Origin of the sequence: Clostridium weizhouense, assembly GCF_019431045.1 — a bacterium.
Taxonomy (GTDB): domain Bacteria; phylum Bacillota; class Clostridia; order Clostridiales; family Clostridiaceae; genus Clostridium; species Clostridium weizhouense.
On sequence record NZ_JAHXPT010000002.1, the window covers coordinates 346030 to 403700 of the forward strand.

Annotated in this window: 50 protein-coding genes, 1 riboswitch and 1 other annotated feature (1 of these 52 running past the window's edge); of the genes, 8 read left to right on the forward strand and 42 right to left on the reverse strand. The window is 25.7% G+C overall.

Annotation, left to right across the window (positions count from 1 at the left end; genetic code table 11):
• The first annotated feature begins 588 nt into the window (after nt 1-588).
• Nucleotides 589-1680, forward strand: a complete 1092-nt coding sequence (locus KYD98_RS04300; RefSeq protein WP_219778349.1) for a LacI family DNA-binding transcriptional regulator — start codon at nt 589-591, stop codon at nt 1678-1680.
• A 560-nt stretch (nt 1681-2240) separates the two neighbouring features.
• Complete coding sequence (gene zupT, locus KYD98_RS04305; protein WP_219778350.1) at nt 2241-3023, forward strand: zinc transporter ZupT; 783 nt, start codon at nt 2241-2243, stop codon at nt 3021-3023.
• Between the two features lie 137 nt (nt 3024-3160).
• Here the strand turns inward: zupT and KYD98_RS04310 are convergent, their stop codons facing one another.
• The gene (locus tag KYD98_RS04310) at nt 3161-3940 is read right to left on the reverse strand and encodes a DUF4931 domain-containing protein (protein WP_219778351.1); all 780 of its coding nucleotides are present in this window, start codon (nt 3938-3940) and stop codon (nt 3161-3163) included.
• Nucleotides 3941-4037: 97 nt separating this feature from the next.
• Nucleotides 4038-5375 (reverse strand): alpha-amylase family glycosyl hydrolase, encoded by a 1338-nt coding sequence (locus KYD98_RS04315; protein ID WP_219778352.1) that lies wholly within the window; start codon nt 5373-5375, stop codon nt 4038-4040.
• A 389-nt stretch (nt 5376-5764) separates the two neighbouring features.
• On the opposite strand from KYD98_RS04315, the gene KYD98_RS04320 reads away from it, so the two are divergent.
• The 3 genes from KYD98_RS04320 (at nt 5765) to KYD98_RS04330 (ending at nt 8146) form a co-directional block, all read left to right on the forward strand.
• Nucleotides 5765-6748 carry a DUF1002 domain-containing protein gene (locus KYD98_RS04320; protein ID WP_219778353.1) on the forward strand — a complete coding sequence of 328 codons (984 nt, stop codon included), beginning with the start codon at nt 5765-5767 and terminating at the stop codon, nt 6746-6748.
• Between the two features lie 239 nt (nt 6749-6987).
• The gene (locus tag KYD98_RS04325; protein WP_219778354.1) at nt 6988-7458 is read left to right on the forward strand and encodes a hypothetical protein; all 471 of its coding nucleotides are present in this window, start codon (nt 6988-6990) and stop codon (nt 7456-7458) included.
• A 283-nt stretch (nt 7459-7741) separates the two neighbouring features.
• Complete coding sequence (locus KYD98_RS04330) at nt 7742-8146, forward strand: bacteriohemerythrin (protein ID WP_219778355.1); 405 nt, start codon at nt 7742-7744, stop codon at nt 8144-8146.
• Nucleotides 8147-8267: 121 nt separating this feature from the next.
• Here KYD98_RS04330 and KYD98_RS04335 read toward each other — a convergent pair whose 3' ends face one another.
• From KYD98_RS04335 to KYD98_RS04360, 6 genes are all read right to left on the reverse strand, one after another.
• Nucleotides 8268-8942 (reverse strand): ferredoxin-like domain-containing protein, encoded by a 675-nt coding sequence (locus KYD98_RS04335; protein WP_219778356.1) that lies wholly within the window; start codon nt 8940-8942, stop codon nt 8268-8270.
• A 337-nt stretch (nt 8943-9279) separates the two neighbouring features.
• Nucleotides 9280-10323: an HD-GYP domain-containing protein gene (locus KYD98_RS04340; RefSeq protein WP_219778357.1), complete on the reverse strand. Its 1044-nt coding sequence runs from the start codon at nt 10321-10323 to the stop codon at nt 9280-9282.
• A gap of 162 nt (nt 10324-10485) precedes the next feature.
• Entirely contained in the window at nt 10486-11028 is a 543-nt protein-coding gene (locus KYD98_RS04345) for a folate family ECF transporter S component (protein ID WP_219778358.1), read from the reverse strand.
• 59 nt (nt 11029-11087) lie between these two features.
• A riboswitch (THF riboswitch) is annotated at nt 11088-11186 on the reverse strand.
• 73 nt (nt 11187-11259) lie between these two features.
• On the reverse strand, nt 11260-12327 hold the full coding sequence (locus KYD98_RS04350) for an HD-GYP domain-containing protein (RefSeq protein ID WP_219778359.1): 1068 nt from the start codon (nt 12325-12327) through the stop codon (nt 11260-11262).
• Between the two features lie 265 nt (nt 12328-12592).
• Nucleotides 12593-13477: a DUF368 domain-containing protein gene (locus KYD98_RS04355; RefSeq protein ID WP_219778360.1), complete on the reverse strand. Its 885-nt coding sequence runs from the start codon at nt 13475-13477 to the stop codon at nt 12593-12595.
• Between the two features lie 570 nt (nt 13478-14047).
• Nucleotides 14048-14209, reverse strand: coding sequence for a hypothetical protein (locus tag KYD98_RS04360; RefSeq protein WP_219778361.1), 162 nt, complete (start codon nt 14207-14209; stop codon nt 14048-14050).
• A 235-nt stretch (nt 14210-14444) separates the two neighbouring features.
• Between KYD98_RS04360 and KYD98_RS04365 the strand changes: the two genes are divergently transcribed.
• Nucleotides 14445-15290 (forward strand): DegV family protein, encoded by an 846-nt coding sequence (locus KYD98_RS04365; protein WP_219778362.1) that lies wholly within the window; start codon nt 14445-14447, stop codon nt 15288-15290.
• Between the two features lie 64 nt (nt 15291-15354).
• On the opposite strand, the gene deoD is transcribed toward KYD98_RS04365, so the two are convergent.
• The 12 genes from deoD to KYD98_RS04425 all read right to left on the reverse strand — a co-directional run bounded on the left by deoD (nt 15355) and on the right by KYD98_RS04425 (nt 29196).
• Nucleotides 15355-16062, reverse strand: a complete 708-nt coding sequence (gene deoD / locus KYD98_RS04370; RefSeq protein WP_219778363.1) for a purine-nucleoside phosphorylase — start codon at nt 16060-16062, stop codon at nt 15355-15357.
• Between the two features lie 33 nt (nt 16063-16095).
• Entirely contained in the window at nt 16096-16503 is a 408-nt protein-coding gene (locus tag KYD98_RS04375; protein WP_219778364.1) for a cytidine deaminase, read from the reverse strand.
• A gap of 158 nt (nt 16504-16661) precedes the next feature.
• Nucleotides 16662-17615 (reverse strand): ABC transporter permease, encoded by a 954-nt coding sequence (locus KYD98_RS04380; RefSeq protein ID WP_219778365.1) that lies wholly within the window; start codon nt 17613-17615, stop codon nt 16662-16664.
• A 1-nt stretch (nt 17616) separates the two neighbouring features.
• Nucleotides 17617-18783 (reverse strand): ABC transporter permease, encoded by a 1167-nt coding sequence (locus KYD98_RS04385; protein ID WP_219778366.1) that lies wholly within the window; start codon nt 18781-18783, stop codon nt 17617-17619.
• Nucleotides 18780-20303, reverse strand: a complete 1524-nt coding sequence (locus KYD98_RS04390; RefSeq protein WP_219778367.1) for an ABC transporter ATP-binding protein — start codon at nt 20301-20303, stop codon at nt 18780-18782. Before KYD98_RS04390 ends, KYD98_RS04385 begins: the two co-directional genes overlap by 4 nt.
• A gap of 259 nt (nt 20304-20562) precedes the next feature.
• Nucleotides 20563-21666 carry a BMP family lipoprotein gene (locus tag KYD98_RS04395; protein ID WP_219778368.1) on the reverse strand — a complete coding sequence of 368 codons (1104 nt, stop codon included), beginning with the start codon at nt 21664-21666 and terminating at the stop codon, nt 20563-20565.
• 130 nt (nt 21667-21796) lie between these two features.
• Entirely contained in the window at nt 21797-22825 is a 1029-nt protein-coding gene (locus tag KYD98_RS04400) for a LacI family DNA-binding transcriptional regulator (RefSeq protein ID WP_219778369.1), read from the reverse strand.
• A gap of 313 nt (nt 22826-23138) precedes the next feature.
• Complete coding sequence (locus KYD98_RS04405) at nt 23139-24308, reverse strand: aminotransferase class I/II-fold pyridoxal phosphate-dependent enzyme (protein ID WP_219778370.1); 1170 nt, start codon at nt 24306-24308, stop codon at nt 23139-23141.
• Nucleotides 24305-24784 (reverse strand): Lrp/AsnC family transcriptional regulator, encoded by a 480-nt coding sequence (locus KYD98_RS04410; RefSeq protein WP_219778371.1) that lies wholly within the window; start codon nt 24782-24784, stop codon nt 24305-24307. Before KYD98_RS04410 ends, KYD98_RS04405 begins: the two co-directional genes overlap by 4 nt.
• A 183-nt stretch (nt 24785-24967) precedes the next feature.
• Nucleotides 24968-25217 (reverse strand) — a binding site (T-box leader).
• Between the two features lie 126 nt (nt 25218-25343).
• A complete protein-coding gene (gene pulA / locus KYD98_RS04415) occupies nt 25344-27311 on the reverse strand; it encodes a type I pullulanase (protein ID WP_219778372.1) in 1968 nt (655 codons plus the stop codon).
• Between the two features lie 261 nt (nt 27312-27572).
• Nucleotides 27573-27677 carry a MetS family NSS transporter small subunit gene (locus KYD98_RS04420; protein WP_219778373.1) on the reverse strand — a complete coding sequence of 35 codons (105 nt, stop codon included), beginning with the start codon at nt 27675-27677 and terminating at the stop codon, nt 27573-27575.
• A 22-nt stretch (nt 27678-27699) separates the two neighbouring features.
• On the reverse strand, nt 27700-29196 hold the full coding sequence (locus KYD98_RS04425; RefSeq protein ID WP_219778374.1) for a sodium-dependent transporter: 1497 nt from the start codon (nt 29194-29196) through the stop codon (nt 27700-27702).
• Nucleotides 29197-29457: 261 nt separating this feature from the next.
• Between KYD98_RS04425 and KYD98_RS04430 the strand changes: the two genes are divergently transcribed.
• Nucleotides 29458-29766, forward strand: coding sequence for a hypothetical protein (locus KYD98_RS04430; RefSeq protein WP_219778375.1), 309 nt, complete (start codon nt 29458-29460; stop codon nt 29764-29766).
• A gap of 73 nt (nt 29767-29839) precedes the next feature.
• Here KYD98_RS04430 and KYD98_RS04435 read toward each other — a convergent pair whose 3' ends face one another.
• The 12 genes from KYD98_RS04435 to KYD98_RS04490 all read right to left on the reverse strand — a co-directional run bounded on the left by KYD98_RS04435 (nt 29840) and on the right by KYD98_RS04490 (nt 47471).
• Nucleotides 29840-31258, reverse strand: coding sequence for an aminotransferase class I/II-fold pyridoxal phosphate-dependent enzyme (locus KYD98_RS04435; RefSeq protein WP_219778376.1), 1419 nt, complete (start codon nt 31256-31258; stop codon nt 29840-29842).
• Between the two features lie 143 nt (nt 31259-31401).
• Nucleotides 31402-32619 carry a M16 family metallopeptidase gene (locus KYD98_RS04440; RefSeq protein ID WP_219778377.1) on the reverse strand — a complete coding sequence of 406 codons (1218 nt, stop codon included), beginning with the start codon at nt 32617-32619 and terminating at the stop codon, nt 31402-31404.
• A 123-nt stretch (nt 32620-32742) separates the two neighbouring features.
• A complete protein-coding gene (locus tag KYD98_RS04445; protein ID WP_219778378.1) occupies nt 32743-33393 on the reverse strand; it encodes a hypothetical protein in 651 nt (216 codons plus the stop codon).
• A 179-nt stretch (nt 33394-33572) separates the two neighbouring features.
• Nucleotides 33573-35252: a methyl-accepting chemotaxis protein gene (locus tag KYD98_RS04450; protein WP_219778379.1), complete on the reverse strand. Its 1680-nt coding sequence runs from the start codon at nt 35250-35252 to the stop codon at nt 33573-33575.
• A gap of 332 nt (nt 35253-35584) precedes the next feature.
• Nucleotides 35585-36940 (reverse strand): thioether cross-link-forming SCIFF peptide maturase, encoded by a 1356-nt coding sequence (gene scfB / locus KYD98_RS04455; protein ID WP_219778380.1) that lies wholly within the window; start codon nt 36938-36940, stop codon nt 35585-35587.
• Between the two features lie 710 nt (nt 36941-37650).
• Nucleotides 37651-37788 (reverse strand): six-cysteine ranthipeptide SCIFF, encoded by a 138-nt coding sequence (scfA, locus tag KYD98_RS04460; RefSeq protein ID WP_003371542.1) that lies wholly within the window; start codon nt 37786-37788, stop codon nt 37651-37653.
• A 603-nt stretch (nt 37789-38391) separates the two neighbouring features.
• Entirely contained in the window at nt 38392-40308 is a 1917-nt protein-coding gene (htpG, locus tag KYD98_RS04465; RefSeq protein WP_219778381.1) for a molecular chaperone HtpG, read from the reverse strand.
• Nucleotides 40309-40484: 176 nt separating this feature from the next.
• Nucleotides 40485-44030: an AAA family ATPase gene (locus KYD98_RS04470; protein WP_219778382.1), complete on the reverse strand. Its 3546-nt coding sequence runs from the start codon at nt 44028-44030 to the stop codon at nt 40485-40487.
• Entirely contained in the window at nt 44017-45237 is a 1221-nt protein-coding gene (locus KYD98_RS04475) for an exonuclease SbcCD subunit D (RefSeq protein ID WP_219778383.1), read from the reverse strand. The genes KYD98_RS04470 and KYD98_RS04475 overlap by 14 nt, the downstream gene beginning before the upstream one ends.
• Nucleotides 45238-45264: 27 nt before the next feature.
• On the reverse strand, nt 45265-45819 hold the full coding sequence (locus KYD98_RS04480; protein WP_219778384.1) for a GNAT family N-acetyltransferase: 555 nt from the start codon (nt 45817-45819) through the stop codon (nt 45265-45267).
• Between the two features lie 251 nt (nt 45820-46070).
• Complete coding sequence (locus KYD98_RS04485) at nt 46071-46556, reverse strand: flavodoxin family protein (RefSeq protein WP_219778385.1); 486 nt, start codon at nt 46554-46556, stop codon at nt 46071-46073.
• A gap of 339 nt (nt 46557-46895) precedes the next feature.
• Nucleotides 46896-47471 carry a TetR/AcrR family transcriptional regulator gene (locus tag KYD98_RS04490; RefSeq protein WP_219778386.1) on the reverse strand — a complete coding sequence of 192 codons (576 nt, stop codon included), beginning with the start codon at nt 47469-47471 and terminating at the stop codon, nt 46896-46898.
• A 135-nt stretch (nt 47472-47606) separates the two neighbouring features.
• On the opposite strand from KYD98_RS04490, the gene fakB reads away from it, so the two are divergent.
• Complete coding sequence (gene fakB / locus KYD98_RS04495; RefSeq protein WP_219778387.1) at nt 47607-48449, forward strand: DegV family protein; 843 nt, start codon at nt 47607-47609, stop codon at nt 48447-48449.
• Nucleotides 48450-48555: 106 nt separating this feature from the next.
• Here fakB and tlp read toward each other — a convergent pair whose 3' ends face one another.
• From tlp to gltA, 10 genes are all read right to left on the reverse strand, one after another.
• Nucleotides 48556-48783: a small acid-soluble spore protein Tlp gene (gene tlp / locus KYD98_RS04500; RefSeq protein WP_219778388.1), complete on the reverse strand. Its 228-nt coding sequence runs from the start codon at nt 48781-48783 to the stop codon at nt 48556-48558.
• A gap of 525 nt (nt 48784-49308) precedes the next feature.
• Nucleotides 49309-50118, reverse strand: a complete 810-nt coding sequence (locus KYD98_RS04505) for a hypothetical protein (protein ID WP_219778389.1) — start codon at nt 50116-50118, stop codon at nt 49309-49311.
• Between the two features lie 17 nt (nt 50119-50135).
• Nucleotides 50136-51128 (reverse strand): anti sigma factor C-terminal domain-containing protein, encoded by a 993-nt coding sequence (locus tag KYD98_RS04510; protein WP_258049628.1) that lies wholly within the window; start codon nt 51126-51128, stop codon nt 50136-50138.
• Entirely contained in the window at nt 51115-51627 is a 513-nt protein-coding gene (locus KYD98_RS04515; RefSeq protein WP_219778390.1) for an RNA polymerase sigma factor, read from the reverse strand. The genes KYD98_RS04510 and KYD98_RS04515 overlap by 14 nt, the downstream gene beginning before the upstream one ends.
• A gap of 396 nt (nt 51628-52023) precedes the next feature.
• A complete protein-coding gene (gene hisS, locus KYD98_RS04520; protein WP_219778391.1) occupies nt 52024-53319 on the reverse strand; it encodes a histidine--tRNA ligase in 1296 nt (431 codons plus the stop codon).
• A gap of 661 nt (nt 53320-53980) precedes the next feature.
• The gene (locus KYD98_RS04525) at nt 53981-54442 is read right to left on the reverse strand and encodes a hypothetical protein (protein ID WP_219778392.1); all 462 of its coding nucleotides are present in this window, start codon (nt 54440-54442) and stop codon (nt 53981-53983) included.
• Nucleotides 54443-54785: 343 nt separating this feature from the next.
• Nucleotides 54786-55244, reverse strand: a complete 459-nt coding sequence (locus KYD98_RS04530; RefSeq protein ID WP_219778393.1) for a hypothetical protein — start codon at nt 55242-55244, stop codon at nt 54786-54788.
• The gene (locus tag KYD98_RS04535) at nt 55225-55647 is read right to left on the reverse strand and encodes a nucleotidyltransferase domain-containing protein (RefSeq protein ID WP_219778394.1); all 423 of its coding nucleotides are present in this window, start codon (nt 55645-55647) and stop codon (nt 55225-55227) included. The genes KYD98_RS04530 and KYD98_RS04535 overlap by 20 nt, the downstream gene beginning before the upstream one ends.
• 304 nt (nt 55648-55951) lie before the next feature.
• Nucleotides 55952-56107 carry a DUF6132 family protein gene (locus KYD98_RS04540; protein ID WP_219778395.1) on the reverse strand — a complete coding sequence of 52 codons (156 nt, stop codon included), beginning with the start codon at nt 56105-56107 and terminating at the stop codon, nt 55952-55954.
• A gap of 286 nt (nt 56108-56393) precedes the next feature.
• On the reverse strand, nt 56394-57671 hold the 3' portion of the coding sequence (gltA, locus tag KYD98_RS04545; protein WP_219778396.1) for an NADPH-dependent glutamate synthase. The gene runs 114 nt beyond the window's last position; only the last 1278 of its 1392 coding nucleotides appear in the window; its start codon lies beyond the right edge, outside the window; it ends in the stop codon at nt 56394-56396.

A 57671-nucleotide genomic window follows, 5' to 3' on the forward strand; every position in this document is an offset into this window, starting at 1 on the left:
GTAAATACTCACTTATTAATAACTTTACTGTTTTAAAATTAATATTTTTTATATTATTAATAAACATAATTTTTTCAATCAAAGATTCAATTTTCTTTTCATTAATATTTTTAATTTTTAATTACATTTTAAATTAAGAAAATATTTTAATATAACTACAAATTAAAATTTTTGCTTTTTCTATTTTAAATTTTTTATATAAATTGAACTAATAGTAGTTTTAAACTTCCTGAAGTAAATTCTTTTCCCCATAAGCTTTATTCAATAGCTAATACCTATAATTTCTTAATAGATACATATTTCTAAATAACAAATTATTAGCCTCTTATTTCCTACAAGCTTAATTTAAGATTAAAAATTTTATTTATTCAGCACTCTCAATACTATTAAAAAAATATTATAAAATTAAATTTATTTAATTCACATCATTCTATAATTAATAAAATTAGTAATTTATTAATTAATATTAATAAAAATTATTAATTAATTTATCAAACTCTATTAATAAAAAAATTATTTATTAATTATCAATTTGTCTTTTTTCTTCCTTTTTTGTATACTAAAACTAAAAGAAAAGGAGTGGTTTACTTGACATCTTATCGTAAGATAACAACAAAAGATATTGCTGAATATGCTGGTGTTTCTCAATCAACTGTTTCTATGGTATTAAATAATAGACCAGATGTATCTTTTTCTTATGAAACAAAAGAAAAGGTACTTAACGCAGCAAAAATTCTAGGATATGAAAAAAATAAAAAAAGTGAGCTATGCAGTGAATTAGCTTTATCTAAGCTTATCATTATAATGTGCCCCTCTCTTTCTAATTTATATTATACTATGCTTATACATTCTATTACTCAGCAAGCAAATAAGTATGGTTATTCCATATTTATAGCTCCTACAATGAGGGATTCAAAAATTGAAAAACATTATTTAAATATGTATTCAAGCTTTAAAGTAGCAGGAATTATATACTTATATCAATCTACTTTGATTTCACAGATAAAAGACTTATCTTCTTCTACTCCAATTGTTTTAATTAGTGATAAAAATGAAGATTTAGACTTAGATTCTGTTGAATTAAATAGTCGTAAGACAGGCTATATTATAGGCGAGCATATATTATCTCTTGGACATAAAAAGGTAGCTTATATATCTACCCCTTTACTTGCACATGAAATTCCTAGAATACAAAGACTTAATGGCCTTAAAAAAAGCTTTTTTGAGCATAATATTGATATCGATAACATTATAATAAAGGAGCAAAAACCTGATAATATAAGACATTATTCATTAGATAAAACTGAATATCTAACAGGTTACAATTTAACAAAAGAATTATTAGAAGAAAAGACTGATGTAACAGCATTTATTGGTACCAATGATATGATTGCAATTGGAATTATAGATGCTTTAACAGAAATGAAATATAAGATACCAAATGATTTTTCTGTTTGCGGTTTTGATAATACATTATTATCATCTCTTAATAAAATTTCTTTAACGACAGTTGATCACTCTATAGAATATAAGGGGGCTGAAGCGGTTAATATTATATTAAAAAAAATAGATAATAAATCTTCATCTTCAAATTCAAAAAATAGGTCTTGTATTATGAGATTAGAATACGAACCATTTTTAATTCCAAGATCTAGTACTGGTACTGTACGAAATTATTAAAAGTATAAAAGATGCTATTTCATAAACCATATTTATGTATTTTAGATAGTAATATATTTATTATATTTTAAAACATATTACTTTTATTTAGATATGTACACTTTAAATTTTATAAATTTTCAAAATATTTTTCGTATTTTGAAAATAGCCTTGTTTTTTGAGTTAAATTTGATACAATATAATTATAGTTAGTAATTACTCAAGATATCGTTATATATTCTTAATAGAATATATGTAAATCTTAATGGCTTTAAAAGCTATTTTAAATTACGACTCCTTTTTAATATTATTTAAAAGCAATGCTCATTATGCACTAAAAAATTGCCAGTTTTTTTTGTGCATAGTGAGCATTGTTTTATTTAACTTAATATTTAAATTTTGTAATTTTACACTCTTTTAAAGAATATATAATTAAAGAATATATAAGTTCAAATAAAATTTATTGATTGATATAACTCTTATAGTACTTATAAGTATTATCTTCAAGTATTTTAGTTAGAAATTTATATAAAAATTTTTTAATATATTGCTAATATTAATATAAAAGAGGTGTAAATTCTATGACTAATAATGCTTATGTTGCATTACTACTATCTTTTCTTGCTGGAATATCTACTGTTCTAGGATCTGTTATAATATTTTTTTCTAAAAAAAAGAATGATAAAATAATTACTTTTGCTTTAGGTTTTTCTGCAGGAGTAATGATTTGTGTTTCATTTACTGATTTATTTCCACATGCTGAAGAAACATTAATAAAACATTATGGAAATTTATATGGTGTGTTAATAACAATATTTTATATGTTAAGTGGCGTAATCTTTGCTCTGTTGATTGATAAATTCGTTCCTCATGAACCTAAAATACTTGATGGAAATGATAAAAATAAACATTTAAATCTTTTTAGAGTTGGATTTGTATCTATGATTGCAATTACACTACATAATTTTCCTGAGGGAATTGCAACCTTTATGTCTGGTTATCAAGATATTACACTTGGAATATCAATTACACTTGCAATTGCTATGCATAATATTCCTGAAGGAATCGCTGTAGCTATGCCTATATATTACTCTACAGGTAGTAAGAAAAAAGCCTTTAAATATACATTATATTCAGGTCTCTCAGAACCATTAGGTGCAATTATTTCATTTTTGCTTTTAAAACCCTTTATTAATGATTTTATTCTTGGTTTAATTTTTGCTTTTGTTATGGGAATAATGTTATATATATCTTTTGAAGAATTAATTCCGTCTTCTCGTCAATATGGTTATAATAATCTTTCATTATACTCTATCTTTTTAGGTATCTCCATAATGCCATTAACTCATATATTTTTAAAATAGTAATTATATATAAAACATACTTTCTTTAGCTATGTTTAGGCACATTCAAAAAAATAATAGATCAAAGAGGCGTTGTATATATTATTTTTTTGAATGTGCCTTAAATAAATATCATATCTAAAACATAGCTTATGTTTTTAATCTATATTAAAATATAGTTCTCTTAACTTTCCTGCTATTTTCTCTAAAGAATTTGATACTTGCTTTAAAGAATACCCCAGTAATAATGGAGATGTTACAAATCTTGGTGTAACCTTACATATTATTTTTTTATTCCAATGATAAAAAAATAAATTAAAACTATCACATTTAGCAAAATAATCATTTAATATATACTTAACTACTTTTCTTATTGACCTAGAAAATTCATCTAATGATTCAAAATTTTCATCTATAATAACATTAAATTCACTAAATCCATTTATTGGATTATCTGATAAATTTACAATGCAGTGTTTACTCTCATATACTCCTACTCCCTGAAAATACCGTTCATTTAAATTTTCTTTATAATCTATATTATTTAAACCTACAATCTGCATATGAGCATGTTTTATACTACCACCCGAATGTGGTCCATGATTTTTATAAAATATTACTGATTTATATTCCTCATCATGTTCTAACTTAAGCCAATGTTTTACTCCAAATTTGATAAGCTCTTCCATATATTCTTCATTATAATCATTCATCTGTGAATTACAGTTATAAGTTTCTATAATAACTAATTGTAATGTATCTTGTAATGTTGCATACTTATTCTTTAATAATACAAATGGTCCTTTTTCTTCAATAATATCTACAAGATTTTCTCTATCACAAAATGGACATTCAGTTTTTTCATTTTTAAAGCTGTTGGGTTTTTCTTTACCTATATCATTTAAAAATACTATATATTCCTCATTATTCCTATTCATACATTCACCTACACTCTTTGAATTAGGGCTATCTCAAAAAAATATTTATATGTTTTTAAGATAGTCCTTTGTTGTTTTACTCTATTTTAAAATATAATTATCTTTGTTTTATTATAATTTTTGAAGAAAATGCTTCAACTTTTAAAGATATTTTTCCTCCATCTATTATTTTATTATTATTTAATAAATCTATTCCTTTCTCAAATGGTATTTCAAAATCTAACAAGCTATCTTTATCTGATAAGTTTAAAATTACAAATACCTTTTCTTGTTTATATTCTCTAACAAATATAAATTGTTCATTTTTCACTACTACTTGTTTATAGTCTCCATATTTTAATGCATCTAGCTTTATTCTTATGTTTGATAAATTTTTAATAAAATCTAATAATTTAAAATTAGAATTTTTAATATCATCTAAATCTAAATTCGGTCTTAACGGTTCATCTGTATTTTTACCTTTAATCCCTTCTAACCCCCATTCACTTCCATAATAAATTGACGGTACTCCTGGCATAGTAAACAATAAAGTATATACATTATAAATATATTCAGATTTCTTTAAATTACTTGCTATTCTATTTACATCATGATTATCTACAAAATTATACAAATATAAATCTTTATATATACCACCATTTCCAAATAGTCTATTAAGTGAATATGCTATTTCAAAATAATTTTTATCATTATGACTTGAAAAAATTCCTTTATAACATTCATAATTTGTTGTAGAATCTAAACTCTCTTTATTAGCCCATCTTGTATAGTCCCCATGTATTACTTCCCCCATAAGCCAAAAATCATCTTTTTTATTTTCTGTAAACTTCTTTAATATTTTAAAAAACTCTAAATCAATACTATCAGCTGCATCTAATCTTAATCCATCAATATCAAATTCATCTATCCACATTTCTATTGCATGTAATAAATGGTCTAACACTTCTCTATTCTTTAAATTTAGTTTAACAAGATCGTAACATCCATTCCAACCTTCATAACTAAAATTATCTCCCATAGGACTATTATTATTAAAATTTATATTAACAAACCAATCGCAAAACTTTGAATTTTTTCCGTTATTTTGAACATCTTTAAATGCCCAAAATTCCCTTCCAACATGATTGAAAACTCCATCCAATATAATTCTTATATTATTTTTGTGAAGTTCTTTACAAACTTCTTTAAATACTTCATTATTTCCTAATCTCTTATCAATATTGTAATAATCTTTAGTATCATATCCATGATTAGTTGATTCAAAAACTGGTCCTAAATATAGTGCATTTATTCCAATTGATTTTAAATGTGGTATCCACTCTTCTAATTTTTTTATACTATTTTTATCTTCATATATCTTATTCTTAGATAATGTCCCACAAAATCCTAATGGAAAAATCTCATAAAATATACTTTCTTTAACCCATTTATTCATAAACTCTCACCTCTCTAACCTATTATATTACATTTCTAAGCATATATCATATAGTACATATAATAAACTTGTTTCTATCAATTTGTGATATATTCTAAAAGATAAATTGCAGTATTTTTCTATTATAGTACCAATTTATACTTATAATATAATCTTAATATATATGAAATAATAAGCTAAAAAACATTGTATAAATTAACTCATACCTTGTAATGATAAGAACTTATTAAGATAAATTTAATATAATTGAAAGTCTTATAATAGTTTTATATGTTATAATGTACGGGAAATCACACTTTTGTTATTAATTTTATTTGATTTTAGTACATAAAAATATTATTTATTACATTCTTTTATGTGCTTTATAAAATGTTAAGGAGATGTACAGTATGAAGATTAAAAATATTGCAAGCAAAGTATTAGTTGTTATTATGACACTTGTTCTAGTATTAAGTTCCTCACCAAATGTAACAGCTTTTGCTGATTCATTTAAAGTAGTTACTTTAGGTGGTGATTTAACAAAAACTCAAAAAAATGATATGTTAAATTATTTTAAAGTTACTAAAAATGATGCTAATATAATAGAAATAACTACAGATGAAGAAAAAAAATATTTAGGAAATGTTGCTTCATCAGCTCAATTAGGTAATAAATCTATCTCATGTTCTTATGTTGAACCAACAAGTAAAGGCGGGTTAGTAATATCTACTAATAACCTTACATGGGTAACTGATGGAATGATTAGAAATGCATTAATCACAGCTGGAATCGAAAATGCTAATGTAGTTGCCAGTGCTCCATTTAAAGTATCTGGAACTGCTGCTCTTACAGGAATCTTAAAAGGATTTGAAAATAGTTCAGCTGGACAAAAAATTGATGAAAATAAAAAAGAAGTTGCAAATGAAGAAATAGTAGTTACTGGTGATATAGCTGATAAAATCGGACAAGATCAAGCAGCTCAATTAATAAACGATGTAAAAAAAGATGTTGTTAAAAAGAAACCTAAAACTGAAGAAGAAATCGAAAAAATAGTTCAAAAAGCTATGAAAGAATATAAAGTTCAACTTAGTGCTGAAGATAGAGAAAGTATTAATTCTTTAATGACAAAAATAAATAAATTAGATCTTAATTATAGTAAAATAAAAGATCAATTAAATGATGCTACTAATAAATTAAAAGAAAAATTAAATAGTGAAGAAGCTCAAGGTTTTTTTGCTAAAGTTAAAGAATTTTTCTCTGACTTATTTACTTCAATAGGTGAATGGTTATCTGATGATTCTAGTTCAGCAGAATCTGAAACTAAAACAACTTCGGATAATTCAAATATAAATAAAACTAATGGAACCAATTCAAATAATTCAACTACTAAATAAAGTAGTTAAAAAATATAATAAATCTCATAATTATATCACATAATAATTATGAAAATTTATTATTGTAATATATTCTAACTTACATATATTTATAATTTCTTATTCAAAAATACAATTTTATTTATGTTAATATTTTGTGCTTAGAATGATATTATAATAAATTTTCTATACTAGTTTCTTAATTATCAAACGTTAAGAAACTTATTTGATATAAAATATATTAAAAAGGAGATTTATATATGAAAAGTACCTTAATAAAAACTATTGCTTGTTCTCTAACTATAATGGGAACTTTGACATTAGTAACACAGAAAACTATGGCTACGGCTGACAAATCACCTTTAGATTATTTAACACGTGATAATTGTCATTCAAGTAAGCATAATAAAGATAAGTGGATATTTGATGATGATAATCAAAAATATCTTTCTAAGGATCAAAAAAAGAAATTAGAAGAAATTAAAAAAACTAAAGAAAAATGTGGAACTCTTTCTGATGATCAAAAAAAAGACCTAAATGAAATTAGAGAGATCATTATCAAAAATAAATTAGGTGATGAAAAATATAAAGAATTTAAATGCCTAATTGAAAAGAAAAAGTCTAACAATAAACTTACCAGTGAAGAAGAAAAGAAATTAAAAGAATATAAGAAGATTTTAAAATCTGATGATGATGATAATCACCCAACATTCAAAGAATTTTTAAGATAAATTTTATTAATTTTGATTAACTTAAATATTAATTTATAAATATAATAAATTTTATTATATTCAAAATGTAGAGTATGTACGTATACTCTACATTTTTTATTTATATAATAACTATTTATCATACAAGTTTTACATTATTTTAATAGCCCAAATATTTTAAAATGGTCTATTTCAAAATCAGATTTTCTTAAATATTTCTTGTTTTTTTTAATTTATATAATATAATTATCATATATAAATTTAATCTTATAAAATAATTTAACTATTTTAAGGGGGAAGAACTGTGAATTCTTGGTCTGAGAAATATTCTACTAATGTAGAACTTATAGATACACAACATAAAAAACTTTTTGAAATACTTGATCAATGTTATGAACTTTTATTAAATCCTATTTGTTTGGATAAGTATGATAAGATTCTTCATATACTTGACGAACTTAAAGAATATACATCTTATCACTTTAAATGCGAAGAAGAATATCAACTTTCAATAGGATATACAAAATTCCTTTCTCACAAGGTTATGCATGATGAATTTATAAAACGATTAAATGACGTAAATTTATCAGAAATAGATAATGATCAAGATAAATACTTAAACTCTTTACTAGACTTTGTTCAAAAATGGATAGTTGAACATATTTTATATGTTGATAAAGAAATACCTAATAATACAAAAAAATCTTAATTTAAATTAATTTTATTTTTTGTACTAAAAAACTATTTGTTAAATTTTTAAAAATAATCTGTCTAAAAACAAGTGTATTATATAAATACAAGCTATTTTTTAAGACAGATTATTTTATTTATTATAGATAACTATCTACATCTATTTGTCTTTTTACTTCTTCAAGACCTACTCTATCAATATAGTCTCCTAATCTTTCTCTTGCTGTAGCATTATTAGCATAAACTTCAATTATTTTTTCTACTAAGTCAAAAAGTCTATCTTCTTGAACATTCATTGCTATTTTATCTGCAAGTCTTGGTTTAATTCCACCTTTTCCTCCTATTTGAACTATCCAGCCTTTACCTGAACCAAATAGTCCTATATCTTTTATATGATTATCAGCACAGCTTTGTGGACATCCACTAACACCAATTTTTAATTTATTAGGAAGATCTTTTCCATGATATAAATTATCTAATTTACTTCCAATTGCTACAGAATCTTGTAAACCCTTTTTACAAAAAGTAGTTCCTGGGCATATTTTAACACTTCTAACACATAAACCTACAGCTGCTCCTGCTTTCATTCCAAGATCTTTCCAAACTACATCAATTTCATCTTCTTTTATTCCAACAAGCGCAATACGTTGAGCTCCTGTTACTTTTATAGCCGCAACATTATATTTGTCTGCAACATCAGCAATTGTTCTTAACTGACCTGGAGTTATAAGTCCAGCTGTTAAGTGTGGTGCTATTGCATAAGTTTCTTTATCTCTTTGTAAAACTGCTCCCTTTTCTAATAAATCCTTTTTCATTATAAATGTCCTCCCTAAATTTCATATCATCATTGTCTGAATTTATTTTAAGTACATAAAACAAAATACTAAATCACACAAATATAATATATATTTTATTTTAAATAACTAAAATTAGTTAACCAATATCTAATTTTATCATTAAAACATGATATAAAATATATAAGGCTAATTATTTATTTTTATGTTCCTTAATTAACTTTTTTCGTTAATGCATTTATAATTTTATCATATTTATTTTTGGAGGTAAATAATTGTTTTTTAATACTTTGTGTTAATCGATAATATTTATTTTTAAACACAATATATATATTACTATGTAATATATACTTAATATTTATACTATTAAACTCTTTATATACAATTCTTTATGTTGTCTTAAATCTATAAATTCATCTTGCTTTAATATTAATGGTCTTTCTAAATTATTTATATCCATTTGTATTATTTGACATATCTCATCTGTATTTAATAAAACATTTTCTCCTATATAATAATTCAATAAATTTTTTATAAAGATATCACAATATTTATAATCCAGTTTTGAAAAACTTTCATTTTTAATTATTTTTATTGTTTCAAAAGGACCATTACTTAATTTTAAATATCTATTAGAATTTAATAAATCAAACACATCAGCTATAGCTATTATTTTAGAAAAATCAAATATCTTATCTCCTGTTAATCCTAACGGATATCCACTACCATCTTCTCTTTCATGGTGCATTAATATTGCTTGACCAACAGATTTGTCTAGAAAATTAATATCCTTAATGATATTATATCCTAATACACAATGTGTTTGCATGACTTCTTGTTCACTTACAGTTAAAGGTTTAATTTTCTTTGTTATTTTACTATCTATCTTTACTTTACCAATGTCATGCATGATAGCAGCATAAGTTAATAAATTTAATTTATTTTCTTCTAGTCCTATCCATTTACCAATAAGGTTACTTAAAGTAGCAACATTAATACAATGTCTGTAGATAGGATCATTTTTACTCCCATAAAAAACCACATTTTTTATAATAGTACTCGATTCTTGTTTTTCATTTTGAATTTTTGTACATAATTCTTTAACTTCTCTTATATTATTTTTTTGTAAAGCATTAATATTCATATATACTTGTTGTAAACTAAAAGAAATTTCATTGAATTTATGCTCCAGATTTTTTATAGCTTTATATTGATTTGATTTATATTCTTCATAAACTTCAATTTTCTCTAAGATATATAAATTTTTTAATTGATCTAATATAGACTCTGTTAAAATAGTATCCTTCGCTATTAAAACTTTTCTATTTTGTTGAACTTCATTAACAACTACCATTCCTGGTCTCAATTCATCTATGTTTAATTGTACTATCTTTCTTTTCATAAATAATCATCCTATCTTAAATATTTTCTTAGGTAAAGAATAGTATATATACTATATTTATCGATATATTATATTTTTTCTTTAATATTACAATTATTTAACTTTTTTCTATCATAAAAAAAGTTAGAACAAACTGTAAATTCATTCTAACTTTTAAGTATTTTAAAAATTTTCTTTTTTAATTTTATTTACCAAATTTAAAACAAAGTATATCATAGTAACATTAAACGGAATCATTATAAGATTTTTAACTAATCTTATAGGTAATAAAGCATAATAACCTTTTCCAACTACTATTGTAAGCCAAAAAGTATTTAACACTATATCTACAAATAGCACTGAAAGAATATTTGCAATAGCACATCTAGTTAAAGTTATTTTCTTTTTATATAATATACTACCATATATAACTCCAGAAATCATTGCAGATAATGTAAAACCTATAAAAAATGCCCCCTTAGGATTAATAACATAATTTAAAATATCAGATAACCCTCCACATGTTGCTCCAACTACAGGACCAAATAGCATGCTAATAGTTACAGTTGCTAAAAACTCAAAACTAAGATGCAAAAAAGGAGTTATTTGTATTGTAAATAAATCCAAAATAAGCTTAATTGTTATTAACAATGCTGCTGTAACTAAATTTCTTACATTTTTTAATTCTTTAGATGAAGATAAAACTAAAGTATAAAAATTTCTCATGATAGATCCCCCCTTTTAATTTTATTTGCTGAATAAAAAAGAGAGATTCTCTTTTAAATAACAGCGGAATGCAATATTTGTACCGCAAACAAAAGTTTTTCGTTTAAAAGGCAACTTCCCGTCCTTCTAACACTTAACGCACAAATATCTACTCTGTCATAAAGAAATTATATAGTAATTCTATCAAAGCAAATTAATATTTGTCAATAAAAATTATACTTTATTAACTATTTACAAAATAAATCTTTCTATTTTTAACTTTTTCTTTTCTTTTAAATCCACAAATTCATTATTTAAAAATATTAATGGTTTGTCCAATTCATTAATATCCATTTGTACTATTTTACCTGTCTCATCATTATTTAGTAATACATTCCTTCCCATATAATAATTTATTATATGATTTAAAAATACGTTACAATAGTTATAATCTAATTTTCCGAAACTTTCCTTCCTAATTATTTGTATTGCTTCAAATGGAGTTTTCTTTTTTCTATATGATCTATCTGAATTTATTGCATCAAATACATCAGCTATAGCAATTATTTTAGCAAACTTAGGAATCTTATCGCCCTTAATTCCTAATGGGTATCCGCTTCCATCTTCTCTTTCATGATGCATTAATATACCTTGACACACAGATTTATCTAAAAAATTTAATTTTTTAATAATATTATATCCAAGTAAAGAATGCGTTTTAATCTCATTATAATCCTTAATTGTAAGTCCTGATGGTTTGTCAAAAATATTGTTATCAATTTGAGTCTTTCCTAAATCATGTAAAAGTGCTGAATATATAAGTAATTTAATCTTTCTATTATCAAACTTTAACCATTCTCCTAATAAACTACTTATAGCCGCAACGTTTACACTATGTCTGTATATTGTATCATTTCCACTTCCATAAAATACAATATCATTAATTACTGCATTAGGATTCTTTATTACCTCTTGTAACTCTTTTGTTAGCTTTCTAATTTCATCCATTATATCACTTTGGATATTATTTGACTTATTCATTACTTGATATAGATTATCACATATATCATTAAATTTGTATTCAACTTTTTTCAATTCACTTTCTGCAGTTTTTTTTGTTATATTTGCTTTATATAATGTATCGTCTTCATAAATTGAAATTTTATCTACAAAATATGATTTTTTTAATTTTACTAATATCGCCTCTGTTATAATAACATCTTTTGCGAGTAGCACTGTTCTGTCTTGTTCTATATCTTTTGCAATTATCATTCCTGGCTTCAAGTCATTAATAGTTAAATTTATTATATTTTTTTCCATTGTATGCATCCTACCCCTAAACGTATATATTCGACTTTCTTATTATATATTATTCTATTTATTCAATTTTTATCCTTTTTTAAATAATCAAAAAATAATTATTTTACACTTTAATTAAAAATAATACTGATATTTTTGACTTGTATTTTTTTCACATGCCTTAACTATAATTTATACTTCAGATTTTACTTTATTATAATTTTCTCTAAAAAATAAAAAATTCATCATATAATAAACTTATACAATGAATTTATATTTATATAATTTATTTTTTTTCAAGATATACCTTTAACTTTTGAAGAGCTACTATAATACCTCCCCCTATAATAAAGAACACTAAATTAAATGTTTTAATACTCATCGGTGATTTAGGAATTTCTAGTGATGTTGGTCCCATAAAGACTGCATATATTGAACCTAACATAAGCCCTAAAATCATATATATTGTTTGTGATCTATAATTTAATAATACATATTTTACTCCTTTTATTGTTGCAAATATTCCTGCAATAACTCCTAATCCAAATACTATTAGTACTGGTAAGTAGTCAAAATTAAATGTTAAAACTTCCTTTATTGAATTTATTATAGGAGCATATAGTCCAAAAATTAATAATAATGTAGAACCAGATATTCCTGGAAGTACCATAGCCGAAATCGCTATCATTGCTACTATAAAAATATATATACAAAGTCCTAATGATAATCTATCCAATGATATATTTCCGGCACCATTACCTACTACTGGATTAAAATATGTTATTAAAACTACTATTCCTATTCCTATAATCGCAAAAAATATATTTTGATATTTGTTTAATATATTCTCTTTTTCTTCTATTAAAATTATTGGAATTGCAAAAATAATAAAGCCTATAAATAATGAACTTATTTTATAAATTTCTTTATCAAATATAGACGCCAAAAATAATACGGACAGTAAGAATCCAACAATCCATCCTAATCCTAATTTTAACAAAAATTTTATTGAATCCAGTCTTTCTTTTTTATTTCCAGAAACTAAATTATTTAAAGAATTGATAAACTTATCGTAAAATCCTAAAATAAAAGCTATAGTTCCCCCTGAAACTCCAGGTACACTATCAGCAAGTGCCATACAAAATCCTCTTATAAAATTTATTATATACATATTACAAGTTTCTCCTTATTTCTTTTAAATTAAATATATATGTTTTAATTAAGCTATTACATTTATAAATTTTATAGTACATTATGTCTTTAAGCACATAAAATAATATATAAAATTATACTTGTAAGTCATATCATTTATAAATATTTTAATATTTATATTAATGAACAAACTTTATTTGAACTTATATATTTTTAAGCTATATATCTAATTATTATAATTAATTTTCATCTATTTAACAAATAAAAAACTCTATAATAATATATTTTAACATAATTTTAATATTTATAATAAATATACTAAAAACAAATACTATTTTTATTTAAATGTGTTCTAATTAAATTTATAATCTTTTATAAAATTTTTATATTGAATTATATCTTCAGAACTATCAAATAAAATAATATATATAAATCTTATATATATTAGGTGTACAACTTAGCACTTAAATAAATTTTTTTACATAAATATAATATATTTAAATGCCATTTATATAAACTTAAAGCATAACAAATAAGGGACTATCTTTAGTTAATAAAACTTTAAAAATAGTCCCTTTAATTTAAATTATTAATTATTGTACATTGGTTTTACTTTCTTATTCCCTGTTTTAGCTTTCCCTTGTATTTCTGGAACTGGTATTTCATCGTTTTTTCTAAAATGTTGTTTTTTGTTGCTTTCAGTTCCATGTGGTTCACTTGGATCTGGTCTTCTCATTCCTGCTTTTGCCATACTTTTACCTCCTAAATATATCATCATTCTTTTTTAGTATTCTTAAAAAAATATATACTATGCATGTTAATATATATGTTCTAATTAGTTAATACAGCTATAGTTTTTTGAGAAGAATATATTGACCAAAAACTTATATTTAAAAATTATTGTAGTGTAAATAAACCTATGATATAGTTTAATGGATATACAATGATAAGGTTTAAATATTTGCTATACTAAGGAGGAAAAATATTTGCAAAAAATTGCTTTAATAACAGATAGTAGTTGCGATTTAAGTGAAAGCACATTAGATAAATATAATATAAAAATGTTGCCATTTAGAGTCATTTTTAATAATAGAGAATACCTAGATAGAATTAATATTACTTCAAATGAATTATTTAGTGCATTAGAAAATGAAATTCCAACAACTTCATTACCTGATATAGAATACTCAAGTAAATTAATTGAAAATTTAATTTATGAAAACTACACTCACGCAATTATTCTTACTGTTTCAAGTAATTCATCTGGTTGTTTTAATAGTATACGTTTATTATGTGAACATTATCCAGAATTACAATATCATATTTTTGATACAAAAACTATTGGATATCCTGTTGGAGAAATCACTACACAAGTTGGGAATTTAATCCGAAATAATAATAACTTTGAATATATTGTTAACAAACTTGAAGATATTAGATTAAGAACTCACGGATTTGTTACTTTTCCTTCTTTAAAGTATTTAAAAGCTGGTGGAAGAATAGGACGAGTTGCAGGTGCTATAGCTGAAACTCTAAATTTAAAGCCAATAATTTCTTCTGATGAGGATGGATTTTTATATTCATACGCAAAAGCTCGTGGAAGAAAACAATCTATACTTAAACTTAAACAAATTTTATTCTCTTATGTTGATAAAAGCAAATGTAAGGTTACAGTATTGAATGGAGCTGCTAATCAAGAAGCAGAAGCTTTATTAAATGATGTAAAAGATCATCCAAATATAACAGAAATATCTTTGGAAACTATAGGCGCATGTACAGCTGTACATACTGGTCCTGGGACAATAGGTCTATGTATATTTGAAGAAAGATAGTACATACAAAAAAAGTATAAGATAAAGACATTGTCAGTCAATTATCTTATACTTTTATTTTTTCTTATAAATTGATTACTGTTTCAAGTGCAACTTCTATCATATTAGTAAATGTAGTTTGCCTTTCCTCTGCACTTGTTACTTCCCCAGTAACAAAATGATCACTCACAGTAAGTAACGCTAATGCATTTACTCCATGTTTAGCTGCAATTGTATATAGAGCTGCTGCCTCCATTTCTACTCCTAAGCAACCGAAATCAGCCCATTTTTTCCAATCTTCATTGTCATCACCATAAAATATATCTGAACTATATATAGGTCCAACCTTAGGATCAAATCCTTTTTTCACTGCTATATCGTAAGCTGGCTTTAATAAATCAAAACTTGCTGTTGGTGCAAATGTTCTTCCTTGAAATCTTACTAAATTAAGATTTGAATCTGTACAAGCTGACATCGCTATTACAAGATCTCTCACTTTAACTTTTTCATGATATCCACCACAAGTTCCAACTCTTATAAGATTTTTAACACCATAGCTTTCAATTAGTTCAGTAGCATATATTGAAATTGATGGTATACCCATTCCTGTTCCTTGAACTGAAATTCTTTTTCCTTTATATGTTCCTGTAAATCCATACATTCCTCTAACTTCATTATAACAAACCACATCTTCTAAAAAGTTTTCAGCTATAAATTTAGCCCTTAAAGGATCTCCAGGTAATAACACACATTCTGCAATAGCACCTTCTGGTGCATTAATATGAATACTCATTTTTCTCTCTCCTTTTAAGTTACTCTATTATCTCTATTTATTATTTCTTTCTAAATCTCCTTTTGTAAATGCTCCTGGTAAAATTTCCGACATATCTTTTACAATATAATCTTCTTCATTTTTAGCAAGTATTACTTTTATATTTTCATCACCAAATTCACTTATAACTTGACGACATATTCCACAAGGATAAGTATATTCTTCTAAACTACCAACTATTGCAATAGCAAGAATTTTATTTTCTCCTTCAGATACACCTTTAAAAATTGCACTTCTTTCAGCACAATTTGTTGCACCAAAAGAAGCATTTTCTATATTACATCCTCCATAAACTTTACCACTTTCAAAAAGAACAGCGGCTCCTACTTTGAAATTTGAATAAGGAGAATATGCATTTTCTCTATATTTTAATGCTGTTTTTACAAGATCTTTATAATTCATTTTAAACTCCCCTTTTACCATTAAGATTTATTTCTATATTATTCTAAATTTAATATGTCTTTTTATTTTATAATACAAATAATATTTCTTTATTAGATAAGATAAACTAAAATATACAAGTATATTTTAGTTTATCTATTACTAATATTTTTATTATTTTATCTCTTTCCTGAATCAAATGGTTCACCAGATGCTCTAGGTGCTTGTGAAGATTTAGAAAATAGTACCAAAGCAATTAATGTAACCACATAAGGGAATACCTTTAATATAACTGATGGTATAGAAGCTAATGCAGGTATTACTTGTGATACATTTGCAACTGTAGTTGCAAATCCAAAGAATAGAGTTGCTCCAAGTATACCTAATGGTTTCCATTGACCAAATATTAATGCTGCTAATGCTAAGAATCCAAGTCCTGCAACACTTCCATTAAATTCTCCTGAATATGTTACAAGTATTACTGCACCACCAAGAGATGAAAACGCACCTGAAACTAAAACTCCTATATATCTCATACGATAAACGTTTATTCCTGCTGCATCTGCTGCTTGTGGATGTTCACCACAGGCTCTTAATCTTAGTCCAAAACTAGTTTTATATATCAAAAATATAGTTATTATAAGTATTAAAAGTACTATCCATGTTGTAATATAGGTCTTCTTGAAAAATAAATCACCTATTACTGGTATTGATGAAAGACCTGGGATATCTATTGGATAAAATCCTGTTTGAATTCTTATACGTCCACTACCTGAAATAGTTCTAGATAAAAAAACAGTTAAAGCCCCTGCTATCATATTAATTGCAGTACCACTAATTACTTGATCTGCATTTAAATTTATACTAGCAAATGCATGTAAAAGTGAAAATAACATTCCTACTATTACTGCTACAGCTAAACCTATCCAAAGAGGAAGATTACTATTTGGCATTTTTTCTTGAAGTTTAAATATTGTTAAAGCACCCGAAAATGATCCTATAATCATAAGACCTTCAAGTCCAATGTTTACAACTCCACTTCTTTCACAATATAATGCTCCAAGTGCAGTTATTAATAGAGGAATTGTGTATGCAATAGCATAAGGAAACACCTGTTGTATTATTTGCCACATATTACTTATCCTCCTTATCATTTATTTGATTATTCTCATTTAATGACGAATCTAAATTCTCATCTTTTTTATCATCTGGTAATATACCTGTTCCTGCCATAGCTACTTTTTGTGCATTTTTTAATTCTTTTTTATGTTTAAATTTATTAACTACCATAGGTACAACAGCACTTGTTGCTGCAAAGTATATAATAGTTGCTATTATTGTATCTGCAATTTCAGGAGGAATACTTGTATTAGCATTCATAAATCCTTTTCCTGAATATAACAATCCAAAGAATATAGCTGATATTAATACACCTAGAGGATTATTAGCACCTAATAATGATACTGCTATACCATCAAAACCTTGGGTTGGCATTACTCCTATTTGGATGTTAGCTGCATTACCAATATATTGAGTAACTCCAGCAAGACCTGCAAGTGCCCCTGCAATCATCATTGAAACAACTACATTTTTATTTACAGACATACCAGCATATTCTGCTGCATCTCTATTAAATCCTACTGCTTTTAATTCATACCCTAAAATAGTTTTATTTAATATAAAGCCAATAATTATAACAGATATAATTGCAATTAATATACCTAAATTAATATAAGAACCATCAAATAATTTAGTAAGTATTGGTGTCTTTAAAGATGCTACTTCTGGAAGTAATTTTGATTCAGTTTCTAAACTTTCACCTTTAAAATAAGCTGGAATTGTATAATATACTATCCAATAACAAGCCCAGTTCATCATAATAGTAGATACAACTTCATTTACATTAAATTTTGCTTTTAATAATCCGGGTATAAATGCCCATAAAGCTCCTGCAACCGCTCCCATAACTACCATAACTAATAGTAATATAGGTCTTGGCATACTTGTTGCATAAGTTAGTCCTATTGCTGTAGCACAAAAGCCTCCAAAAAGCATTTGTCCAGCTGCTCCAATATTAAAAAGTCCTGTTTTAAATGCAAATGCAACTGAAAGTCCAGTAAGTACTAAAGGTGTTGCTGTTGCTAATGTATTTCCAATTCTTTCTATGTTCATTAGGCCGCCTCTAAATAAGAACGTATATCCATCAACTGGATTATCTCCTATAAGAGCCATTAAAATTGCTCCTGCTAATAACCCTAAAACAACTGCTAATATAGAATTTAAAGCTTCTTTTTTACTCACGCTTCTTTCCCCCTTTGAACACCAGCCATCATTAAGCCGACTTCATTTTCATTTGTTTCTGAAGCATTTACTGTTCCAATTAATTCTCCGCTATTAATGATTGCGATTCTATCAGATAAATTTAAAACTTCACTAAGTTCTAATGAGATAAGTAATACAGCTTTTCCTTCATCTCTTTGTTCTACAAGTCTCTTGTGAATATACTCTATTGATCCAACGTCGAGACCTCTAGTTGGTTGTACTGCAATTAATAGATCTGGATCTAATTCAATTTCACGACCAATAATCGCTTTTTGTTGATTACCACCTGACATTGTTCTTGCTAAAGATGCTCCACCTTCACCTGATCTAACATCAAATTCTTCAATTATTTTTTCTGCATAATTGTGTATAGCATCTTTATTTAATAAACCATGTTTGGAAAATGGTTCTCTATTATATATTTCTAATACTATGTTATCTTCAATGGTGTAATCTAAAACTAAGCCTCTTTTTTGTCTATCTTCTGGAATATGAGCTATACCAGCGTCTATACGTTTACGTATAGACATATTAGTAATATCATTACCTTTAAAATATATTTTTCCAGATTGTATATGTCTCATTCCTGTAATAGCTTCTACTAATTCTGATTGTCCGTTACCTTCTACACCAGCAATCCCTAAAATTTCTCCTGCTTTAACTTCAATTGAAAAATTCTTAAGTCCAAGAACTTTTTTATTGTTCATTACAGAAAGATCTTCTACTTTTAAAATTATATCACCAGCTTCTTTTTCTTTTTTATCAACTTTAAAACTTACAGGTCTTCCAACCATCATTTCTGCCATTTCTGATTGAGATGTTTCTTTTACATTTACTGTTCCTATATATTTTCCACGTCTTATAACTGTACAACGATCTGCTACTGCTTTAATTTCTTTAAGTTTATGAGTTATTAATATTATTGACTTGCCTTCTTTTATAAGATTTTGCATAATACTTATAAGCTCCTCAATCTCTTGTGGAGTAAGTACCGCAGTTGGTTCATCTAGTATTAAGACCTCAGCATCTCTATATAACATTTTTAAAATTTCAACTCTTTGTTGCATACCAACTGTTATATCTTCTATTTTTGCATATGGATCAACATTTAGTGAATACTTTTTAGATAATTCATCTATTCTTTTGGCAGCACTTTTAATATCAACTACTAAACCTTTTTTAGGTTCACATCCTAAAATAATATTTTGAGTTACTGTAAAATTGTGTACTAATTTAAAATGTTGATGTACCATTCCTATTCCTAAATCATTTGCTACATTCGGATTAGAAATTTCAACTTCTTTACCTCTTACTTTTATGCATCCTCTTTCTGGTTGATACATACCAAAAAGAACCGACATTAAAGTAGATTTACCCGCTCCATTTTCACCAAGTAATGCATGAATTTCACCTTTTTTTAATCTAAGAGTGATATTATCATTAGCTACTATACCTGGAAATTCTTTACGGATATTTAGCATCTCAACTACATATTCCATAACAGAGTCCTCCTTTTATAATTATCAATTGTCAATTGCCAATTGATAATACACAATAGTTAATTTTAAAAATATTGTACATTGTCAATTGTCAATCTTTTAAAGTATGTTTACTATTATGAGTACTTTTTATTTAATAATTATTATATCTACTTAAAATTAAATAAAAATTTTTATTAGAATATGTGAATATCTAATCCACACATTCTAATATTGTCCTTTTATTTTATAATTGATTATTAAAATTTAATCAAAATAATTATTTAAGTAAATTGCCTCTTTCAGCTGAAATTTTTACAGATCCATCTTTAATTTTTGCACTTATATCTGTAACAGTTTTAACTGTATCTTCACTTAAATTAGGATTTTCTTTTGGAATACCAACTGCATCCTTTGTAACATCAAAAGTTAACTTTTGTCCACCTGGGAAATTGCCTTCTTTAAGCGCTTTAACCATATCAAAGCTTGCTACATCTACTTTTTTAACAGCTGAAGTAAGAATTACTGATTTACCCTCTGCATATTGACCATCTGTAAATTGATCTCTATCAACACCGATTACCCAAACGTTTTGACCTGTACTTACTCTAGTCTTAGCTTCAGTTATAGCTCCGTTACCAACTCCACCAGCTGCACAGAATATAGCTTTAACACCTCTGTCATACATTTGAGCTGCTATTTGTTGTCCTGCTGCTGTATCATTAAATGTACCTTGGTATAATACATTTTCAGGTTTTAATGTCATTTTAGTTCCTAAGCTTTCGTTAGAATAAGCTACACCTTGTTGGAATCCCCAGTTAAATTTTTGTACTGCTGGTATTTCCATACCACCTATAAATCCTAAATCTCCTTCTTTAATCTCTTTTGAAGCTGCAACTCCTGCTAAGAAACCTGCTTGTTCTTCTGCAAATAGAATAGAAACTGCATTATCTCCAACCTTATAATTTGGAGGTTGTGTTCCATCATTTGGAGTACCATCAATTATAACAAATTTAGCATCTTTATATTTATCTTGTGCTTTATATATTGCCGTTTCAAATTTAAATCCAGGAGTAGCTATGAATCTGAATCCTGCATCATAAAGATTTCCTATTTCTTTTAAATAATCTGCTTCTGTTTCACCATTTGGTTTTAAATATTTAGGTTCTTCAATTCCTAGTTCTTTTTGAGCTCTTTGTATTCCTTCCCAAGTACCTTGGTTAAATGATTTATCATCTATTGTTCCTGAATCTGTAACCATACCTGCTTTAATCTTTTGCGCTGCATTTCCATCTTCTTTTCCAGTGCTGCTTCCACCACAGCCAGCAAACATTGAAATTGTTAATGCTGAAATAGCTAATAATGATAATAACTTCTTTTTCATTCTTCTTCCTCCTACATCTAATTAATAAATAATATATTACAAGTCATAAATGACTTGAGAACAATTTAATTTTATAATTACAATAAGTTAAACTTTTTACTCTAAATAATTTTTACAATAAATATATATACTATACATTTTGTCTATTTTTTTTCTCTGATCCTTTACATATTATCTTAGGTGCAATTGTTATCCTTCTTATAGAATGTTTACTTTTATCGTTTATTATATTACAAAGCATTTCCATTGAAGATTGTCCAAGTTTTATAGGCGAATCTTCAATATAAGTTATATTTAGTCCTACCATATCTAAATATTGAAGTTTATCAAAACCTATTATAGATAAGTCCTGTGGAATTTTTTTATTAGACTCTGTTAAGGCTCTAACTACTCCCATTGTCATCATATTACTACAGACAACTAATGCTGTAGGAGGATTTTTCATTTTCAAAATTTCTTTAGTTATTTCAAATGATTTACTAAATTTAAACTCTCCATTGAAAATGTATTCCTCAAGTACTTCAATATTATTTTCTTGAAGTGCTTTTTTATAACCTGCTAATCTATCTATTACCGGATCTGAACTCAAAAGTCCTGTTAAAATTCCTATTTTAGTATGTCCCTCTTTAATCAATAGATTTGTTGCATCAAATCCACCTTTTATATTATCCACAAATACTCCATTTAAATTAATAAATTTTATATCTGCCGATACCAAAACAATAGGAATATTTAGATTATTTATTATTTTTACATAATCAGAATTAAATCTTCCTTCTCCAAAACCTGGTGTCATTATTATTCCTTCAATTCTCTGTTCTTTAGCTGATTTCATAGCCTTTAATTCTTTTTCTAAAGAATTGTCTGTATTAAATAATACTATATTTAAATTATTATGTTCTGCAATTTCACTTATGCCTTTTATTATCTCTCCAAAATAAGAATTTGTTATATCAGGAACAATAACTCCAATTGTATTAGTTTCACTTTTAGATAAACTTCTGGCAATTGCACTAGGGGTATAATTCATTTCCTTTATTGCTTTCATCACTTTTAAGCGTGTTTCTTCTTTTACATATCCAGAATCATTTAAAACTCTTGATACTGTAGTTGATGAAACTTTGGCCCTTTTAGCAATATCACTTATCGTTACGCCCATACAATTCCTCCTATAATTTTTCTATATAAAATATTTTTAACATCTAAAAGTATGTTACCGATTACATATATATCATAATATATTCTAATCTTGATGTCAATATTAGGATGTATATTCCATTATGAACGAGAATGTCTTAATATACATTATAATGAAATATTTTTAAATAAATATATTTTTTTATATTAATTACATAATTTTCCTAAATGTTTTTTATTTATTTTTTAAATTTTAATTATTATTTTTATAATAGTTATTAATTAAATTTAATCATTTTAAATATGTAAACTATAAGACATTCTCTTTTTTATTATTATTTTCTTATCTTATTGAGAAATTTCTCTATTCTTTTTAAAGCTTCTATTATGTTGTCCATAGATGATGCATAACATGCTCTTATAAAACCTTCTCCACAATCTCCAAATGCATTTCCTGGTACTGTCAATACTTTTTCATTTATAAGAAGTTGTTCACAAAATTCATCTGATGTCATTCTTGTTGATTTAATACATGGAAATACATAAAAAGCACCAAGTGGTTCAAAACATTCTAAACCCATTTTTCTAAAGCCATCAACTAATACTCTTCTTCTTCTGTTATATTCTTTAACCATTTCTTCTACACTTTTATCTCCATTTTTCATGGCTTCTATTGCTGCATATTGAGCTGTTGTTGGAGAACACATTATTGCATATTGATGTATTTTTTTCATAGCTTCTATTAATGTAGGATGACCACATAAATATCCTAGTCTCCATCCTGTCATAGCATATGCTTTTGAAAAGCCATTTATAACCAAAGTTTTATCTCGCATTTCAGGAAATGATGCTATCGAAACATGTTTTTCTCCGTAACAAAGTTCTGCATATATTTCATCTGATATAACAATTATATCCTTATCTTTTAATATATCTACTATTTTTTGTAATTCATCCTTATTCATAATTGCTCCTGTTGGATTATTAGGAAAAGGTACTATTACAACTTTTGTTTTAGATGTTATTGCCTCTTCTAAAAGTTTTGGTGTTAACTTAAATTCATCCTCCGCTCTAAGATTTATAACCTTTGCAGTTGCTCCTGTAAAAGCTGTACATCCTTTATATGCAACAAAACTTGGTTCTGGTATTATAACTTCATCTCCCGGACCCACAAGTGCTCTAAGCGCTATATCAATACCTTCACTTCCTCCAACTGTTACTATTATTTCATCTATTGGATTATAGCTTAAATTAAACCTTCTATATAAATATTTAGAAATTTCATGACGTAGTTCTATAAATCCTGCATTAGATGAATAGTGCGTATGTCCTTCTTCTAAAGAATAAATTCCTGCTTCTCTTACATTCCAAGGAGTTACAAAATCAGGCTCTCCTACTCCAAGAGATATAACATCCTCCATTTCGTTTATCATATCAAAATATTTCCTTATGCCTGATGGTGGCATCTCTCTTACATTTTTTTTAATCATATTTTCTAAAATCATATAAATATTGCCTCCCTATCATCCACTTTTTTTTCTTTAAACATCGTTCCATGATCTTTATATTTTTTTAATACAAAATGTGTACTAGTACTTAAAACATATTGTTGTACTGCAAGTTTTTGTGATACAAAAAGTGCTACTTCTTTCATAGTTTTACCCTCAACTATAACAGTTAAATCAAATCCACCTGACATTAAATAGCATGCTGTAACTTCTGGAAATTTATAAATTCTTTCTGCTACTTTATCAAATCCTTCTCCTCTTTGTGGAGTTACATTAACTTCAATTAAAGCAGTTACTGTTTCTTTTCCTGTATTTTCCCAATTAACTAACGTAGTATATCCTGCTATTATACTTTTTTCTTCGTATTCTCTAATGGCATCCCTAACTTCTTCTACACTTTTTCCAACCATAACAGCTATTTGTTCATCTGTATATCGACTGTTTTTTTCTAATATTTCTAATATTTCTTCCATTTAAAATACCTCCTTAATGATAAAATAGTTGATTTTATAATCTTATTAAAACTTGAATACAAAATAATTAAACCACTTGATATTTGGATTATGTATATACTTTTATAAACTATATTCTGATATACGTTATCCATAAATTAAAATTTTTATAATATCTAAAAAAACAAAAAAATCCTTCCCCCAACAAGGGACGAAGGATTTACTACGCGGTACCACCCTAATAAGCAATTTATTGCTCACTCAGCCGAAACATATAACTGTTTCATCCTCTATAACATGAGGAACACGTCAACATCTAATTAAGAAAAAATTTCTTATTTTTTAATGTGAAATTCAAAGGCTGCTTCTATAAAGGTCTCTTACCAGACTCACACCACTTATCTAGCTCTCTAAAAAGGTTCCTAAATATACTATTCCTTATCACTATCTTTAAAATATTATTATCTTTAAAATATTATTATCTTTTATTATAACATAAATGTGTTTATATTCAATATTATTTTTAAATTAAATTATATTTTAATTATAGTATAAATATATACTTAAAATATAAGTATAATCACTTTGTATTATCATGAATTAATACATAACAACTTATTCCAGCCACACTAACCTTATCACTATCTATATATTGTAATTGAATATTTCCTGCTGCGTGTTCATTTACAACAACTGACCATCCTTTTTCATTAAGATTAACTTCTACCGAATTTTTATTTGCATTATATACAACAACAATATCATTGCAATATAGATCAGTTAAATATTCTTTTATACTAAAGGCTACTACCCTATCCTCATAGAAATTTATTCCTCTTTCTAAAAATCTTAAATTCTCCCTTATATCTTCACCAGTGGTCATTCTAAAGCATTTATGTGCTTTTCTTAACCTTATTAATCCTTTATAATAATCAACAACATCTTTATATTTTAAAATTCTGTTCCAATCTAAAGCGTTAACACTATCTGGTGAATTGTAACTATTATGATTTATGCTTCCATCTTCATTAACCTTACTTCTTAAAAATTCTTCTCCCGCTTGGAAAAATACCAACCCTTGAGAAGTAAATAAAATACCTGCTGATAATTTATTTATAGATTTCAACTCTTCTTTAGAATAATTTTTGCTACCAATACAGAGTTTATCCCATAATGTATAGTTGTCATGAGCAGACATATAATTTATACTTTGATAAGGTTCATTTGCCCATGGAAATTTAGAATATATGCTTCTATCATAATTAATTTGATCATGTTTTACTGATGCAACAACTCCAAATTTTATTGTTTCTTCTAGGCCATTAGCACCATTAACAAATCCAACAGAATTAGCATCAAAAACATTTCCTTTTACCCCATCTCTTATATCATCACTAAAAGCTGCCATCTGCATATCTCCATATTTACTTATATTATATTTAAGAGATCTATCCCATTCTGGAAGTGGAGAACTACCACCTGTCCATCCTTCTCCATATAATATTATTGATTCATCTATTAAGTCCAATTTTCTTCTTATTTCTTTAATCATTTCTATATCATAAAGTCCCATTAAATCAAACCTAAATCCATCTATATGATATTCATTTGCCCAGTATAGTATAGAATCGATTATAAATTTTCTTACCATTTTTCTTTCAGATGCAAATTCATTCCCACAACCCGATCCATTTGAAAAACTTCCATCTGGATTTTGTCTATAATAATAATTAGGAACTATTAAATTAAAATTAGAATTATGTGTTCTATAAGTGTGATTGTATACAACATCCATAACTATTCTTATTCCTGATTTGTGTAATTCTTGAATCATTTTTTTAAATTCTTTTATTCTCTCTGCTCCCGAAAATGGATTAATTGCATATGAACCTTCAGGAACATTATAATTTTTAGGATCATATCCCCAATTATAATCTTTAGGATCAAATTTCGATTCATCTACTGTAGCATAATCAAATACTGGCATTAAATGTACATGTGTTATTCCAAGATCAATAAGATAATCCAATCCTGTTTTCTCTTTAGTTTCAGGTATAGTGGTTCTATGTTCACAAATACCACTATACTTTCCTCTTAATTTACTAGCAATACCTGAAGTCTTGCTTATTGAAAAATCTCTTACGTGTATTTCATATATAATTGAGTCTGTTGAATCTATAAGTTTAGGTTTAGTATCATGATCCCAACCTACTGGATTAGTAGCTTCTAAATCTACTACCATCCCTCTATTCCCATTTACTCCAACTGCTTTAGCATAAGGATCAACTACTTCTTTTTCTATTCCGTTATTTGTTACTATATAGTTATAGTAAACACCATTTAAATCTCCTTCAACTTCTATACACCAAATTCCCATTTCTTCTTTTTCCATGTTAATTATTTCAGTTATATTATTATAATATAATATAACTTTTACTTGTGTTGAAGTTGGAGCCCATAAAATAAATTGAGTTTTATGTGTTGAATAAATTGCACCTAATTTGTCTTTATAATTTTCTTGACTATATAATATCTTATGAACTGACATTACTACCACCCTATAAACCCTTCTTTAATTTCTCAAGCATTAACTATTATACCAAATTTTACCTAAACATATCAATTATAAATATTATTATAATTCAATATATCTTTTTATACTAAAACATTAGATTTTTTAAACATTAAATAACTTATTTAATTTACTTTTCATCTTAATAAATATTTATATTAATACAAAAAGTAAAAAAGAGTAAGCATTAATTTCATAGTGCTACTCTTTTCTTATAATTATCAAAATTACTCAACTTTAACTTTTTTTTTCGTTATAAAGTGTAATTCCTAATGTTAAACATAATCCTCCCCATAAAACTACTGAACCTAATCCAAAAAATATTATTGCTATTCCATTCATAATAAATCCTCCTATTTATTTATTAATTATCTAAATAATTAGTGTTTTGGTTTTTCCATTCCTGTTTACTAAGTATTATAGCACCCATAATACCTATAGCTATTGAACTCCACCCATATAAGAATAATGCTGATAACTCATATCCTCCATATGGAGTTTTAATTTCTGTAATTAAACTTTGAATTAACATAAATACTAATATTGCTGGTGTTACATATTTAACTGTTACATTCCACCACTTGCCTACTGAAAAATAAGACATTTCATTTGTATGGTTTCTAATTGTATCTGGTTTAATTATCCATCCAATTAATACTACTTCTAATAATCCTACAACAACAATTCCATAATTATTTACAAAGTTATCTATTATATCTAATAAATATAGACCTGCTCCCGTTGCAAATACTATACTCATTGAAAATCCAATCATGCAAATAACAGTTATAACTTTATTACGTTTCCATGCAAATTTATCTATAAATGGTGCTGATACTGCTTCTGTTAAAGAAACAGAAGATGTTATTCCTGCAAATATTAAGCAAACAAAAAATAATATTCCTAATATTGTTCCCCATGTTCCCATAGCATTAAATACTGTTGGAAAAACTATAAAAGCAAGACCCACTCCACTTGATACAACTTCTGATACAGGTATTCCTTGAGCAGTTGCCATATATCCAAGTATACCAAATACTCCTATTGCACATAAAAACTCAAATCCACAATTAGCAAAAGCTGTCATAAATGCACTATTATTAATATCAGTCTTTTTAGGTAAATAGCTTGAATATGTTATCATAATCCCCATAGCTAAACTTAAAGAAAAAAATACTTGTCCATAAGCCGCAATCCAAACCTTAGGATCTAATACCTTTGACCAATCAGGGGTAAACAATGTATTTAATCCAAGCTGTGCTCCTTCTAAAGAAGTCCCTCTAATTACTATAATAATCATAATTACAATTAAAGTAGGTAATAATATTTTATTAGCTTTTTCTATTCCACCTTTTATTCCCTTATAACATATAATCCAATTTATTGACCAAACTAAAGCTATACCTATTAAGATTGGCCATATCATACCGCCAATTTCAAATGGCGACGATGTTAATTTTAAAAAATCCTTATAGAAAAAAGAATTAGAATCATTTCCCCAGCTTTTATTAAAACTAAACTTCAGATAATTAGCTGACCAGCTTAAAATCATTGAATAATAAGCTAAAATTATAAATGCAGTAATCGTAGGCCACCATCCAAGCCACTCCCACTTTTTGTTTGCTCTTGATAAAGCAAGTGGTGTTGAACCCTTATATTTATGGCCCATTCCATACTCTAAGATTAATAATGGAATTCCTGCTGTAAAAATTGCAAAAAAGTATGGAATTAAGAATGCTCCTCCTCCATTAGTATATGCTATATAGGGAAATCTCCATATATTTCCTAATCCTACAGCTGAACCTACAGCTGAAAGAATAAATCCTAATTTCGTTCCCCATTGATCTCGGTTTTCATTCATAAATCGCGCCTCCTTTATCTAAAAATTTTCTCTCATTTAATCTTATATATATAATATAATAATATATCAATAAAATCAATATTTTATTCAAAAAATAATATTTTTTGTTTGTATTTATTGATAATTATATTTATTTTTGTTTATATTTTTAATTTTTTATCATTTTTATCCATTGTATAGGTAATTAAAGTTATTTTTTATCTTACATTTTACATTATATATATATTATGGTTAAATTAAATTTAAGGAGGACATTGTCTTATGAAAAAATTTCTAATAAGTTTAAGTCTAGTATTTGTATTATCATCGTCAATTTCAGTTATATCATTTGCAAATACAAATAAAGATATTCATTCTTGGAAAGTGTTAAATGCAAATGTAGACAGTGGTAAAATTTTATCTCATGAATTTAATAATACAAAAGATAATTTGACATATACTTCTGACAATTGTGAAATAATAATTTATAACTCAACTTATAGTAAAGAATGTACAATATGTGGAGCAAAAGAAAGTGGATCTGACAAAGATATTATTCATTTAAATTCCAATTGTCATAAATATGATTAAATAAAAAGAATCAATCTCTGATAAATTGTATATTTTCAGAGATCGATTCTTTTTTTGGGAAACTTTATATTAATTATAAATCAACAACTTCTATTGCGTTATTTTCTACCCCTATAATACTTTTTTTATTTAAAATATAGTCTTTTATTATATTAATAGCATCATTGCTTATTACTTCTCCTGGACAAACTAATGGTATTCCTGGTGGATAAGGTATTATCATATTTTTAGATATTCTACCTTCACTCTCTTCAATCCTACAGTGTATTCCTTTTCTTTTAAAAACTTCGTATGGTTCTAATTTTTTATCTGGAACAAAACTATAATATTTAGCATTAAGTCTACTATAATTTTCTAATATAGCTAAGTCTAATTTTTCTATAACTTTATAAATATATTCAAAATCACTTTCAGTGTTAAATGGGGATAATATTAAAACTATGCCTCTTGAAAAACTCATTTCTGATTGTATTTTATTTTTTCTTAAATAATCTAAAAACTTATGACCACTATAACCATCTGGTAATAAAATAACATATCTAGTTATGTCTATATCATATTTTTCTTGTAATTTTTCTTTAGAAAGTATCGTAACTTTATTTAAAGAATTAATACTATCTCTCCACTTTTCACATCTATCTATTAAAATTTCATAGTCTTCTCTCCCATACTTATCTAAATAATATCTGGCATAATCCAAAGATGCCATAATTAAATAAGAAGGTGATGTTGTCATAAATGACTTTAAATAAAATTCTATATTACTCTCATCCTTATTAACTAGTAAATATGACCCTTGAGTTAATGAAGGCAATGTTTTATGCGCACTCAAAACAACATAATCCCCTAAAGAAAATATGTCTTTAGGTAATCTTTCACTCATACCATAGTGAGCACCATGTGCAGCATCAATGATAATACTTAATCCTCTTTGTTTTAAATCTTTAATTATATCTTCTAAATCATAACTGATTCCAAAATAATTTGGATAAGTTAAAATTATTCCTTTAGCATTATTACAATGTTCTAAAGCATTATATATATTTTCTCCATTAGGTGGACAAAATATATCTTTTTCAAAATCTATAACTGGTTCAATATATGTAACCTTTAATTTTCTTAATATTAATCCATTATAAATAGACTTATGACAGTTTCTTTCTACTATCACTTCATCGCCTTCATCAAATGCATCAAATATAGAAGCTAAATTTCCACCCGAACTTCCATTAACCATAAAGTAAGCCTTTTTTGAATTATAAGTTTTACTAAGAAGTTCTTGTGCTTCTTTAATTACTCCTTCTGGACAATGAAGATTATCTAAAGGGTCTACCTCCGTAATATCTATGTATCCTAATCTATCTGCAAACTTTCTTCCAATATCATCTCTTAAAAATCCTAATCCACATTTATTGCCTGGCATTGAAAGTAATAAATTATTTTCTTCATGATATTTTAAAAGTTCATTTAATAATGGTAATTTTTCACTCATTTTTTCCTCCACAAACGATAATTCTGGCTATGTTTTAAGATAGTGTTAATAATTTAGTATAAATCTCATAAACAGAGGAATTTACTTTAAGAATTTTAAAACAACCCCTTGTTCAATTAAAACATATCCTACTTTAAAAATTATCAATTATTCGTAATTATTTGTATTGATGGCTTTTTTAAAACCTTTATTCCTGTGTCAAATATAAAATCTTTATTTAATTTATCTAAGCCTTTTATTTGATTTAAATAAAGATTATAATCTCCAAACATAGTATCATACGTTGATAACTCTTTAGCTAAAATTATACTTTGTTCTTCTCTAAATAGTCTTTTTAATTTGTAACTCTTAATTAACATGTTAATTGTTTCTTGATTAATATCTTTTTTTACATCTTTTAAACTATTTATACATTCATCGATTAAAGATAAGGCCTTCTCTAAATTATCATTTGAAGTACTAAATGTAATTTTATATAACTTTATATATTTTTCATGAGCAATTTTTGTAATAACATCATAAATAAGTCCATTTTTAGTCCTTAAAGTATCATATAATAATGAGTGTACTCCTTCTCCAAAATACTGATTAAATATTCTTAATGCTTTATTTTCATTATCATTTAAAGTATCAATTGGATATATAATTTCTACCTTACAAGTTTTTAAGCCTTCTCTTACATTTATAAATGTATTTTCATATTTTTTTTCATATTTAGTATCTATCTTCTTATATCCTATATTATTCCATATACCAAAATATTTTGATACAATATCTCTGACTTCATCAAATTCAAGTGAAGATATTACAGCAATAGATGTATTTTTCGGGAAATAATGTTCTGCATAAAACTCTTTTATATCCTGTAAAGTTATGTTTTTAAGATCTTCTTTTAATCCTATTATAGGATATTTAATTCTCCTTTCATTAAAAGTATTAAAAAAAAGTTTGTCTTCGCAATATTGTTCAACTTCTTCATCCCATTCATTAAGTTCTTCAATAATTACCTTCATTTCTTCTTTAAATCCATCTTCTATAAATTCAGTATTAGTGATTATATCTGAAAATATCTCTACGCCTTTCTCTAGTTCATCACTTAGTAATGTTCCATAATAAATAACATAAGGATAGTTAGTCATTGCATTATGAAATCCAAATATATTACTTAATTCTTTATTTATTTCATTCTCATTTCTTTTTTTAGTATTCTTAAACACCATATGTTCTGTAGCATGAGCTATCCCTAAAATTTCCTCTTCTACTCCTGCCCCTGCCTCTAATGATATACATATAGATGATAATTCTGATGTACTTTTTTTATATATTAACTTTAAATTATTTTCAAAAATATATTCTTTCAAATCTATTTCCCCTTACTTATTATAATAATTTATTATATCATGATAAAATTAACATAGACCATTTAACATCTTAAATAGCAAAAAACAGAGTCAACTAGACTCTGTTTTTAGGTAATTACATTATTATTTTATTGAAAGTTCATCTATACTAATGAAAAATTCAACTATATTATCTGGTATATAAATTTTTGTTTCCTTATCCTTTTTTAATTTAAATGTCTTTTCAGCAGTATCAGTTGAAGGTGTTGATGAATTTAATCCTTCTATTAAATTCTTAACATATTGATCCGCCATCTTATTAAGTAATTCTTTTTCATCAGTTATACCTGAATTTTCATAAGCTGCAACTGCATCATCTGCTGCCTTTTCATCTATTTTTTCAAATTCTAAATATGTAGTTTTTATCTTAATTTCTGCTTCTCCGTCTTTTTCTGAAACTAATTCTATAGTTGGAGTTACTTTAGCTATTGCTGCTAATTGAGCTTTACAAATATTTTCTAATTTTTCATCTGATATTGATAAACCATATGATTTAAATTCACTTTCAATTTTTGACTTAAGTGCTTTCTCTTGTTGGTTAACAAAGCTTTGTAATTCTTCTTTCTTTAATTGAAGTTTCTCAGCTTTAGTAGTATCTTGCTTAACATACAAATTAAATAACATTTCTGCACTTTCAACGGCTGTTAATCCCTTATCTCCACACCCTGTAAGCATAATTCCCCCTACAAGTAATATGCTTAGTAGTAAAGTTAGTATTTTTTTGTTCTTTTTCATATGCATTTAAAATCCCCTTTTTTATTTATTTTTATCTTTTTCACTATAATACTATATTTTTCTACAAATATCAAATATTGTTTTAATTTATATATTCTTTATTATATTGAATTTTTATAATTTATTGGTAAATTTTAAATATAATTAAAATTATTGTTTAACTGTAATATCTTTTATTATCAAACCCTAAATTTTTCCATTTCTTCTCTAAGAACATTAGAATATGATTGTAAATTTTCAACTTCATGATATAAATTTTCCATAGCTAACAATTGTTCTTTTGATATACTACTTATTTCTTCTGTTGATGCTGTTGTTTCTTCTGATGCTGCTGATATAGTTTGAATAATATCTAAAATTTTATCCTTATTTGATATCATGATCTTATTGTGATTTACTATTTTGTTTATTATTTCAGTTAAATTTATAAGTTCCTCTGAAAGCTTATTAAAAATAACTTCTGTATCCATTACAGCTTTATTGTTTTCATTAACAATTAAAATATTTTCTTCCATTGAAATAACTGCACTATTAGATTTCTCTTGTATTGAACCAATCTTATTACTTATCTCATTAGTAAATTGACTTGTTTGTTCTGCTAATTTTTTAACTTCTTCAGCAACAACCGTAAAACCTCTGCCGCTTTCCCCTGCTCTTGCTGCTTCAATAGATGCATTCAAAGCTAATAAATTAGTTTGATTTGCAATTTCCTTAATTGTATCAACAATACTACTAATCTCATTAGAATTACCATCAACTTCAATGACTATTTGTTTAATAGTATCTGATATTTTTTTATTTCTCTCAGAACAATTAGATAGATTATTTACAACATCAATTCCATTATCACTCAATTTTTTTGTGTAGTTAATTTTTTCAAACATACTAATAGTATCACTAGATATATTATCTATTTGTTTACTTAAATCATTAGTTTGATCAACTTGATCTTGTATATCTTCTGATTGAATTTGTGAACTTGAAGCAATTTCAGATATTGCTTGAGATATTCCAACTAATGAATTCACACTTTCATCAGTCGTCTTAACTAAATTAGAAGAAAATTCATTAATTTCATTTGTACTACCTTTTATAGATGTAGCCATCTCTCTTAATACTGTTCTCATATTAAGTAATGATTTTGAAATCGCACCTATCTCATCCTTTTTATTTGAAAATTCATTTAAAGTTTTATTTTCACTTAAATCAAGTTTACTTGTTTGATCTATAATCTCCATTAATAACTTTATAGGATTTAATTCCTTATTTAATACTAAAATTAAAACGCTTCCTATTACTATTAACGTAATTACCATCAACATAACTTGGTACTTTAAAAAATTATTAATAACAATATCTACACCACTTATGGGTATCCCAATATCTAATGATCCATATAAAACACCATTATGATTAATTGGGATCATAATATCATAAGTCCATGTCTTTTGAACATCCGCATAAAACTTTGATGTCATAGTTTTAGCATTTTTTACTGCATCAATTGTATAACTATCATCATAAACTTTACCTAATTTTTCTTTATCACTATGAGCTATAGCTTTACAATTTTTATCTATAATTACTGCATAAGCAATATTTTCTTTTTCAGATTGTTTATCAACTAAGTTTTGTAATTGTTCAATAGCATTATCATCTGAATTGATTATATATTCTACTAAATTCTTAGCTTGATTTGCAGTATCTATAGATTTGTTCAAAATAAGGTCAGTCATATTTTTCTTTATATTAATACTAATTAATATTGTAGTTAATGAAAGAATAACTACTAGCGATAAAGTAATAATTGCAACAAGTCTATTTTTAATTGACAAATTAGTAACCTTTTTTGATTTCATATAACTTTCTCCTTAATAAATAATACTATTATAATTATCGAGTAAAATTTACATACTTTACATATTTTTATGTATTTTTTAATGTATTTTCATATAAAGTCTTCTTTCAACTAATAAATTATAATTTTACTTTTAATATATCTGTTCTAATTAACTTAATACATGTATATTTCGTTATATGATTTTTATAGAAAATTATATTTTTGATTAATAATATTTAATTAGAGGCATATATATTATAAATTTTTCAAACATTGAGTACTTTTATAAACAAAAAACAGAGTCCAACAACTCTGTTTTTTCATTTCTATTAGATATAATATCTTTTTTGTTTATTCTGCTTTAAGTGCAATTGCACATTCAATTCTCTTCTTTTGCATTTTACAACCTATTTCATAAGGTATTTTCATATCACCATTAAAGTTAAAGTTATTTGCTTGGCATCCACCACTACAATAGAACTTAGCCCAACACTCTTTACATTTTGGTTTATTATATATATGTGCTTTTTTAAATTCTTTTCCTAATTCAGCATCATAAGTATCATCATAAATAGTTCCTAATTTAAATTCTTCTCTTCCTACAAATTGGTGACATGGATAAACCTCTCCTTGTGGAGTTATTGCTACATATTCAAATCCAGCACCACATCCTGATATTCTCTTGTAAACGCAAGGTCCACCTTGAAGATCTATATTAAAGTGATAGAAATTAAATTCATCTTTTCCTTCTCTTTTTCTCTTTGCCATATCTTCATATAGCTTGTCATAGTTTTCAAAAATAGTATCTAAATCTTCTTCTCTTAAAGAAAGTGAATGCTCATCCGGAAGTACAACAGGTTCTATTGAAATTTCATCAAAACCTTCATTTACCATTGCCATAACATCTTGATAAAAATCTGTGTTATCTCTAGTAAATGTTCCTCTAACGTAAAAAGTCTTCCCCTTAGTTCTTCTTTTGATCATTTCTTTTATATTAGGAATAATGTCATCATATGATCCACTTCCATCAGGTTTAATTCTAACATTATCATTAACAGATTTTCTTCCATCTAATGATAGAATTATATTACCCATCTCTTTATCCATAAAATCCATCATTTCTGGATTTAAAAGAGTAGCATTAGTTGTCATTGTAAATCTTATGTTCTTATTCCACTTCTTTTCATTTTCTCTTGCATATTTAATTATTTCTTTTATAGTATCCATAATAAGAGTTGGCTCTCCACCAAATAAATCTATCTCTATATTTTTTCTTGGACCACTTCTTTTAACTACATAATCAATTGCTTTTTTAGCAACATCAATTGTCATTACACCCTTATGTCCATGATATTCACCTTCATCTGCAAAACAATACTTGCATCTTAAGTTACATCCATGAATTATATTTAAACATACAGCTTTTATATAATCTCTATCATCCATAGAACTATGTGCTATTTCTTCATATTGATCCTTAGAATAAAGTATCTCATCATCTATAAGTTCAAGTATTTCATCGTATGCTTCTGAAATAACCTTTTTTTCATATTTATTACTTAACGTTTCAATAAGTTCTTCTTTAGATTTTAATCTATCATCATCAACTAAGTCATATACCAATTCATCAACCACATGTACTGCACCTGTATTTACGTCTAAAACAAAAAAGTTCTCACCTTGTTTAAATTTGTGTATTAAAGACACTCTCTTTTCCTCCTAAAATACATAAGTTCCAATAAAATTTGTTCATTATATTATGTTTTAAATGAATGTTGATATTGTAGTATAAAGCTCATGGACAGAATTGAAATAGGAAACTCTACTCATATACATTCGTGGAGTAAGTTTGAAGAACCAAATACAAAATTTAGATTCTCACTTTTGACTTTTACTTAATAGTTCTAAAAAACAAATTCCAATGCCAGTTCAGGCTTATACTAGAATATCAACACGGTTTTAAAACATAGTAATTTATTAATATAATTCTTATATTATTTATAAATCTATAATAGTTAGGAACTTATATAGAATTTTTTTGATATATATTATTCTAAATACATACTGTTAATTAAAAATATAATTCTCTATATAAATTAGAGACATGAAATAAAATAATAGCCCAAAGAGGCATTATATATTTTGTATCAAGCAATGTTCCTTAAATAAAAAATTATAACTATATTAACTTAATTAGAATATATACTATAGTAAAAAAGTTAGCAGCAACTATTTAGTTACTGCTATTAAGGTAAGGCATATTCAAAAAAATAATAAGTCACTCTTTTGGTCTATTTTGTGTCATACTTCGTCAGCGAAACCTCGCAATAGCTGGACTATTTCAAGGCTTCACTTCCTTGTCTGACGCAAAATATCCTCAAAATCTTTGACTTATTATTTTCTTTCATATGCCTAAATTAGTTTTCGCACTCTAAGTTTGCAACTGTGCAAGATGTTTTACATGCTGATTGGCATGAGTTTGCACATTCTTTGCATCCTGGTTTACATAAACTATTTTTTATGTTTGTTTTGTTAATTGTTTTTATGTGTTTCATTATAAAAACTCCTCCATATTAAAAATATACGGTGTAATTATACCATAATACGCTCAGGTATTAAAGAACAAGCTTACCACATTTTTAATTTATACTCAAATTAGGCACATGAAAATAAATAACAAGTCCAAAGTTGCAATGGATATTTTTCATCAGGCAAGGAAATGAATTGACCTAATAGTGTGCCTATTATGTCAATTTGACGACGCAGCATGATGGAAAATAGGCTGGCAAATGGGATTGTTATTTTTTTGATTGTGCCTTATAGCAATATTATTCTTTGTAAACAGTATCACGATATTAATTAATAAAGTATTTTAACTAAAATTTGTAACTTTATCATAATACTATGTTTTAACCGAATATTAATCTTGTAGTATAATTCTATACATTAGTCCAGTAGATTCATATTGCCAAATAGAAAATTTTTACATTTATTTTTAATTTTCACTTAATAGTTCTAAAAAGCAAATTCCAATGTTAGTTCAACCTTATACTACAATATTAATGCTATTTTAAAACATAGTAAATCAATAAATGACTCTCTCAAATACTTAATATGTTTTTGAGAGAGCCACTTGATTATTAGATGTATCTATTATTCTATAATACTATTTTTCCTAAAAGAGAGTTATTCCTTTTTATAAAGTTATCCATATCTTCAGGAGTTAATTCATTATTTGCTATTTTAGCTAAATCTAATATGTGCTCACAAATAAATTTAACTTCTTCTTTTTTAGATTCATCTTCATAAAGATATATAAGCTTCTTCACAATAGCATTTTTATTATTAATTACTAAAGTTTTCTCTTCATTAAACATACCTGCTGGCATATTCATTGCTGCATACATTTTGCTCATTTCAGCCATTCTTCTTGAATGTTCTGAGATTAAAATCATAGCAGGTGTTTCTTCATTTTTTAATCCTTCTATTGAAATCTTGCTTATCTTATCTCCAAGTGATGATTTAAAGATTTCTTCTAGTTTGCTATTTAATTCTTTTGAATCTTCATCATCAGATTTTAATACATCTGAAATATCTGAATCTATTCTTGTAAATTGAACTCCTCTTTCTTGCATTTCTAAGAAAGATATAAAGTGATTATCTAAGCTAGCATCTAAAACTATAGCATCTAAATTATATTCTTTAAATAATTTTATATATTGTGATTGTTGTTGTTCATTACTTACATAAAATACTTTATTTTCATGTTTTTCTTTTGATTTTTCAAGATAATCTTTTAAAGTAATATACTCATCATTAATAGTTTTAAATACTATTACATCTTTTATTTTTTCATAGAATTTCTCATCTCTTAAACAACCATATTTAATAAATATTTGTATGTCATTCCAGAAGTTATTATATTCTTCTCTACTATTTTTAAATAATGATGTTAACTTATCTGCAACTTTTTTAACTATATGATTAGAGATTTTAGCTACATCTCTATCATTTTGTAAAAAGCTTCTTGATACGTTAAGTGGTAAATCTGGGCAATCTATAGTTCCCTTTAAAAGTAATAAGAATTCTGGTATTACTTCTTTTATATTATCAGCTACAAACACTTGATTATTATAAAGTTTAACTTGACCTTCTGTTGCTTCAAACTCATGTTTTAATTTAGGGAAATATAATATACCTTTTAAATTAAATGGATAATCAACATTTAAATGAATCCAGAATAATGGTTCATTAAAATCAGTAAATACTTTTTTATAAAAATCCTTATATTCTTCATCAGTACATTCACTAGGTTTTTTCATCCATAAAGGCTTAGTATCATTTAAAGGCTTTGGTTCTTCTGGCTGTACTAACTCTTGATATTCAGTTCCATCCTCATTTTTCTTTGTTTCATATTTAGCCTCTTCTTTAGGTTTATTTTCATTCTCTAAATATATTTCTGTTGGTAAGAATGAACAATATTTAGTTATTATTGTTCTAAGCTTGAATTCATCTAGAAAATCTGCACTATCTTCATTTATATATAATGTTATAGTTGTTCCTCTTTCTTTTTTTTCTTCAGAAGAAGAAATTTCATATTCAGTTCCACCTTCACATATCCATTTAGCTGATTCTGCATCCTCTTTGAAAGATAATGTATCAATTTCAACCTTATCAGCAACCATAAATGCTGAATAAAATCCTAATCCAAAATGACCTATAATATCATTACCTTCATCCATTTTATCTTTATACTTTTCAACAAAATCTTCTGCACCAGAAAAAGCAACTTGATTTATATATTTTCTAATTTCTTCTTCTGTCATACCGATTCCATTATCAGTAAACTTAAGAGTTTTCTCTTCTTTATTTACTGAAACAGTTATTTTAAATTTTTCGTCATCACATATATTAGCTTCTCCTAAAGAGCTTAATCTTTTTAATTTACTTATAGCATCACAACCATTACTTATAAGTTCTCTTATAAATATATCTTTATCAGAATATAACCATTTTTTTATTATTGGAAAAATATTCTCTGTATGAATTGAAATATTCCCATTTTCCTTTACCATAATTTATCACTCCTCTTTTTTTCTAGTGCTATTTTAATAAAAGTCAAAATAATTGTCAATGTTTAGAAAACTACAAGTTGGACCTATAAAATTCAACTAATGTTAATTATATTAAACTAATCAGTATAAATCTAAGAATTTCTCTTTTTTAGACCTTCTTTGACCTTTATTCGTTTTTAGCTTCTATCAAGTCTTACCTTACTTCCTCCATTACCAGCTTCTGCTGGTGTAAGTATTAATTTAACTGGAACTCTATTCTTTATTGATTCCACGTGGCTTATTATTCCAACCTTTAATTTATCATTATGCAATCTTTCTAATGAGCTCATAACTACCTCTAACAAATTATCATCTAGTGTTCCAAATCCTTCATCCAAGAAAAATAATTCTAGTGGCGCTGTTCCTTTGAGTTGTATTTGAGATGACAGCGCTAGTGCTAATGCCAGTGAAGTTAGGAAAGTTTCTCCCCCTGAAAGAGTAGATGCATCCCTTTCAGCTCCTCCATTTTTATAATCTCTTATTATGAATTTACCATTTTCATCTACTTCTAAACCATAATTACCATTTGTTATTTCTTTCAATTTTTTAGATGCTTCAATTGAAATATACTTTAATTGAGTAAGTGCAACAAATTCAACAAATTTTTTACCTTTAAATAATTTATCTAAATCATCTAATAAAGCTAATTTATGATCAATTTTCTCTTTTTTAATTAACAAATCTTTAAGTTCCTTTAATTTATTATCTATAAATTTAAATTCTTCTTCTAGCTTAATTTTGACTTCACTTAATAGTTCAACTTCATTTTTCTTTTCCCTTATATTATTTTGAATGTTAAACCACTCGTTTTCAGAGATTTCCCTATTATTTAATTTTTTTACTGAACTTTCTATAGCACCCTTAATTTTAGATAAATCTTCTTTATATTTTTCTATTTCTTGTTTTAATCTTTCAATCTCATTTTGAGTGATAATATTTTCTTTTACACTCTCTATAGATTCAAAATTTTCTTCTTTTAAACTTCTACTTACATTTTCTTTTTCTAATCCACATCTCTTTATAAGTTCATTTTCTTTAGATACTATAGAAATATACTCTTCATTACATTTTTCATATTTAATGCAAACTGTGTCTTTTAATCTATGAATTAATTTAAATTCTTCTCCTATATATTCAATCTCTTTTTTTATTGAATCTAATAAAATAATAAGTTTATCTTTGCTAATACTATTTAAATCTTTAATTAAATCTACTTCTTTTTCTAGCTTAGATTTTATAATTTTTATTTTTTCTTCTCTATTTTTATTTTTTTCATTTAATGATGTACGTGCATATGTTCCTTCTTCTGTGATTAAATTTATTTCATCTTGTATTTTATCTTTTTCTTTAATCAAAATTTCAAAATCACTTCTAAATCCCTTTATTTGCTTTGATATACTTTCTCTCTCTTTTTCTATATTTACTATCTCATCACTTTTCTCTTTAAAATCCCTAACACCTATTTCCTTTTTAATAGAATTTAATTTTTCATTTATATTATTAAGTTCAGCTTCATCACAACCTAATTCTTTATTTATTAAATCTAACTGAATTTCTTTTTCTTTTATTATAGTTGATATTTTATTAATTTCATTTTCTAAAGAATGATTTTCATCCTTTAATTTATTAAGTATATTTTCTAGTGTTTCTTTTTTAATCTCATATTCTTCTAATTCTTTTTTAAAATTAATAAATTGTTCTTTAAGATTTTTAGGTGATACTTTTTTGAAATCTTCTCCTAAAGTTTCTATTTGAGAGGTTTTTTCTTTAATTTTTTCTCTTTCAGAATTAATTTTTGTATTATATATTGTTATTTGTTGTTCTAATAATTTTAAATTAGTTTCATTAGAATTTATTTTATTGTTTAATTCCACTAAATTTTTATCTTCTAAATCTTCTATTAATAAATTATTTACACTTTCTATATTATGTTCTAAAGATCCGCAAACTGGACATGCTTGACCATTTTCTAAATTCTTTCTTATTTCAAAAGATAAATTTTCTATTTCAAATTCTTTATATTTTTCTTTTAATGTTGATAATTCATTTTCAATATTCATTTTATTATTATTATCTTTTAATAATAAACTCTCTAGTTCTTTAATTAAATTTTTAGACTTTTCTATTTCATCACTATATTGATTAAACTTTTCCCATTTATCAGTACATTCTGTTAAGTTTTTTTGAAGAATTAATAAATCTTCTTGCTTACCTGGAGAATTTTTAATTACTCCATCTAACTTTTCTTTATTTTCATTTAATAAATTAAATTTTTCTTTATATACTTTTTCTAATTCATTAAATTTTCCTTTTAAATTCTCTATTTCCTTAGTTATATTAATTAATTTTTCTTTATTACTCTTTATATTTTTTTCACATGAGTTATATTTTTCACTAACTAAAAGACCTTCTTGAATTTTAGCTTTTAAATTATCATCTATTTTCAAGCTTTCAAATTTTTCTTCTAATTCTTTTATATTTATATCTATATTCTTAATATTATTTTCTATAGTTCCGAACTTATTTTTATCTTTCTTATATCTTTCTCTTAATACTTCAACCTTTAATGAAACTTTTTTTATTTCATTATCTAAAATATCTAATGCATCTTTTTCTTTTATTGCATCATTTATTCTCTGTTCTCTTAATTTTAATTCCGGTATTTCTTTGTCCTTTTTATCTCTAATTTCTAATAATTTTTTTTCTGAATCTTCTTTTTCAAGTTTAAGATTTTTAAAAACTTCTTCTAATATTTGTTTTTTTCTTTGAGTTTCACTGGTTTCTTTTAAAGTATTTTCATATGCTAAAATATATGGATTAACCCTTAATGCCGCTTCTCCAAGCATAAGCTTAATTTTATTTTTTTCTATTTCAGTAGCTTTATTATTTAAAATTTGTTCTTGTTCTTTATATGAATTTAAATCAATTTGTAAATTCCAAACTTCTTCACTATCTTTATAAATTTTCTCTATATTCTTTAACTCAGTATTTTCACTACTTAATCTCTTTCTAGTTTCGTTTAACTCTTCATTTTTTAGGTTAAGCTTTTCTTCATTAATTTCTTCATAACCTTTTAATTCACCCATTAAAAAGTTATTTTGTGTTTTCTCTTTGTTTATTTCTTTTGATAATTTAACTGAAAGAATATTACCATACTTTTGAAGATTAAATAATCTTTCAAGCATCTCTCGTCTACTTTTTCCTTCAAGTTTCAAAAAATCACTAAATTTACCTTGAGGCAATACTACAGTTCTAGTAAAATCATCTAATCCAAGCCCTATTATTTCTTCACATCTTTCAGTTACTGACCTTACTTTATCTGCTAAAACTTCTTCCGTTTCATTAGTTATATCAATAATTTTAGCCCTTGAAGATCTTGGATTTCCAGTTTTGTTATCACGTTTAAATTCTCTACTTACAACATATCTTTTTACTTCTGATCCTGATATCTGAAATTCAAAACTTACATTTAGTGAATCACAATTAGTATTTATATAATTAGAACTTTTTCTAGAAACTTCTCCATATAAAGCTAGGGTTATTCCGTCTAAAATAGTTGATTTTCCGCTACCAGTAGGCCCAAAAATCCCAAATAAGCCTCTCTCTGTTAACTTATTAAAATCCACTTTTTGTTCCTCTATAAAACTATTTAATCCCTTAACTCTAAGCTCAATTGGTCTCATCTTCTTCACCTACTTCTGACATTATATTTAAAAACAAATCAACCACTTCTTGATCTGCATCTACTCCTCTTTCTTTCTTATAAAACTCCTTAAATATTTCATCAAAAGACTTTTCAGATATATTTTTGATATCATACTCTTCATTATTTATTTTAATCTTTGGAATTATCTCTAATATATCTTTTTTAAAATCTTTCATCTGCTTTATTTCATCTTCTCTTATATATCTATCAGTTTCTATTTCAAGATAAACCCAACATTCTCTTTCTGAATTTTCCTTGCATTTTAATATTGCTTCATCAATATTAGAACATTTCCACACCTCAATAGGTTTATATACATTTAGTTTAATCTCTTCTATATCTGGAACTTCACCAGATTTTATATCAACAATAAAGCATTTTTTATCAAAATTTATTTCTTTTCTGTTGTAGTGAATAGGAGAACCGCAATATCTTGCCCTTTTATTAGTTCCTGGTACCACTTGTGGTTTATGGACATGACCTAAAGCTATATATTGAGCTTCATCTGGAAAACATCCTCCATCTACTATATAACTTCCACCAAGTTGTATACTTCTTTCAGATCCACCTTCCTCACTTCCCATTGAAAATAAATGTGATGCAACTAAATTTATCGTATCTTCTTTATAATGGACCTTTAAAGAATCAAATAATGAATGTATTCTATCACTATAAGACTTTACTCTCTCCTCTTCGGCGTCCATCTCTCCATATAAAACTTCATTTAATCTCTTTTCACTTGGATATGGTACAGTTAATATAACAGTTTTTTCTCCATTAACTTCTAATTCTATATATCCTTCACCTGATTCTATAACCTTATGTCTACCATATTCTCCTGTTTGAACAATAGTTTTTGGTGTTCCTACCATTATAATTCCATGATCTCTAGCAAGTGGTCCAGCTGATATAAGTCTTTCTGGATTATCATGATTTCCTGATATAACTAAAGTAATTCTTTCTCCATTAGAAGAAATTTTTTTTAATGTGTCATAAAACATTTTTTCTGCTCTAGCTGGAGGATTACTTGAATCATATACATCTCCTGCAATAATTACTAAATCTATATTATTTTTTTTAACTATTTCTACAAAATCATTTAAAAATAGTTCCTGTTCATCCATTCTACTCTTACCCTCTAAATTCTTACCTAGATGCCAATCCCCTGTATGCAGTATCCTCAAATCATATTCCTCCTACTTTTATAACCTTTAATATAAATCTTTTACTAAAACATATCTTCTTAATCCACCATATTTTAATTTATCCTTTTCAACCCTATAGCCTAAAGCTTTGAAGGTATTCACACTATGTTTATTATATGGTGATGCAGTTGCACACATAATAGGTGTTTTATTTTCCTTTGCTATTTTCTCTAAATGCTGACAAAGAATCTTCTGAAGTCTATTTCCTCTAAACTCTTCTTTTACTATTGTTAACTCAACTTGTCCTACATTTAAAAGTTCCTCATCCTTAAGTCCTAAATCATGTCCATAATTATCCTCTTTTAACCCTACATTTCTATATACACCAACAGCAACTAATTCCTTAGTATCTTTAGTAACATACCCAATTGCTTTTCCTGTATTAAAATAATTAATAAATTCATCTTCACTTGAAGCAACATATAATTGTTTATCTTCTATTCCCTTCATAATATCTTCTTGAAGTTCAAGTATTTTACCAATATAACTTTTATCTAAAAACTTAAGCTCTGCTGATACCTTTGCTCCATCTTTTCTATTTAAATCTATTATTGAATTCATTAGTTTTCTCCTCACTTTAGGCATATTCAAAAAAAATAACAAGTCACTCTTTTGGTTTATTTTGTGTCATACTTCGTCAGCGAAACCTTGCAATAGATGGGCTATTCCGAGCCTTCACTTCATTGTCTGACGCAAAATATCCTCAAAATCTTCCACTTATTATTTTCTTTCATATGCCTTATGTTGTCAAAATTAAACCTATAAATATGTTTATGTTTTAAGTAAATATTGATATTTTAAAACATAACTATTTATTTAAATAACTCTTTTGCTTTTAGTGCTATTCTTTCTCCAAATATTCTTGCTATCTTATCTTCTTCTTCATTTCCATCTCCTATAGATACATGCCCTAAATGAATATATGGTTGTCCTAATGCAGAACCTCCAGAATACATTAACATCCCTTTAACCATAAAATGATTTATCATAGTCGTCATAGCCACATTAGCTCCTCCTCCAATATAGTGAGCAGTTGCAAATACAGCACCTAATTTACCTTCTAAATTACAATTTTTAGATTCATCTATCCATTTTTTCATTTGCCATGTCATATTTGCATAATATGTTGGTGTTCCAAATAGAACAGCCTTAGACTCATCTAAAAATTTATAGTCTATTTCATCTAGATTCATAGTTTTTACTTCAATATCATCAATAGTATTGATTCCTTCTTTAATGATCTCTGCTACCCTTTTAGTTTTACCTGTCTTGCTAAAATATAAAATTGATATTTTCATAAATTTATCCTCCCACCTCATATTAAGAAATTTTATTTGAACTTATATATTATTAATTATAACTCATTAATTGGAAAATAAAAAAATAACCTTAAGTAAATTATTCTGATATGCTCCTTCTATAGTAATGACAGTTTTATTATTTTAACTGTCCACTATAAAGTAAGCATATCATTCTAACAAAGGTTATTTTCTTATTATTTATGTAATTTCATAATATATTTCAATTATTATCCATGTTTTAAATAAATATGGATATTTTAGTATAAGAACGAACTGGAATTTGAATTTGCTTTATATTATAATATCAATACCGTTTTAAAACATAGATTAATTATTTTATTCTTTTATATTTTCTGTATTTAATCCTTTAATATGATAAAAATTCAAAATAATATCTGCCATTTCTTTAGGAGTTTTTTCCGCACCATCCTCAATCCATCTCTTTAGTACAAACCATAATCCCCCTGCTGAAAAATGATTAAAATAGCTATTTTCTGATACAAAGGTTAATTTTTTAAATTCTTTATTTGTTGCCATTGAATTTAAGTATTTTAAATGCAAATCAAGCAATATTAAATATACATTATTATCTATAAGATTTTTTAAAAATTCTTTACTTTTATACCAATATTCAAAATATGTAATAAGTAAATCATTTAGTGTTAATTCATTTTTAGCTGAAATTATTTTTATAAATTGATTGTATAATCCATCCACATAATATTCTAATATAGATTCCTTTGTTGCAAAATTTCTATAAATCGTTTGTCTCGCTAGTCCAACATTTTCTGCAATTTCTTTTAAAGTAATTTTATTATAAGGTTTTTTATCCATTAATTCTATTAATGAATTTACAATCCAGTTTTTTGATCTCAAAGTTATAGGATTAACTTTTTCTTTAAATTCACTCATTTGTAACCTTTCTTCTTCTTTGTACCACTTATTCCATAATATTGACTTCATACTTTACAATATTATATGATAAACATACAAGTGTTACAAGTGTACCTTTTGTAACATGAATAACATTTTTCGGAGGTGAACTCTATGCATAAAATAGCCGTTGTTGTAGATAGTACTGCTGTAATTGACAAGAAATTATTTGAAAATAATAAGAATTTATATTCACTACCACTTGAACTAATAATTGATGAGAAATCTTTTAAAGATGGAATAGATATAACTCCAAGCGAATTTTGTTCTAAAATGAATGAATGTATACATCTTCCAACCACTTCACAACCATCTATTGGAGATGTTTTAAAACTTTTTGAGGAAATAATAGATAAATATGATTACATTATATACATTACGATTAGCTCTAAATTGAGTGGTACATTTCAAACCGGAATAGTAGCTAAAAATCAAGTTTCAAATGATAAAATAATAGTTTTTGATTCTCTTTTTACATCAACTATTCAAAAACAGATGACAATAACAACATTAGAATTAATTAAAAATGGAAGTTCTATTGAAGATATTTTGAAAAATCTTCAATATATAAGGTCAAATTCAAAAATATATTTAGTAGTAGATGATTTATCTCATTTACGCAGAACTGGAAGAATATCTTTATCTGCCTCATCTTTTGGGAGATTACTAAATATAAAGCCAATTTTATCTTTTGAAGAAGGTGAAATAGTATTAAAAAACAAAGTAAGGACTATGAATAAAGTATATAATAATTTAATTGAACTAATAGAAAGTGAAAATTTAACTTCAAATTCAAAAATTATTATTGCTCATGCAAATGGTTATGATTCAGCATTAAAATTAAAAGAAAAAGTATTGGAAATATATCCTGAACATACAATCTTAATTGAAGAATTGTCACCTGTAATAAGTGTACATACAGGAAAGAGAAGTTTTGGAATATCGTGGATATACTAATATTATCTTAACTTTAATATAACTAAAAGGTTGTCTTAAGCTTTTAATTTGGACAACCTTTTAGTTATTTTTATTGTCTAAAGTTATATTAAAAATTCACTTAATTTTATCTATATCCGTTTTGTTTATCTATTGCCTCATCTTTAATTTCTGATCTCATAGCATTAAGGGCTTCTTCTCTTCTCTCATTTTTATCACTCAATGTCTTTTTCATCTTTTCATCATCTGTTTCTTCAATCATTTCATCTGCACGATGAATATTTTGAATGGTATTACTAATATTATGTTGAATTCTGTCTACATTATTTCTTCTATCATCTGCTTTGTTATACATAATTTTATCTCTCCTTTATTCTTTTAATTTATTTTTAATAAAGTATTCTATATTTAAATACTTTTCTTGTTTATTATCTGTTTAAATATGTTTATTATGTCTTAAAAAATTTTGTTTAATTTCTTATTATTTCAAATAATAGTAGTCATTTTTATATTTATCCCATAATATAAAATTTAAGATTTTAATTTCCTTGTATTTTAAAACTCTATAATTTCCTATATAAAAAAACAGCAGATAATTTTTTATTAAAATAAAATTATCCACTGTTTCTTGATATAACTAGTTGCCTTTATAATATGTTCAAAAAATTCAAAAAATATTCTTTTTATTTTTGGCTATGTTTTAAGTGAATGTTGATATTATAAAACATAGCGTTATTTTTTAATTACTTTGAATCCAATAATATAAAAACCTAATATTACGCTTCTTACTTACTTTATTGGCTTATATAATTTCAAACTCCTACCTTACTAATTATATATCTCTTTGTATTAGTAGTAATTGATAACACTTTATAATAATTTATATACTGAATCTCTTTACTCCTGATAAATCCAGAATTCTCTTATAACCAAATTTATATAGCAATACTACTCCAAATATTATTAATATTAAATTATATAACATTACGCCAATCCAATCTGTATCATTAATTCTTGTTAATATAAATAATTTAATTACATCGAAATCGATTATATTATTTAAACCCCACATTTTGAAAAAGACACCAGTAAGTATTACATAAAATATAGGGAATATATATGTTGTACACTTTCTACCAATTGCTGTTGTAAGCCCAATCATAAATGTTGAAAAAGCAATTGAAGATAGTACTGTTCCTAAAAGTATTATTATAATATATAATATTTTTGAAGTTTCATACAGCCCTATAAATGCACGCATTATGAATACTCCATTTCTAATATTTTCTCCAACCTCATTGTTAATTCCAAAAATTATAACAAAATATAAAATAAATATTCCATAACTCAATGTAAAAACAATTGAATTTATTAATGCATTAACTAGTAATTTAACTTTAAAATAAGTTTTTATATCTATTATTTCTAACAATTTATTCAAAAATCCTGATTCTTTATCCCTAATTATTGATGTAGAATATATAAATCCAGCTATAATTGGTGCTATAAAACATATATATGAAAATTGATGAATTCGTATAAAATAGTCTATTCCATCTACTCCTGGATACGAAAACTTTATTTCTTCTACATAAGGAATTATAAATAATGCTAAAATTATTAAAATGGAAATTATAGTTCTCCAAGATAATATATTCTTTTTAAATTCTAGCTTCAAATATGTTTTCATCCATACCCCTCCATTTATTAATATTTATCTGCTACTGCTCCTATTGTAGCTGCTTTAATATAATTTTTATCTTTTAAGGCTTTTAATGAATTTCTATCTCCACTCACGACTACTCCTATTATTTTTAAATCTTCTTTATTAATCTCACTTTTACCATTACTTAAAATATCAAATAGCTTTTGATATTCACTACTATAGTCTTTATTGTTTTTACATCTAGTAATTACATTTATAAAATCTTTTTCAGGATTTTCAAGTGATTTTCCTTCTCCATCTAAAGCTTTTATACCATGCACATCATATTCATCAAATATAAATTTATTTAATGAATCTTCACTATTTTCAGTAAAAGTATCAACCCAATACCAATTTAAAGTAATATTACTTGGAATCATATTTTTTACTTCTTCAAAATCATAAGCTTTATCAAATGATAATGATATCTCCATTAATTTATTACCTTCTATTTCATCAAGTTTCTTTAAATCATTTGTATAATTCTCATAATTTACTGATGGATCATAAAATTTCATTACCTTCTTACCGGCTTTATTATATGCTTGAGCTTCATTTAAATCTTTTTCTGATTTTCCAGATCTGTCAAACAAATAATTTTCTAGATCACCATAAATTCCATTTATTAAATACATATAGCTATATCCATCTTTATAACTTCCATCAATTATAGGTTTATTTCCTAAATATCTGTACCTAGTATAATCTAATTCTCCAACCATAATCCTGTCATCAACTTGTACACACCCTAAAAAAGCATTTGGCATAGCAATATTATACCAAGCTTCTAAATTATTCTGCTCTTTGTTACTTATTTCATTTAAAATAGTAGCATTTAACGAAAATACCACAAAGCTTGCAATAATAAATACCATTAAACTTACTATTGTAGTTCTTATTATTGAAAAGATTTTAGCTTTTTGAATTGTCTTATTAAAATTAGGTTTTTCTTTTATTTCAAATAATTCTCTTAATCTTTCATCATCGCTCTTCATATTTATCCCTCCATAATTTTTTAAATTGTTCTCTAGCTCTAAAAAGATAAGTTTTAACTGTATTTTCGTTTATCTCTAAAAGTTCTGCTATCTCTTTATAAGATAAGCACATGTCATATTTAAAGAACAAAAGATTTTTATGAATTTCACTAATAGAATTTAGAGTATCTAAAATTTCCTTCTTTCTTTCTTCATCTAATATAAAATCTTCAACTAGTTTTCTATCTGTTAAGCTTTCTTTAAATATTTCTTCATCAATATTCAAGTGAACATGTCTATTATTTTTTCTACATAAATCATAATATTTATTAATTGCTACCTTAAAAAGCCATGCTGAAACCTTATCAGTTTGTATACCATCAATATACTTTAGTGCCTTATAAAAAGTATCTTGAACTATATCTTCAGCACTATCTTGGTTACACCCAAGCTTAACTAAATACTTATATATGAGGTTCATTTTCTTCTTAAACATGTCATTAATTAATTCATTTCTCATCATTTCCTCCTCTCATAAAGTAAATTAGTTATCATCATTAGTTTTGAAATACTTCTGTTATTATGACGTTTTAAACATAAATATGTATACACTTATTTTACATTAAATAATAAATATACCAATTATTTATTAAAGAGCCCTTGTTCTTCTACATACTTGTTTTTATATTCATAGGATGTATCATAAATATTATTACTGAAATAAAAACTGGAACAAAAAAAAGAAGGAGATTGCCCTCATTATCTGGACTTAGTTCTCCTTCATGATTAAATAATTATTTAATATACTAACTTCTATTAATTTCATCAATTTAACTTGATTAATTATTATAATGCTAAAGTACAATTTTTTAGTTTCCTAAAAAACTAGAATTGTATTTATTAAAGTGCAAAAACATTATAGTAATCTATACTCAAGATTTTTACTTTCACCTGAATCCATATTTTTTATTTTTACTTCTCTCTTTTCTACCTCTTCTTCACCAATTAATATTACATCACTAACAGCTATTTTATTAGCATAATTCATTTTTTTCTTTAATGAATCTTCTTCAAAATAAACTGTAACTCTTTTCCCATTCTTCTGTAAATATCTCATTACTTCAGCACAATATTTAATTGTATCACCTATTGGTATTATTAAGTAATCTAACTTATTTTTCATCTCATATTTATCTATAAATCCTATCTCCTTTAAAACAAAAAATAATCTAGTTATCCCTATTGATATACCCACTCCAGGTAATATATTATTAGTATAATTTTCAGCTAAATTATCATATCTTCCTCCTGAACAAATAGAACCATATCCTTCATTTCCTGTTAATATAGTTTCAAAAACTGTTCCTGTATAATAATCTAAACCTCTTATAATCTTTAAATTTATTTCAAACTCTTCATCACCTACACCTAATATTGATAATATATAACAGACCTTATTTAATTCTTCTATTCCTTCAATAAAGTCTTTATTATCAATTTTAAGTTTTAAAAGCTCCCCTATTATTTCTTTATTAGTACCATTTATATCTAATACTTTATTAATATATTCACTTTTCTCAGCACCTATAAGACTCTTTAATTCCTTAGAAAACACCTCCTTACCTATCTTGTTATACTTATCTATTAATATCATAACTTCATTAGTTTTATCTATTTCTAATTCATTTAATATACCTTTTAATATCTTTCTATTACTTATTTGAAATCTATAATTATTTAATCCTATTGATTTAAAAGCTTTAGAAGCTAAGCTTATAACCCATGCATCATTATCTATACTTAACTTTCCTTTACCAATAACATCAATATCACATTGATAAAATTCTCTATATCTACCCTTTTGGTTTCTTTCGCCTCTATATACCTTTCCTATTTGATATCTTTTAAATGGAAAAACTAATTCATTATAATATTGAGCTACATATCTAGCAAATGGTACTGTTAAGTCAAATCTTAAAGCTAAGTTGTTCTTTCCTTTTTGAAAACTATATACTTGCTTTTCAGTTTCTCCTCCTGTCTTTGCAAGTAATACTTCTGCTTTTTCTATTATTGGCGTATCTATTGCTAAACATCCATTTTCTTCATATACCTTTGTTATCCTAGATACTATATCATTAAATATTTGTTGCTCATTTGGTAATAACTCCATAAATCCTGGCAGTATGCTTGGTTTTATAATATTTTTTTTCATTTTAATCACTCCTATGTATTTTTATATAGCAAAAGCCATGTAGGCATATATCCCACATGGCTCTAAATAAATTATGATTTCACTTAATTTATCATTACCTAGAGATACAAGCCTAATGCTGATAGACTTGTATCTGCTTTTTACAGACCAAGTCTCTAGTAATGATGATGTATTCTGTTTTGTTTACTAATATTAAGTGTTATCATAACTTTCCTCCTAAAATAATGTTACTAATATTATACATTTTAATTATTTAATATTCAATTCTCATGATAAAATTTATTAAATGAAAAAATTTCTAATTAAATTCTCTATATATAAACCTAAATAATACTTATTTGTGATACGATTCTCCATATCACTTGCAAGTCAAGTTTTTCCATTCTATTCTTATGTATACTTTCTACATAATTATGGTATAATTCTAAAGTAATATTTTGAAATCCGTAGTGAATGGCTACGTAGGTTTCGAACGTTTCCCTCAGTGGATTCCTTATACTACCCATAAAAATTATTAATCTTTATATCCATCCTGGACTATTGATGAACTATTTTACTATAACTAGTAGGTGGTATTGGGCATATTTGATACTTTTATAAAAATAAACATAAATAATTTAAATAACATTTCTATTCATCCCGCCAACTTGGAAGTTGTAAATCAAATATTGGAGTGAATATAAAATAATGTAGCTGATTGAGTATCATAGAAATATACAGAGTAATTATCAAATTTTTCATAATTTGAATTTCCGATTGCTTCTCCTTCTTTTGTTTTGATATAAATATAATCACCTGCAGAAATACACGCGTCATCAAAATCATATTCTTCGGTTCTATCTGCTGCATCCATCCATGATGCAAAGTTAGTAAAATATGAACTGATATTTTCTATATCATCATCTTTGACCGTTGAATAAGTGTTGTTTTTAAAAAACAAATCAGAAGATGCATCATAATAATATTTACAATAATCGGTATAATCCTGAAAACCATCTTCATCAAAGTGTTCGTCTTTACTTACATACCCATCTAAAATTCCTTTATCCGAAATGGAATAACAGCCACTTAAGCAAATAATCAATCCAATTAGCATAACTAATGTATATATTATTTTTTTCATTATTTGAACCCTACTTTCAAATTTTAATTTGTCTCTTACTTAATTTATTAGCTTTATTCATTATAAAATCTTTTGTAAATTAATTAATACTTATAATACACTTTTTCGCTTATAAAAGCACCATTAAGTAAGTTATACCCATGCCTAATGGTATAAACCTCATTTACTTGTGATATGGTTATCCATATCATATTCTAATATAATTTTAAAACATATTTATATAATTCCTATTATTGCTCTTATTTATAATTTAATTTAGAAATAGAAAAACAGTAGTTAATTCTGCATTAAAACAAAACTACCCTACTGTTTCTTTAATATAATTAGTTACATTTATAGTATATTAAAAAATATTCTTAGCATCTAACTTAACTTTTTGTTCTGTTATTTTAAGAAAAATTTCTAATAACTCCATCTTAGAAATTGCATAATCTAATATATCCTTCTCTACACGCTCTCTTTTATAGTAATCATGTGTATATCTATTTCTAAGTTTTATTGCAGAAATTAAAAACTTACTTAAATCATCATCGATAAATCCATATAAATTAGATTTTTTTATTAGTTCAATACCTGAATATCCATCCACATAATTTTCATTCATTACAAGATATGTTTCTGACATATCGATAATATACTCTGAAAAATCCTGAAAGTAACCTATTATCGCTCTTTTTATATAAACTGACTCTGTTAATTTATATTCCTTTATAGCTCCTTGCATAAGCTTTAATGTATCTTTAGCACTATTAAATTTTAAATTCAAACTTTCTTTCTTATATTTATAATATGCTGCTACCATGAGCCTCCTCCATTAATTTGTTATCTTTTTTTATTTTTTTTATTAGCCAATCATTTTCTCTTAAATATTTATTTATATATAATCTAAAATCAATTTCTTTAAAATCATTTACAATTAATTTATCATCACTATCTATATATTGTCTTGCAAAAATACTATCATAATCTCTCATATTAATAAATGTTAAATGTATTTTATCATATTTAAAATAAGATTCTAAAATAGGTTCTAATATTTCTTCTAAATCAAACTCATCCATTATATCTTGTCTTTTTTCCATTAAAACTAAAATATCTATGTCGCTTTTACCATTTATCCAATATTTAGTCCCATAACTACCAAATACAGCTAATGAAATTAAATTATCTATATTATTTATTTTTAAATCACTTAATAATTTCACCTTTATCCCTGCTTTCATAATACTTTAAGTTTTATATATTATTACCTTCATTATAACATAACATTAATTTAAATTATTTTTTAAAATATACCTTTTAAAATAATGTTGATATTATAATATAAGTATATACTTTCACTAAATTTCACTAAATTTCTTCCTTATATAATTCTAAAAAAAATAGCCTCAATATAAATGTTTATATTGAAGTTATTTTTTATAAATTTCATTAAGCTTACTAATAATATAATTAATATCATTTTTAATTATTATAACTCTACATATCCAAAGGACAATTTGCATTATTTTAAGAGATAAATAAATTTGCTATTATAACACCGTATATAATAGATGCATATGGATTAGAAGTTATTGGACATGATCCACTGGAACACCCAATTTTTTTATAATATAAATAACCTAATATTCCACCGATAATTGAAGCAATAATATGTTTTTCCATAATTTAAATTCTCCTATCTATATCTTATGTACATACTATATTAAATTAAATCTAAAATTTTTTATGTAACTTAATTACTAAAATATCTATTAAACTAGTTTATTATAAATTATATAAAAGCTTTGTATGTATATTTATTAATCAGTACTATTAACTAAAATGTGTAATTTATAAAAGACTGCTGCAAAACTTAAAACCTATATAAAAAATTCCTTACTAATGAATTTTAGTAAGGAATTTTTATAAGTGTGTGTGTATATGTGTATATTTTAAATTATTGTTTAATTTATTTTGTAGTTAAATATTCATCTATAGCTTCAGCAGCTTTTTTACCAGCTCCCATAGCAAGTATTACTGTTGCAGCACCTGTAACGGCATCTCCACCAGCATAAACACCTTCTTTAGTAGTTAATCCATTTTCATCAGCTACTATACATTGCCATTTATTAATATCTAATCCTTTAGTTGTTGAAGATATTAATGGGTTTGGTGATGTTCCAAGTGACATTATTACTGTATCTACATCCATAATAAATTCTGAACCTTCAACTTCAACTGGTCTTCTTCTTCCTGAAGCGTCAGCTTCTCCAAGTTCCATTTTAACGCACTTCATACCTTTAACCCATCCATTTTCATCTACTAAGATTTCTGTTGGATTTGTTAAAACGTCAAATATTACGCCTTCTTCTTTAGCATGATGTATTTCTTCTGCTCTTGCTGGAAGTTCTGCATCACTTCTTCTATATACTATATGAGATTCTGCTCCTAATCTTAAAGCAGTTCTTGCTGCATCCATAGCAACATTTCCTCCACCTACTATAGCAACTTTTTTACCAGCTCTAACAGGTGTATCATATCCTTCTTTGAAGGCTTTCATTAAGTTTACTCTTGTTAAGAATTCATTTGCTGAGAATACTCCATTTGCATTTTCTCCATCAATTCCCATGAATTTTGGAAGTCCAGCTCCTGATCCAATAAATACTGCATCAAAACTTTCTTCTTGCATTAATTCATCTATAGTTATTGTTCTTCCTATTATAACGTTAGTTTCAATTTTTACTCCTAACTTCTTTATGTTTTCAATTTCAGCTTTAACAACATCTTCTTTAGGTAATCTAAATTCAGGTATTCCATAAACTAAAACTCCACCTGCTTCATGAAGTGCTTCAAATATAGTTACATCGTATCCTTTTTTAGCTAAGTCTCCTGCACAAGTTAATCCTGCTGGACCACTTCCTATTACAGCTACTTTTTTACCTTTTGGTGCTTCAGTTACTGCTAAATCTATATTATTTTTTCTTGCCCAATCAGCTGTAAATTTTTCTAATTTACCTATAGCTACTGCTTCTCCTTTTATTCCAAGTACACAGTTACCTTCACATTGGCTTTCTTGTGGACATACTCTACCACATACAGCTGGAAGTGCACTATATTTAGCTATTTCTTTTGCTGCACTTTCAAAATCTCCAGTTTTAGCTTTTTCTATAAATCTAGGAATATTAATAGATACTGGACATCCTTCAACACATTTAGGATTTTTACAGTTTAAACATCTATTAGCTTC

Coding starts and splice junctions, on each gene's coding strand:
- zupT (WP_219778350.1), top strand. CDS start 2,241: ATGACTAATAATGCTTATGTTGCATTACTACTATCTTTTCTTGCTGGA.
- KYD98_RS04310 (WP_219778351.1), bottom strand. CDS start 3,940: ATGAATAGGAATAATGAGGAATATATAGTATTTTTAAATGATATAGGT.
- KYD98_RS04315 (WP_219778352.1), bottom strand. CDS start 5,375: ATGAATAAATGGGTTAAAGAAAGTATATTTTATGAGATTTTTCCATTA.
- KYD98_RS04320 (WP_219778353.1), top strand. CDS start 5,765: ATGAAGATTAAAAATATTGCAAGCAAAGTATTAGTTGTTATTATGACA.
- KYD98_RS04325 (WP_219778354.1), top strand. CDS start 6,988: ATGAAAAGTACCTTAATAAAAACTATTGCTTGTTCTCTAACTATAATG.
- KYD98_RS04335 (WP_219778356.1), bottom strand. CDS start 8,942: ATGAAAAAGGATTTATTAGAAAAGGGAGCAGTTTTACAAAGAGATAAA.
- KYD98_RS04340 (WP_219778357.1), bottom strand. CDS start 10,323: ATGAAAAGAAAGATAGTACAATTAAACATAGATGAATTGAGACCAGGA.
- KYD98_RS04345 (WP_219778358.1), bottom strand. CDS start 11,028: ATGAGAAATTTTTATACTTTAGTTTTATCTTCATCTAAAGAATTAAAA.
- KYD98_RS04350 (WP_219778359.1), bottom strand. CDS start 12,327: ATGGAAAAAAATATAATAAATTTAACTATTAATGACTTGAAGCCAGGA.
- KYD98_RS04355 (WP_219778360.1), bottom strand. CDS start 13,477: ATGTATATAATAAATTTTATAAGAGGATTTTGTATGGCACTTGCTGAT.
- KYD98_RS04360 (WP_219778361.1), bottom strand. CDS start 14,209: ATGGCAAAAGCAGGAATGAGAAGACCAGATCCAAGTGAACCACATGGA.
- deoD (WP_219778363.1), bottom strand. CDS start 16,062: ATGAGTATTCATATTAATGCACCAGAAGGTGCTATTGCAGAATGTGTG.
- KYD98_RS04375 (WP_219778364.1), bottom strand. CDS start 16,503: ATGAATTATAAAGATCTTGTAAAAACAGCATTAAAATATAGAGAAAAT.
- KYD98_RS04380 (WP_219778365.1), bottom strand. CDS start 17,615: ATGTGGCAAATAATACAACAGGTGTTTCCTTATGCTATTGCATACACA.
- KYD98_RS04390 (WP_219778367.1), bottom strand. CDS start 20,303: ATGGAATATGTAGTTGAGATGCTAAATATCCGTAAAGAATTTCCAGGT.
- KYD98_RS04395 (WP_219778368.1), bottom strand. CDS start 21,666: ATGAAAAAGAAGTTATTATCATTATTAGCTATTTCAGCATTAACAATT.
- KYD98_RS04400 (WP_219778369.1), bottom strand. CDS start 22,825: ATGGGCGTAACGATAAGTGATATTGCTAAAAGGGCCAAAGTTTCATCA.
- KYD98_RS04405 (WP_219778370.1), bottom strand. CDS start 24,308: ATGATTTTAGAAAATATGATTAAAAAAAATGTAAGAGAGATGCCACCA.
- KYD98_RS04410 (WP_219778371.1), bottom strand. CDS start 24,784: ATGGAAGAAATATTAGAAATATTAGAAAAAAACAGTCGATATACAGAT.
- pulA (WP_219778372.1), bottom strand. CDS start 27,311: ATGTCAGTTCATAAGATATTATATAGTCAAGAAAATTATAAAGACAAA.
- KYD98_RS04420 (WP_219778373.1), bottom strand. CDS start 27,677: ATGAATGGAATAGCAATAATATTTTTTGGATTAGGTTCAGTAGTTTTA.
- KYD98_RS04425 (WP_219778374.1), bottom strand. CDS start 29,196: ATGAATGAAAACCGAGATCAATGGGGAACGAAATTAGGATTTATTCTT.
- KYD98_RS04430 (WP_219778375.1), top strand. CDS start 29,458: ATGAAAAAATTTCTAATAAGTTTAAGTCTAGTATTTGTATTATCATCG.
- KYD98_RS04435 (WP_219778376.1), bottom strand. CDS start 31,258: ATGAGTGAAAAATTACCATTATTAAATGAACTTTTAAAATATCATGAA.
- KYD98_RS04445 (WP_219778378.1), bottom strand. CDS start 33,393: ATGAAAAAGAACAAAAAAATACTAACTTTACTACTAAGCATATTACTT.
- KYD98_RS04450 (WP_219778379.1), bottom strand. CDS start 35,252: ATGAAATCAAAAAAGGTTACTAATTTGTCAATTAAAAATAGACTTGTT.
- scfA (WP_003371542.1), bottom strand. CDS start 37,788: ATGAAACACATAAAAACAATTAACAAAACAAACATAAAAAATAGTTTA.
- htpG (WP_219778381.1), bottom strand. CDS start 40,308: ATGGTAAAGGAAAATGGGAATATTTCAATTCATACAGAGAATATTTTT.
- KYD98_RS04470 (WP_219778382.1), bottom strand. CDS start 44,030: ATGAGACCAATTGAGCTTAGAGTTAAGGGATTAAATAGTTTTATAGAG.
- KYD98_RS04480 (WP_219778384.1), bottom strand. CDS start 45,819: ATGAATTCAATAATAGATTTAAATAGAAAAGATGGAGCAAAGGTATCA.
- KYD98_RS04485 (WP_219778385.1), bottom strand. CDS start 46,556: ATGAAAATATCAATTTTATATTTTAGCAAGACAGGTAAAACTAAAAGG.
- KYD98_RS04490 (WP_219778386.1), bottom strand. CDS start 47,471: ATGAGTGAATTTAAAGAAAAAGTTAATCCTATAACTTTGAGATCAAAA.
- fakB (WP_219778387.1), top strand. CDS start 47,607: ATGCATAAAATAGCCGTTGTTGTAGATAGTACTGCTGTAATTGACAAG.
- tlp (WP_219778388.1), bottom strand. CDS start 48,783: ATGTATAACAAAGCAGATGATAGAAGAAATAATGTAGACAGAATTCAA.
- KYD98_RS04505 (WP_219778389.1), bottom strand. CDS start 50,118: ATGAAAACATATTTGAAGCTAGAATTTAAAAAGAATATATTATCTTGG.
- KYD98_RS04510 (WP_258049628.1), bottom strand. CDS start 51,128: ATGAAGAGCGATGATGAAAGATTAAGAGAATTATTTGAAATAAAAGAA.
- KYD98_RS04515 (WP_219778390.1), bottom strand. CDS start 51,627: ATGAGAAATGAATTAATTAATGACATGTTTAAGAAGAAAATGAACCTC.
- hisS (WP_219778391.1), bottom strand. CDS start 53,319: ATGAAAAAAAATATTATAAAACCAAGCATACTGCCAGGATTTATGGAG.
- KYD98_RS04525 (WP_219778392.1), bottom strand. CDS start 54,442: ATGAAAAAAATAATATATACATTAGTTATGCTAATTGGATTGATTATT.
- KYD98_RS04530 (WP_219778393.1), bottom strand. CDS start 55,244: ATGGTAGCAGCATATTATAAATATAAGAAAGAAAGTTTGAATTTAAAA.
- KYD98_RS04540 (WP_219778395.1), bottom strand. CDS start 56,107: ATGGAAAAACATATTATTGCTTCAATTATCGGTGGAATATTAGGTTAT.